A 56,922-nucleotide genomic window follows, 5' to 3' on the forward strand; every position below is an offset into this window, starting at 1 on the left:
AAAAGGCGAGAGTAAACCTGAATCGCGGCGAGTTTACAAGGGGCGCGTTAAGTCATTGAATGTCAACGCATTTTCGCACCGGCTAGGCGGCGGTCTGGACTTGTGTATAACGAGGTGAGTTATAGCCCACCGCGCTCTTCCTGACTCGCTTCGATATCGGAGATGCTCTTTTGTATTGGTGGATCGCCTGGTCGGTGAAACCGGCGCTATTGTCGCAGGTCGCCGGTAGCAAGATCGCTGCAGTGACTATCACCGTTTTTTACGAAGCGATTTCTGTTCATACATGGACTGATCAGCCATATCGAGCAACCTCTCGGCGGTCGACCCGCACTCAGGGTATGAAGCGTGCCCCACGCTAGCTGCAGCTATAAGTGAAACACCATTTATTTCGTACGGAAGCTTCATCATGGCTTCGATGATTGATATTACTTTCAAAGTGTCGGCTGGGGTGCTATTAACGAGCACAATCGCGAATTCATCCCCACCAATACGAGCTGCAAGGTCAGATTTGCGAAGTCGAGAAATCAAGCGCTCGGCAGCGAGCTTCAATAATTCGTCTCCGGCAGCATGGCCGTGAATGTCATTGACCAGTTTAAAGCCGTCCAGGTCCAGATAAAGTACGGCAAGCGGCGTGCCCATGCTGCAACATAAAGAGAGTTGACGCACAAGGAATGACTGAAGCATGACGCGATTTGCCAAACCGGTTAGTGCATCGTGATTGGCCTGGTGTGTGGCTGCCTGCAGCATGGTCGAAGCCTTGGTCAGTGCCAAGCCCACCTCGTTCGCTTCGCGGAGACCATGATTGATCGACTGCACCTCTTGCCCGGAGCCCAATGCCAATGCCGGAGCAATCAACCCTTGCATGGCATCGCCAATTCGCGTACCGATCTTCCAGGCCAAAAATAATCCAGCTCCTAAAGTTGCAATCGTAACGGAGACAAGCATCCAGAGTCGATTGACAGTTTCGTTGTTTAAAACCTCCAGCGGAATACCTATGGCGACAGTCCACCCAGAATTCTGTGCACGTGCCAGTACGGTGAGTATCGGCTTGCCGTCCAGTGTGCTGGTCTCCAGAATAGCTGCGGGCTGCTCGCGCATACGCTTCAACACTTCAGGTACGGCTGGCTTGCCTATATAGCGCTCCATGTCGGCAGAGCGCGCGACAATTTTTCCATTTCTATCCAAAATACTGGCAATCCAATATTCAGGATAGTTTTGATGATGCAGAATTTCTTCGAACCGGGTAGCGGGCACTGTTCCTGACAATATGTTTTCCTCACCCGCGCGATTCACTAAAAGCATACCCACGGATACCAACTGACGCTTTGACAAGGGGCCGGTAAATAAATTAGAAATGTGCATCGTCCGATGTTGATGAATTGCTCTCAACGCCTGATCATCGCGCTCTGACGGTAACGGGTGACCTGATGGTATGACCGTATTCATCAACTGTTGTCCCCGATTGTCTTCCAGGACGATATTGAAGATATTTTGCCTGACTAACACATCGGCAGCCTGGACATGGAATGCCTCCAAATTATTGGCAGCGAAGCTTGGAGATGTTGACAGGGCCGATAGCGCGGCAGCAACCGTCGCGAACTCTTTGTCTATCTCCATCGTATTCGCACGCGCTAATGCCATGGCGCTGCGAATGAAATTTGTACGAGCAAGATGCAAATCGTAGGCAATCAAGATTCCGGCCAGCAGAAATGCAGGAACAATGCACGCTGAAACGAGCAGCATGAGCAGAGATCGGATTGAAGGCGCGTAGGTTGACTTCATTGAGAACCCGCAAATAATTATTCATAATGTTACTATTTTACAATTTTTATTCCCACTTTCCGATTTTTATATCGGTGCACTCCCAAAAATCACAATCCTCAATGGCAATCTTGACAGTCAAGCGCCGCCCTCTTCCGCTACCGCCAGCCGCGCCCGCAGCTCAACCATTTCCTGCTCGATCTCCGCCAGGCGGTCACGCAACGGCGCCACCGCCGTGCTCACTTCCTGCTCGGTATAGCGCGGCGTAATGTGTTGCGGGCAGTTCCAGTCGAATGCCTGCAGCCGCAAGCGGTAGATGCGCTCTATTTTTGCGCCGTAGGCGGCGTCGGTCACCTGCGCGGTCAGGGCCGGGGCTGCGCCCGGTGCCACGATGTCGACGTGCATAAAGATTTTCAGGCGTGCGCGGCGCGGGTAGTCGATCAGGAACAGGCAGGTGCGGTCATTCGTGGCCAGATTGCCGGTGCTGATGTACTGGCGGTTGCCGCGGTAGTCGGCAAATGCCAGGGTTTGATCGTCGATCAACTTGAGAAAGCCGGGAGGACCGCCGCGGTGCTGGACGTAGGGCCAGCCTGTTTCGGACACCGTCGCCATATAGAAGCTGTCACGTTCGGCAATGAAGGCCGCTTCGCTGCCGGTGAAGCGGTCGAACTTGCGGTGGCCCTTGAAGTCCTGCCAGGCTTGGTCGGCGCCCATGGCCGCTTGCGCTGCGCGCACGCCGGGGGTGATGGCGATATCGAGAAATCCGTAGGACATGTTCAGCCTTCGCAAGGGTGGGCGCCGGGATGGCGCTGCTGGGATGATTATCAGTCATTTTCAGCCAGGCTGATCATGCCGCATGGACGCCCTGCCGTTCACTCCTCCATCTTGAACCCGCCCACGATCATCGCCAGGTTGGTCGCTTGGTCCTGCAGTGATTGCGCGGCGGCGGCGGCCTCTTCGACCAGGGCCGCGTTTTGCTGGGTGGCTTGGTCCATATGGGTGATGGCGCGGTTGATTTCCTCGATGCCGGTGTTCTGCTCGGCGCTGGCGCCGGCGATTTCGCTGACGATGGTGCTGACGTTCCTGATGCTGCCGACAATTTCCTGCATGGTCTGGCCGGCTTTTTCGACCAGCACGCCGCCATCGGTGATCTTCGACACCGACGAGTCGATCAGCACCTTGATCTCTTTCGCCGCCTGGGCGCTGCGTTGCGCCAGGCTGCGCACTTCGGAAGCGACCACCGCAAAACCGCGGCCCTGCTCACCCGCGCGGGCCGCTTCCACGGCCGCGTTCAAGGCCAGGATATTGGTCTGGAAGGCAATACCGTTGATGACGCCGATAATGTCGACGATCTGGCGCGAGGACTGGTTGATCGCCGCCATGGTACTGACCACATTACCAACCACGACTCCGCCTTCTTCGGCGATGGTCGATGCATCGAGCGCCAGGCGGTTGGCCTTGCGCGCGTTGTCGGCATTCTGCTTGACGGTGGAAGTGAGCTGTTCCATGGCCGAAGCGGTTTCTTCCAGCGCGCCCGCCTGCTGTTCGGTGCGGCCGGACAGGTCGAGGTTGCCGCTGGCGATTTCGGAAGAAGAGACCTTGACGGCCTCGCTGGTGCGGCGAATTTCGAGCAGGATGGCGGTGATCTTGTGCACGAACACATTGAACGAGCGCGCGATCTGGCTCACTTCATCCTGGCCGTCCTCGGGCAGGCGCATGGTCAGGTCGCCGTTGCCCGAGCCGATGCCGTCCATGGCGTTGCGCACCTGCGACAGGCGCCGGAAAGCTGCGGCGGTGATCATGCCGAGGACCAGCGCGGCCAGGGCCGCCACCAGCACGATGGAGACCAGCGCCGATTGCGTGGCGCGTCGCATGCCGGCATTGACGTCGGCCTTGTCCATCGCCAGCATCAAGGTCCATTCCGTGCCCTTGATCGGCACACCCTGCACCAGTTTGGCCGCGCCGTTCAGCTGCAGTTCGGTCTTGGCATCGCTGCCGGCGAGGGTAAGCAGGCGTTCGGGAGTCAGCGCGGGGTTCCATTCCCTGGCCGGCTTGTTGATCCATTGTGCATCGGGGTGGGCCAGCATCATGCCGTCGCGATCGACCAGGAAGGCGAAACTGGCCGGCGTCGGGCGCACGGCCTTGACCACGTTGCTCACGCCGTCGAGGAACATGGCGGCCGCCACCACGCCCTGCAAGACGCCGTCCTGCTTGACCTGGGCCGTAAACGACACCATTGGTTTCTTCGTCAGCACGTCGGTGTAAGGTTTGGTGACCACGGGTGCGCCGGCCTTGACCGACTGCTGGTACCACGAGCGGCCGGTGGGATCGTAGCCGGGCGGCAGTCCTTCCGGGTTCGAGGTGAATGCCGTCTTGTCCTGCTTGCCGAAGGTCGTGACATAGAAGCCGCCGCCTTTTTGCAGCTGCCGGATGACGAACAGCGGATCGGCCTGCAGCACGCCTTCGGCTGCGGCGGCCGTCATGCTGGCGCGTGCCGCCACCCATTCATTGATGGCGGAAGCGTAGCCGTCGGCGATGGATCGGGAATTCTGGTCGATGGCGCGGTCGTTGGAAGCCTTGACGATGACATACGACACCGCGCCCACCAGGCCAAGGCTCAGCAAGAGCAGGGAAATGCTGAAAAATAAAATGCGCGTTCTGATCGATGAAAACATGGAAATCTGTCCTGTTATATTGAGTGTTATTACTTCTCGGCCGCTGCGGCGCGCAATCCCAACCATGTAGTTGTCCAATGTGAGCGGTGCAAAAAGCAAACCTGATGGGTTTTCCTTGATCATCGCCGTTAACATTGGGAAACTTATCTTAACGGGGTTTTATCACTCGCCGAAAAGAAAGATCAAAATATTCAGCCTGGCCGCCACAGTCCTTGCTGGTAACAGCCGCCGGCCGGAGTGCAAATTCTCCTTTCCATGGCCAAACTGCTACACTACGGATTACAATGCTCTTTTTACTCTCAATCACACATGAATAACGTGGAACCGCTGGTCAAGACCGGTATCGCCGGACTCGATGAAATCCTCTTCGGCGGCATTCCGCGCCATAACAACATCATTGTCGAAGGCGCGCCTGGCGCGGGCAAGACGACGCTGGGGCTGGGCTTTATCCATGCCGGCGCCGCGCAGTACAACGAGCCTGGGGTAATCGTCTCGTTCGAACTCGATGAAGCCAAGCTGCTGCGCGACGCGGCCGGCTTCGGCTGGAACCTGCAGGAACAGATCGACCTCGGCCTGATCAAGATTGTCCAGACCAGCCCCGCAGTGCTGCTGTCGGAGTTCCGCAACACCGATGGCGCTTTCTCTACCACGTTGCGCGCTATGGGCGCCAAGCGTTTGCTGATCGATGGCCTAACGCCGATGCGGCTGTACGCCGAGGCGCACGACCTGGCGTTTCGCGAAGACGTGCATGTGCTGATCGAAGGCCTGAACCGACTGGGCGTGACCACCATGGTGACGGCCGAGCGCGACGACTCGATCGCTACGCCGGCGCACGAACGCTTCGTGTTCGACACCATTATTGAATTGTCGCGCGCGGAACACCGCCGCAAGGTCGAGCGCCGGCTGACAATCGCCAAGTCGCGTGGCCAGGATTTTATTTCCGGCAGCCATACCATGCGCATTGAAGCGCACCAGGGCATTCATGTGTATCGTCGCGCGCAGTCGCGCCCGGTGACGCTCAACGATCAGCCGACCTCGGACAAGCGTATTTCGACCGGCGCGCCGGCCATCGACTTGCTGATGGATGGCGGTCTGTACGAAGGCTCGGTCACCATGGTCAGCGGCATTTCCGGCACCGGCAAGACGGTCCTGTCGGTACAGTTCCTGACAGCTGCAGCCCAGGTCGGCCACAAAACGCTGCTCGTCACGCTGGACGAACATCCGCGCCAGCTGGGACGCAACGCCGCGTCGCTGGGATTCGACCTCGATGGCATGCAGGAACGCGGCGAACTGTTCCTGCTGTTCGAATCACCGCTGGAACTTGAACTTGATGTGCACTTCGACCGCGTGATCAAGCTGGTCGAGCAGGAAGGCATCGACTGCATCGTCTTCGATTCCATCGCCGTCTACGAGATGGCCAGCCGCGCGGAAGTGGCCGACTACCTGTACGCGCTGGCGACCCACTTCAAGAACCGCCTGGCGACGGTTATCTTCAATTACGAAAGCCCGGAATTGCTGGGGCTGTCGCAGATCAGCGAAGAACTCAAGGGCTCGCACCTGGTCGACAATATCATCTTGCTCAACTACGTCGAGATTTCCACCGTGCTGCGGCGTGCGATTGCGATTCCGAAAGTGCGCGGCAGCCGCAACGTGCAGGTAACGCGCGAGTACGTGATCGCTGCCGGCGGCCTGGCGCTGCTCGACGAAGACTGCACCGAAGTAGCGCGCAGCAATGCGGTGCCGCAACTGCCGTTTTCGGCGTATTCCAGCCTGCTGTCACGTTCGCCTACGCGCCAGAGTCCGGCGATCGAATCGGCCGTCGTCAATGGCGAAGACCTGCCCGATTCAGTGGTCCTGGCACAACAAGAAACGCCGTGATTCGTATCGCAGAACCTGATTCGTCCCCGGTTAATTGGGCCGAATGGCGCATGCCGCTGCTGCAATTCAGCCAGGCCACCGGCCTGGCTGTGTCCGCCTATGATATCAAGGGCGTGCGCCAGATCGGCCCCCTGCTGTCGACGCGCACGGCGCGCTTTCTCGGTACCTCGAAGCTGTGGCAGGAAGACGGCCCCGGCACGGCCGTCGAGCGCCTGATCGTGGGCGCCATGGCGGCTGGCCAGGACGACGCGGGCGCCGAGGTGGAGGAACTGTTTTACGGCATGCGCATCTGCTCCCTGCCCCTGACGCGGGCCGGCGAGCGCTATGGCGTGCTGGTGTTTGGCTGGTGCATGCGCGACTTCAGCTCGCCCCTGGCCTGCGAGCAACTGGCCGCGCTGGTCGGTGTGCCGGGCCATACGCTGTGGAACGAAGTGCGGCTCGAGTCGCCGCTGACGGACGCCCGCCTTGCCACCTACCGCGAATTGCTGCGTACCCTGGCCGGCTCGCTGGACCGCCAGCGCGACACCATCGATGAGCTGAACCGTGTCAGCCGTACCCGCGAGCTGTTCCTGGCCACGGTTTCACACGAAATGCGCACCCCCTTGTCCGCTTTGTCGATGCGGGTCGATCTGCTGCTGCACACCATGCGCGACATGCCGCCGGCGCTGCAAGCGTCCTTGATGGCGATGCGCGTGCATGTGCGCCAGGAAGCGGCCATGGTGGAAGACCTGATCGATGCGGCGCGCACCCTGACCGGCACCATGTCGGTCAACCGCGTGCCCGTCTCTCTGGGGCGCATCGTGCGCGATGCGCTCTCCACGGTCGAGTCCAGCGCGAATGAAAAACGGATCGTTTTTTCCGTCACGCCCGCCAACCATGGCGACAATATCGAGCTCGATGCCGATCCGCGCCGCTTGCAGCAAGTGCTGTGGAATCTGGTACTGAATGCCATCAAGTTTACGTCGCCCGGTGGCAGCGTAGGATTGAATATCGCCAGCGACGCCAACGGCGTGCGCATCCGCGTGCACGACAGCGGCCAGGGCATTGCGCCGGAAGACTTGCCGCATGTGTTCGGCGCGTTCACGCTGCAAAGCCAGGCCAATGCCAGCGGTCTTGGTCTGGGCCTGTATATCGCGCGCCGCATTGTCGAACTGCATGGCGGCACGATTACCGCCAGCAGCGCCGGCAAGGACCTGGGCACCAGTTTCACGATTTACCTGCCAACGCTGCATGCCGCCATGCCGCCCATATTACCCGTCTGAAGGAGTGCCTTTGAAACCAGTCGCCCTGCTGCTGGCACTGTGCTGCCTGTTCAATACCGCCCATGGCGCCACGGTTGCGCCTGCGGCCTATGCTTTGCCCAATACAGAAGTACGCGATATCCGTGCGCAAGCCCTGCAGCGCGATTACCAGCTGTTTGTGGCCCTGCCCGATTCCTACCGCGAGGGCAGCAAGCGCTACCCGGTGGTGTTCGTGGTCGATGCCGATTATTCGTTCGCCGTGGTGCGCAATATTGCCCAGCGCCTGGCCAAGCATGCGGGCCTGGAAGAAGTCATCGTGGTGGGCTTGTCGTATGCCAGGGGCGATAGCGGCGTCTACAGCCGCCGGCGCGACTACACGCCGACCACACCGCGCAAGCATGATTACCGCTCGGACATGCCGGGCCGCCAGCCGGCCTTTGGCGAGGCGGCCGGCTACGCGAAGTTCATTTCAAGCGTAGTGTTTCCCGTGATCGCCAGCCAGTATCGCGCCAATATGGGCCGCAAGATTTTCGTCGGCCATTCCTACGGCAGCCTGCTGGGCCTGCAAATCATGCTGACCGAGCCGCGTACCTTCGAGCATTACATCCTCGGCAGCCCGTCGCTGTGGTACGACGCCGGCATCATGTTCGAGCGCGAGCAAGCCTATGCCAGCACCCACAAGGACCTGCCCGCCTCCGTATTCTTCGGCATCGGCGGCCTGGAGCGCCTGCCGGCCGGCAAGAAACGCTCACGTTCGGAAGAAAACGCCGACATGTTGGCTGACCTGAAAGAGTTCAACCAGAAGCTCACGGCGCACAAGTTTCCCGGCCTGAGCACGCGCCTGCGCGTGTTCGACGACGAAGACCATGCCAGCGTGTTCCCGATGGTGCTGACGCATGGCTTGCGCGCTTATCTGAAATCATCCAGATAGTTCTCAACGCAGAGTTGCCGCCAGCGTGCCCAGGCGGCGCAGCGCCGCCTCGGTCGTGTGATCGAAAGGCAGGCCGCAACTGAGCCGTACATGGTCGCGGTAGTCGCCATTACCCGAGAATACATGGCCGGGCATGACGCCCACGCCTTGCGCCAGCGCGGCGCGCGAAAAGACGGCCGCATCGCTGCCAGCGGGCAGTTGTATCCACAGCGACAAGCCGCCGCGCGGCTCACCCAGGCGGGTACCGGCTGGCCAATGCTGGGCTATGGTGGCACGCATGCGGCTGGCGTTGCCGGCCAGCGCGCGGCGCAGCTTGCGCAAATGGCGCTCGAGGTCGTGGCGCGCCAGGTAGTCGCTGATCGCCAGTTGCGGCAGGGCCGCGTTGCCGACCGTGGAAAAATACTTGGCGCGCAGCAGTTCGCCGGTCCAGCCGCCACCCAGCATCCAGCCCACGCGCAAGCCTGGAGACAGGGTTTTGGAAAAGGAACTGCAGGTGATCACGGCACTGCCATCATTCCAGCGCCGCAATGGCGGCGGCCGGCTGTCGTCCCAGGCCAGGTCGCCGTAGATATCGTCTTCGACCAGCACCGTACCATGGCGCGCACAGCATGCCAACAGCGCCCGCTTGTTGCTGTCGTCCAGGCTCAGCCCCAGCGGATTGGAAAAATTCGGCACCATCACGGCCGCTCGTACGGCTTGTGCTGCCAGCAGGGTTTCAAGCAAACCCAGGTCCAGGCCGCCACCCGGCATGCGCGGCAGCTCCAGTACCTGCAATCCCAACGTGGCCACCGTCTGCAAGATACCCTGGTAAGTCGGCGTTTCGACCAGCACGATGTCGCCAGGATGAGTCAGTACGCGCAGGGCCAGGGTGATCGCCTCCATGGCGCCGGCAGTGATAATGATTTCATCGGCGTCGACGGTGACGCCCATGCTGGCATAGCGCTGTGCAATCTGCCGGCGCAATGGCGCGTAACCCTGTGGCGGCGCATAGCCCAGGGACGCCTCGCGCTGGCGGCGCAAGCAGCGCGACAGGGCGGCGGCAATGGTGGCGTCAGGCAGCAAGGACGGCGCCGGTCGCGCCGCATGCAGCGGCAAGATATTGGCGCTATCGTCCACCAGCAGCAAATCAAGCAAGGCCGGGTTGCTGATCAGGGCCGGCGACCGCAGCGGCGGCACCGTCGACAGCAGGCCCTGGCTGGCGGCCCGCACAAAATAACCGATACGCGGACGCGCTTCGGCCAGCCCTTCGCGCTCGAGTTGCAAACAGGCCTGCACGGCGGTGGCTGCACTGACCCGGTGGCTGGCGGCCAGTTGCCGAATCGATGGCAGCCGTTCGCCAGGGCGCAGGCCACCTTGCTGTATCTGCAGGCGCAGCAGCCCGGCCAGGTTTTTGTAAAGCATCTGGAACTTTCTGTATTGGTATCTTTCCATCATATCTGCTGCTGTATTGGTATGCAAAGAAACACCATACTGGTCTGCCTTGATTACCAGTCGTCACCTCGCCATGTCAGTTCCTTCTTCAGCGCGCGCCACTGCCCTTTGGCAGATGCTTGCCGCACAATTTCTGATCGCCTCGGTTGGCATCTTTGTACACGAAGGCGGCCAGGACCCGGTTACCACTGTGTTTTACCGCTGCCTGTTCGGCGCCATCTTCCTGGGCTTATGGGGCGTGATGGGCGGCCATTTGCGCGGCATCTTGCAAGACCGCAAGCTGGTGCTGGGCGCCATCGCCTCGGGCGTGCTGCTGGTGCTCAGCTGGGTCAGCCTGTTTGCCGGCATGGCGCGCTCTTCGATCAGCGTGTCGACCATGATGTTTTATTGTTACCCCTTCGTGATGATGGTGCTGGCGACGCTGTTGCTGGGCGAACGCACGCGGCCGGCAGACTGGGGCTGGACCTTGCTGGCCTTTTTGGGACTCGTCTGCTCGGCCAATCCACAGCGCATGTTTTCCAGCATGGGGAGCAACTACCAGGCCGGCATCGCGCTGTCCTTGCTGGCCGGCGTGCTGTGCGGCGCATCACTGTTGCTATCGCGCCATATCAGCAAACAACGTGCGATCGCGGTGGTATTCCTGCAATGCTGCGTGGGCGCCGTCATGCTGGCGGGGTTTTCCAGCAGCACGGTGCTGCAGCCGGGCAACCACTGGTACTGGCTGGTGGGCCTGGGCGTGATCCACAGCGGCCTGGCGTATGTGCTCAGTTACAGTGCTTACCGGCACCTGGCGGTAGCGACGATTGCCGTGCTGTCGTTCGGCTACCCCTTGCTGGCCTTGCTGCTCGATTTCCTGGTGTACGGCCAGAGACTGGCCCTGGTGCAACTGGCGGGACTGGGCCTGATCGTGCTGGGCAGCCTGGGCGTCAGCCTGAAGTGGGCGCCGCCCAAGCGGCTCGCCCATCGCCACGTAGCTAGCGGACGGGCCGTGGCGCCTGGCGAGGTGGCGCGTTCAAGTGTTGATCGATCAACAATGCAACCTCCTCCGCGTGCGTGTATGCCAGATCGTGATCCGCGCCCTCGATGACATGGAGGTGTGCCTGCCGCAAGTGCCGTGCCAGCTGCTCGCCGACAGCTACAGGACTGATGGGGTCGTTATCGCCCCACAGCAGTAACACCGGCATGCCAAGGGCTGAAAGTTGCCCGCTCAGGTCTTCATGATCGTTGAGGAACCAGTCCGGCAGCGTGGGGAAGTCCTTGCGCACCAGCTCCCGCCAGTCTTGCGCACCGAGTCCCGCGATATCCATGCCGCCTGAGGTTGCTGCCAGAACCAGATGCGTCACTTGTTCAGGCCGCACCAGCGCCGCCCTGATGGCGACCACGCCGCCCATCGATTGCGCGACCAGTGCACAAGGGCCATCGAGTTGATCGACGACCATGGCGACCAGGTCATTGATGCCGTTGACACCAGGTGCGGCGGGGGTGGGGTCGAAACCTGGCCAGCCTATGTGCAGTTTTTGCGCCGGATGGCGAACCAGTTCAGCGGCAGGCAGCCAGAAGTCCATGCGTCCCAGCGCGCCGGGCAGAAAAAACAATTTGGAGGGCAACATTGTTTGATCCTTCGAGTCAGGCCAGCTACAGCTCGTCGAGCTTCGCCAGCATCATGCGAGACTGCTCCGTAAAACCGGCGATGGCGGCATCGTCCATTTTTTCCAGCTGGCGGTAAGCCATGCCAATGCGCGGATTGCGCTCGAGGCTGTTTGCATTGCGCCGGAAAAAATCCCAGTACAGGGCGTTGAACGGACAGGCAGTTTCGCCCAGCCTTGCCTTTTTATCGTAATGGCAACCCTTGCAATAGTCGCCCATGCGGTCGATATACGCGGCGCTCGACACATACGGCTTGGTCGCCAGAAAACCTCCATCGGCGAACTGGCTCATGCCTACCGTATTGGGCAGTTCCACCCACTCGAAGGCGTCGATATAAATGCCCAGGTACCAGCGGTGCAGTTCGCCAGGATGCAGGCCGGCCAGCAAGGCGAAGTTGCCGATCACCATCAGGCGCTGGATGTGATGGGCGTGCGCCTGTTCCAGCGATTGCGTGATCGCGTGCGACAGGCAGTTCATGTTGGTCTTGCCATCCCAGAACCAGCGCGGCAGCGAGCGCTGGTGGCCGAAAAAGTTCTTATCGGCGTATTCGGGCATATGCGTCCAGTACACGCCGCGCACATATTCGCGCCAGCCGAGGATCTGGCGGATAAAGCCTTCCACAGCCGCCAGCGGCGCGGCGCCAGCGTCAAAAGCTGCTTGCGCACGGTCGACTACCTCACGCGGCTGCAGCATTTTCACGTTCAGCGCAAACGACAGCAGCGAGTGAAATAAACGCCATGCTTTGGTGCTCATGGCGTCCTGGAAGTCGCCGAAATGCGGCAGGCCCCGTTCGATAAAGGCGTCGAGCTGCTGCAATGCTTCTTCACGATTCAAGGGCCATGGCAGCCGGCCGGCATTGGGTGTGCCAAAACTTTTTACGCCGGCGTCGCCTATCGCCTGCCACAACAGCGAGTGGTCGTGCGGCGTGCGCGCGTCCGGCGGTTCGGCCGGCTGGCCGCGCCAGGGCTTGCGATTGTCGTGGTCGAAATTCCACTGGCCGCCGACCGGTTGTCTGGCGTCTTCCATCAGCACGCCATGTTTGACGCGCAACTGGCGGTAGAAAAACTCCATCAGCCACTGCTTGCGGCCCTTGAAAATATCCGATGCTTCATGGCGGCTGGTATAGAAATGGTCGGTATCGACCATCAGCCACGGCACGCTGGCCGCGCGGCCATGCAGATACAGTTGCTGGTCCAGCCGCCACTCGTCGGGAGCCTGGTATTGCACCGAGGCCGCGCCATATTCGGCGGCCAACGCATCGAGATTATCGATCATGGCGCGTGCGCTGTGCGGCTGGTCGATGGCTATATAGTGCACGCGATGGCCTGCCTCGCGCAGCTGGCGCGCAAAGTCGCGCATGGCAGCAAAAATGGCGAGGATTTTTTGCGCATGGTGCAGCACATAGTCGGTTTCCTGGCGCACTTCCATCAGCACATAAATAATGCTGTCGTCGACCTCGGTGAACCAGCGGTGCCGGGTATTGAGCTGGTCACCAAGGACCAGGCGCAAGGTGGTGTTATTGCTGTTCATTGACGGTCAAAAGATAGTAATTGTCGAATTCTTCCTGCGCGACCAGCTTGAAAGCGTGACGCAGATAAAAACGGTTCGAGTCGCTGTCGCGCAGCGCGCCCACCTTCAGTGGCAAGCCTGCCGCCCTCGCCTGTTCAATAATGCGTGCAAGTACGATAGCGCCCAGGCCTTTGCCCTGGCTGTCCGGATGAATATACAAATGGTCGAGCAGCATGGCGTCTGGCCCGGGCTTGACGACGACAAAGCCGACGCGCTGGCCCGCCAGCTCGATATGGCGGGTGTGTGCGGGCGAATAGTCGGACAGAAAACGTTGGCGCGCACGCTGCGGGTCAAAGCGGCCGATGCGCATCAGGCTGTCGCGCATGGCGGCAATCCGCAAGGCCACCAGTTGCTCCGCGTCGTCGCGGTGCGCCGCTGTCAGCGCAATGCCAGTGCTGTCCATGCCGCTTTACTCCGTATGAAACTCGCTGGCCGTGGCAAACAGATCCCAGACCGCAATAAACATGGCCGCCACGATGGGGCCGATAACAAAGCCGTGCAGGCCGAACAAGGCCATGCCGCCGACGGTGGACAGCAGCACGACATAGTCGGGCATCCTGGTATCTTTGCCGACCAGCACCGGGCGCAGCAGGTTGTCGACCAGGCCGATCACCAGCACGCCGAAGGCAATCAGGGTCACGCCTTGCCAGATCGAACCGGTGGCGAGGAAATAGATGGCGACCGGCGCCCATACCAGCGCCGCGCCTATGGCCGGCAACAGCGACAGGAATGCCATCAGCACGCCCCACAGCAACGGTGCGCGCACATCGAGGAACCAGAAGATCAGGCCACCCAGGGCGCCTTGTGCAATGGCGATCAGGATATTGCCCTTGACCGTGGCGCGTATCACGGTGGTGAAATTATTGAACAAACGCTGCTTGTACTTGCGGCTCAGCGGAATGGCGGCGCGGATGCGCGTCGTCAGCGCGGCGCCGTCGCGCAGCAGGAAGAACAGCAAGTACATCAGAATGCCCAGGCTGGTCAAAAAATCAAACGTGTACAGGCCGATATTGATGGCTTTCACGGCCACCGCCTGGCTTACCTGCGAAGCGCCGGCCGTCAGCTTGTCCTGCAGGCTGGCCAGGCTGGTAATATGGAAACGGTCCAGCAGATTGACGGCCCACGACGGCAGGGCGTCCATTACCTTGCCAAAGGAACTGGCGACGGTAATATCACCGGAGCGCACCAGCTCCACCACCGCCGAGGCCTGGTTGACCAGTGCGCCCGAGATCAGCGACAGCGGCAGGATCACGATCACCAGTATCAACAGCAGCACCAGTATCGACGACAGTGTCGCCCTGCCCCTGGTTTTCTGCAATACCCAGCGATACACGGGCGCGAACACGATCGCCAGGATCATGCCCCAGAAAATGGCGCCCGCATACGGCAGCAAGATCCAGCCAAAGGCGATGGTAACGACAGCGAGCAAGAGCAGGAATGACTTTTGTTGGAGTGATAGTTGGTGCATTGATGGTGGCTTGTTGATGTTTGATATTGCCACATCATAAGCCACCAGCAGACTTTCCCTCACACAAATATGTGCTGGCGTTCAATATCCAACAGCCGAGCCCGCAGGACGCCGGCCGTCGTTGGCGCCGTAGATATAGCCTGGCAGCACCTTGCCCGAAACACCCGCATCATTGCCCGCGCTGGCGGCACCCACGCCTGCTGCGTTCGGCAAGCCCATCATGATCAGTTCGGTTGCGCCCCAGGTGCTTTGTTCCTTCATTTTGTAGCCCATGCCGGCCAGGATATTGAGGGTGTCCACCGACAGGCCGCGCCGCTCGTAATACACCTGGTCCGGCAGCCACTGGTGGTGGATGCGCGGCGCATCGACCGCTTCCTGCGGCTCCATGCCGTAATCGATAATGTTCAGCGCCGACTGCAAGGTGATGGTGATAATGCGCGAGCCGCCGGGCGAACCGGTGACCAGGAACACCTTGCCGTCCCTGGTGACCAGGGTCGGCGCCATCGACGACAGCGGCCGCTTGCCCGGCGCAATCGCATTGCTTTCGCCCTGCACCAGGCCGTACATATTCTTCGCACCGATCTTGGTCGTGAAATCGTCCATTTCATCGTTGAGGAAAAAGCCGGTGCCGGGTGCAATCACCACCGCGCCAAAGCGGCCGTTCACGGTGTAGGTGGTCGAGACGGCATTGCCTTCCTTGTCGACCACCGAGTAATGCGTGGTTTCCGGCTTTTCGCCTTGCGCGTTGGGCTGCACCTCGGCTGACGGTGTCGCCTTGTCGGGCAGTATCTGGCTGCGGATCTGCGCCGCATACGACTTGCTCAGCAGATGGTCAACCGGATTGTTGACGAAGTCCGGGTCGCCCAGGTAGGTGTTGCGGTCCTTGTAGGCATGGCGCATGGCTTCGGTCATGTAGTGCACCGAGGCGGCCGAGTTGTAGCCCAGCTTTTTCATGTCGTAGCCTTCGAGGATATTTAGGATCTGGCACAGCGTGACGCCGCCCGAGCTCGGTGGCGGCGCCGAGATAAACTGGTAGCCGCGATAGCTGCAGGCGAGCGGCGCCATTTCGGTACTGGTGTAGGCGGCGAAATCGGCCGCCGTGATCACGCCACCACCCTGTTTCGCCGCTTTTTCCACAGCCTGGGGAATCGCACCTTTGTAGAATGCGTCAGGGCCTCGCCTGGCGATCGCTTCCAGGGTATTGGCCAGGTCTTTCTGCACCAGCCGGTCGCCCGGTTGCAGCGGCGTGCCGTCCTTGCGCAGGAAGATGCGGGCCGCTTCCGGGTCTTTTTTGAAATATGCGACCGTGGTGTCAAGGATATCGGTATCGCCACGGTTCAATATATAGCCCTCACGTGCCAGCCTGATGGCCGGGGCCAGTACCTGGGCGCGCGTCAGCTTGCCGTACTTGCGCTGCGCATAATCGAAGCCGGCCACAGTGCCTGGCACGCCGACGGCCAGGTAGCCATGCAGACTGGCGCCCGGCTTCAGATTGCCGTCGCCATCCTGGTACATATTGGCGCTGGCGGCGGCCGGCGCTTTTTCACGGAAGTTGATAAAGGTGTCCTTGCCGCTGGCCAGGTGGATGGTCATGAAGCCGCCACCGCCGATATTGCCGCAGCAGGCGTTGACCACGGCTTGCGCATAGCCGACCGCCACGGCCGCGTCGATGGCGTTGCCGCCTTTTTTGAGGATATCGACGCCGACCTGGCTGGCCAGGTGCTGCGACGACACCACCATGCCGTTCTTCGCTTCCACGGCGGGCAGCGAGACGGCCTGGACGGCGGTGGGGATGGCAAGCGCCATGACGGTGATGGCGGCCGGGGCCAGATGGCGCAAAGTCATTGCAGTGTTCCTTGATGCTTGAAGAATGTGACATGGTACAAGCAGCAAGGCATTTATGCCCACCCTGTGCCTCTGCCTACGCCAGCACCGCCTGCAAGGCCGCCAGATCATAGGGTTTGAGCAGCGCCGCATTGGCGTGCGTGCCGTCAATTTTTGCCTGCCCACTGGCAATGACGATATGAATCGATGGCTGCAACCGGCGCGCCGCCTCGGCCACGGCCGCGCCGGACAGGCCAGGCAGGCCCAGGTCGGTGATCAAAATATCGAACGGCGCTGCTTCCAGCGCGGCCAGCGCTTCATGGCCGTCGACTGCCGCCTGCACCTCGTGGCCCAGCAGTTGCAGCATGTCGAAGGTGATGGCGCGTACCGCATCTTCGTCCTCGACCAGCAGTATCTTGCGTGTCGCCGGGATGGCTGTCGCCGCAGGCGTGGGGTCTGGCGGCGCGACCGGCTTGCGGTTGCCCAGCACCTGGCGGATCTTGCGCGCCAGGCTGTCGCGCGAATATGGTTTTCCCAGCAATTCCACGCCGGGATCGAGCCGGCCGCCATGGACGATCGAGTTTTCCGTGTAGCCCGAGGTGAACAGCACGGCCAGGTTGGGCAGCAGTTCAACCGCCCTGCGCGCCAGCTCGGCGCTACGCAGCGGGCCAGGCATCACCACGTCGGTAAACAGCAGGTCGACCGCGATGCCGCTTTCCAGGATCGACAAGGCGGCAGATGCATCGTTGGCTTTCAGTACGCGATAACCAAGGCCGCCCAGCATTTCCACCACGATGGTGCGCACCTGCTCGTCGTCTTCGGCCACCAGGATGGTTTCCTCGCCGCCGGCCGCCTCGTCGATCACCATGGTTTCCTGGCGCGCCTCTTCGTCCATCGAGCGCGGCAGGTAGATCTTGACCGTGGTGCCCTGCCCCACTTCGCTGTAGATCTTGATATGGCCGCCCGATTGCTTGACGAAACCGTACACCATCGACAGCCCCAGGCCGGTGCCCTTGCCTTCCGGCTTGGTGGAAAAGAAGGGGTCGAAGGCGTGCGCCAGCACATCGGGCGTCATGCCGCAGCCGGTATCGGTGACCGCCAGCGTCACATACTGGCCCGGCGACACTTCCGCGTGGCTGCGGCAATACGGCTCGTCCAGGTAGGCGTTGCCCACTTCGATCGTCAGCCGGCCCGGGCCGTCCATCGCGTCGCGCGCATTGATGGCCAGGTTCAGCAAAGCCGTCTCTACCTGCGTCGGGTCGACCAGGGTGTTCCACAGGCCGCCCGAGACGATAGTTTCGATATCGATCGGCTCGCCCAGCGCATGGCGCAGCATGTCTTCCATGCCGGTCATCAGCTTGCCGATCTTCAGCACGCGCGGTTCGAGCGCCTGGCGGCGGCCAAAGGCCAGCAGGGAGCTGGCCAGCCTGGCACCCCGGTTCACGCCGCCGATGGCGTTTTCCACCCATTGTGCCGCGCGCGGATGGGCGAACGGTACAGTCGCCAGCATCTGCAAATTGCCGGAAATGACTTGCAGCAGGTTGTTGAAATCATGCGCCACGCCGCCCGTCAGCTTGCCGATGGCGTCCATCTTCTGTGACTGTTCCAGTGCTTTTTCGGTCTGTTTCATGGCCAGCGCGGCGGCACGTTCGGCAGTGACGTCGCGCGCCACAGCGTGAATATACTGCGCGTCGGGTACGGCGCTCCAGGACAGCAGGCTGTAGCCACCCTCCTTGCGCCGGTAGCGGTTCTCGAACTGGATGGTGCGCTCTCCGCTGGCCAGCAGGCTGACCTGCTCCAGGGTGCTGGCACGGTCATCGGGGTGCACCAGTTCCATGAAACTGCTGCCCAGCACCTCAGCCTTGGGCCAGCCCAGCACCGCCACGAACGCCGGGTTGACCGACACCAGGGTGGCGTTGAAGTCGCTCACCAGCATGATTTCATTTGACAAGCGCCACATGCGGTCACGCTCGGCCGTGCGCATGCTGACCTGTTCGGCCAGGGTGGCGTTCAGGTGTTCGAGCTTGAGGGTAGTGCGTTTCTGCTCTTCGATATCGGTATTGGTGCCTATCCAGCTGATGACCATGCCGTCTTCATCGCGGATCGGCAGCGCACGTATCAAGTGCCAGCGATACTGGCCGTCGTGGCGCCGCACGCGGTATTCGGTTTCAAAGGTCTGGCCACTGTCGACCGCCGCGCGCCACAGCGTGACGGCGCCGACAATATCGTCGGCATGGACCAGGCCGGGCCAGTTGTCAGCGTTCAGCTCACCAGGGCTGGCGCCGCTGTAGGCGAAAATCTGGTCGCTGAACCAGTCCAGGTTGCCGGCAGCATCGGCCGACCAGATATGGTTGGGCATGGCTTGCGCCCACACGCGGAAGCGCGATTCACCCTGGCGCCAGGCTTTTTCGGCCAGCACGCGCTGGGTCACGTCCGAACCCTGCACGAAGATGCCGGAAATGACGCCGTCCTCGTCTCTCACGGGCTGGTAGACGAAATCGATATAGGTTTCGCGGGCGGCCATGCTGGCGGTGGCGGCCACGCTGAACGGCATGGCCATGCCGGTAAAAGGTTCGCCACTGGCATACAGCGCGTCGAGCAGGCCGACAAAGCCCTGCTCATCCGCTTCGGGCAACGCCTCGGCCATCGTCAACCCGATCAGTTCCCGATGGCCCACCAGTTCCGCATAGGCGCGATTGGCCTGGGTGAACCTGTGCTGCGGGCCTTGCAGCAACGCCATGAAACCGGGTGCCTGATCGAACATCTGCGCCATGCGCGCATGTTCGTGTTTCAAATGCCTCTCGGCATTGACCTTGTCGGTGGTGTCGACCACCACGCAGATAATGCCGACGGCCAGGTCGTGATCATCGTAGATGGGCGAATAATCAAGATTGAGCCAGTAGCGCTGGAAACGGCCGTCGCGCATCCACGTCAGTTCCTGGTCGCGAAAACTCAGCGGCGCGCCGCCGAGCACCTGAGCAATGACGCTGCGGTTGAAGTCGGCCAGGTCGGGAAACGCGTCGGTGGCCGTCATGCCCATAATTTCCGGGTGGCGCGAGCCGGCAAACGTGGCGTAAGCCTCGTTATAGATCAGCGTGCCCTGTTCGCCCCACATGGTGACCATGGGTATCGGCGAGCGCACGATCATGGCCACCAGGTTGCGCATGATGGGCGTCCAGCCGGCAATCGGCCCTACCGTGGAAGTGGTCCAGTCCTTGGCCAGGATAATGTCGCCGACTTCGCCTGCGCCCTGTAGAAATATCGAAGTGGTAGCGGCTGGTGCGGCGGTCATGGAATCTCGGCGTAGATGGAAGGGGAGAATTAATCGCGTTCAATTATACCGGCTCCCGCCTGCTTTGCCTGGCCCGCCACCATAAGCGCAGCCGCCGCCAGCCGATCACGATGCCGGTGCCGCTCAGCACTGCCCCGCCCACACTGAGCAGTATCAGCGCTCCTTCGCGCCACGGCCCCGCGCGCAGCAGCGGCGGCAGGTCCCAGCTGTGCAGGAAACTGAACAGCCAGCGGCTGACCCGCTGGCGGCGGTCCACGCCCAGCGCCACCGTCCCGGCATAAGGATCGAGATAGACCCAGTTTGCCTGCGGGTCATTGAAGCGCACGCGCAGCACTGGCAAGCGCCGCTCGCTGGCACCCATCATCGCTTCCGGTTCGCGGCCGTAATAATAGGCGTCGTAAGCCGTCAGCCACAGGGCGCCTGCCACCATGCCCGGCATCAGCTTGTCCGCCGCCTGCAACAATTGCTGCTGCGGCCATTGCTCGCGCACCACCAGCTGGCCCTGCTGCCGCATCAGCAGCCGCGTGCGCGCCGCCCCGTCACGGGCCAGCAGATAGGGCTGTTTGTCCAGCACCCGCCATTCCAGTTCAACCGCATGAAAACCTTGCTGCTCAAGCAGGTTCAAGGCTTGCGGCGGAGTGATGCCCAGCCGGACTGTTGCCGGCGTGCCGCCCTGCCAGGCCGCAAGATCAGGCCGCTGGCCATGGGGATCGAAGATGCGCAGCGGATTCATCGACATCAGCCCGCTGAAGATCCAGGCGCAGACAAAGCCGGCAAACAGCAGCCCTGTCACATGGTGCCAGCGCATCCACGATTCCCGGTACGGCGTGCGTGCGCCCGACTTGTAGCGCCCCTTGAAACGCCAGCGCCAGATGCCGGCCACGGTACCCGTCAAGGCGGTGAAGGTGGCCAGGGCCGAGGCGATAATCACGATCCAGCTCCACACGGGATCGGTGGAATGGTAACGCAAGGGATAGACCCAGTGCAGCCAGGCACCGATGAAATTCCACAACCGCTGCTCGCGCGGCGCGTCCAGCACCACTTCCCCGGTGGCCGACGACAGGTACAGCAAGGTTTGCGCACCGTCATCCATCTGTACCTGGTGCAAGGGCCGGTGCACATCCAGCGAGCGCGAGTGGGTCCAGCGGTCCTCCTGTACCAGGTCCAGGTATTGGCTTGCGGCGCCGGGCAGAAAGGCGCGCGCCGAGGCCAGCGCGGTATCGCGGCTGGCCGATGGCAGGCGCTGGTCATGGACCGCATCGAACAGCCGCAAGCGCCCGCCGACATCGCGCACCTTCCAGACGGGTGCGCCCGCCACCGTGGTCAGCACGATCTCGCGCGCATCGGGCGGAACATCGACCTGGGCCAGAGGCTGGCAGCAGCCGGCCAGCTGCAGTTGCGGCAATGCCCCCAGCCGCTCCCACGGCGTCAGCTTCGGATAGCCGACAAACAGCATCACCATGCCGCTGATAAACCACAGCAGCATCAGCACGCAAGCGGCGATACCGGTCCAGCGGTGCAGTTGATACAGCAGCCGTTTAAGTGTGAAGGTCGTCATCAGTAGCGATAATGCACGGTCGCTTCCACGCTGCGCACCGGCCCGTTGAACCACTGGTTGGTGGTGTAATAGGCGGTCGTGAAAGTCTGTTTGTCAAACACATTGGCGGCGCGCAACGAGACGGTGGTGTCCGGCCTTGCCTGCCAGCGCAGCGCCAGGTCTGCCGTGGTGTAGGACGGCATGGCAACCCGGTTGGCGTTGTCGGCATAGCGGCGGCCCACGTAGCGGGCGCCGCCGCTGGCGCTCCAGCCCGGCATGAAATTCCAGCTCAGCGACGCATTCGCCAGTTGCTGCGCCACATCGGGCGGCACTTTGCCGACGCGCGAGACAGCCTCGCCAGCTTCTGCCTCGATAAAGTCATCATAGCGGGCGCGCAGCACGCTGGCGTTGGCGTCCAGCCGCCAGCCCTGCACCACCGCCACGCCCAGCGTGGCCTCGACGCCGCGCGAGGAGCGCTGGCCCACCTGCACCCGCAGTTGCGGATTCAAGGGATCGCGCGCCAGCAGATTGTTCTTGCGGATCTCGTAGGCGGCCAGGGTCCAGTCGCCGCGCTGGCCCCAGAAAGACTGTTTCAGTCCCACTTCCAGCTGCTTGCCGGTCGATAAATCAAACTTGCTGTTGGCGGAAGATAACATCAGCAGGCCGCCGACCGGATCGGCCGCGCGCGCAAACTGTGCGTACAGGGCCAGGTCGCTCGTCAGGTCATACACCGTGCCGAGACGCCAGCCCGTATTGCCGTACGGCTGATCGAACTCCTCCTGGCCTTTGACCAGGTTGCGCCGGCGCACATCGGCGTGGTCGTGGCGCAGGCCGGCGATCACGGCCCAGGCCGGCGTCAGCTCGATGCGGTTTTCTGCAAACAGCGCGTATTGCCGGGCGGTGTTGCGGTAGCGCGGCAAGGTTGGCTGCTCGCTGAAAAACTGGCCGGCAACGGGGTTGAACGGGTCGACCGAGGCCGGATCGGGGCTGCCCGCGTAGGTATTGTTGGCGTGCTGGAAGCGGCTGCTGCTGAGGTCAACGCCGAACGACGCCTGGTTGCCCAGGCCCAGCAAGGTACCCGTGTGGCTGACGGTGGCGGTGGCGCCCGTTTGCCGCTGGTCGTGCAAAATCTCGGTATCGCCCGAGCGGTCGACCAGGCCGGTGCCCGGGTTGTAGGCATAGGTTTCGGCATTGCGGTAATGGCGCTGGCTGTCGATATGGTAGAGCTTGGCGCGCACGGTCGTGCTGGCGGACGCAGTCCATTCCATGCCCAGTTCGCTCCAGCCGTCGTCGTAGCGGATGATGCTGTCGCTGACATTGTAGTTTTTGTCGCGCAAGGCCGGCAACTGGCGCCCGTTGACGGTGGGCGTGCCAAAGTAGCGCATCGGGTGCTGCAAGCCCTGGGCGTGGCGCAAGGTGAAGCGCAGGTCGCGTGTTGCGTCCCATTCCAGCGCACCCGAAAACGTCAGTTCACGCGACTGTCCCATGTCGACCCAGCCGCTTGATCGATTGCCACTGGCATCGAGCCGGTACGACCAGTGTTCATCGATGGCGCCGCCGCTACCGAGTCCCAGGCGCTGGGTGTTGGCGGTACCGAGCGTTGCCTGTACTTCATTCCGGATGGGGCCGCGCGTCGGTTTTTTCGGTATCACATTGACCACGCCACCGATCGCGCCGTCGCCATGAATCACCGACGCCGGCCCGCGCAGCACCTCGATGCGCTCGACCGACCAGGTATCGAAAGGAAAAGTCAGGCCCACGCCGCCGTACTGGCGCACGCCGTCATACAGGCGCATGACCGAGGTAGTGTCGGTAAAGCCGCGTGCCGACAGCGAGCTGCCGCCGTTGCCCGGATGGGCCATGGAACTGATACCGGCGGCGCGCGTGATAGCGTCGACCAAGTTGCTGTCGCCGCGCGCGTCCAGCTGATCGCGCGAAATGATCTCGACGCTGGCCGGGGTTTGCATCAGGGTCAGGTCCAGGCCGGAACCGGTGCCGGCCTTGCTCTCCAGCATGGATGTCTTGTCGGCCACGACGGTGACCGAGGGCAAGGTGGGGGTATCGGCCGCAGCCGCGCCGGTGAAGAAAAGCAGCGCCAAGGCGCAACTGGCCATTGTGTATTTATTGGCTTTCATTATTTTCTCGTCTTCAGGTGGCTCAGAAACGCAGGCTGGCCGTGGCGGTGAGCGCGCGGCCTTCGCCAGGCGCATGGCGGGTGACGTCGTTGATCCATACGTATTCAACATAGCGGTCGGCCAGGTTGTTCAGCTGCAAGTCGAACGACAGCGACGGCGACACCCGATAGCTGGCACCCAGGTTGAGCAGCACATAGGCGCCGTACTTGCGGCCTGTATTGGCGGTAGTGAGAAAGTAACTGCCCTGGCCGTTGGCCCAGGCCGACAATTTCACGGCGGAACTCATGCTCCAGTCGTAGCCGGCGGAAAACACCTGATTCGGCACATGGTCGATCTGCTTGCCCAAGGTGGCAGGTGCAGCCGGGTCCGGTTCGACGATGCGCGAGCGCTGGCGTGCATAGGCAAGCCAGGCCGCATGGTTGCCGCCGTGTGCATTGATCTGCAGGTCGATACCTTCGCGGCGCGTCTTGCCGACATTTTCAGAATCACCGGACGGGTCATTGAGCTTGCGCTTGACTTCATCGCTGGCGTCCTGGCGCCAGGCGGCCAGCCGGCCGTCGAGCCATGCTGCCGGCGTCCATTTCACTCCCGTTTCCCAGCCCTCGTTGATCGATGGGCGCAGCTGGTTCGCATTGCTGCGGTAGGCCGCCGCGCCCGCGCCGACCTGGAAAGTGCGGCCCCAGTTGCCATACACGGTGGCCGTGCGCCACGGGCTGTAGGCAGCGCTGAACTTGGGCTGCCGGATCAGTCCATAGTCCTGGATCGGGAAATGCACGTTTTTCGACGGGTCAGAAAAGCTGCCCTCCACCTTGTCGATGCGATAGCCCGGCATCAGCTTCAGCCCGTCCACAGGCGTCAGTACGGCCTGCAGATAGGCGCCATAGGTGTCGAAATCGAAGCGCTGGTCGCGCGTGGTGGCCGTGCGCACCTTGTCCACCGTGTTGTAGCGCGGACTGCGGTCATTCTGGTGCTCGGCATTGACACCTGCTTCCAGCGACATGGTGCGCAGCCATTGCGGGCGATAGCTGAGGCTGGCCAGCACGCCATAGTGGTTTTCATGGATGATGCGTTCCTGCTGGCTGGTGCGCAGCGAATAGCGCAGCCAGCGCTGGTCGCGCACGGCATTGACATACGCTTTGGCGGACAGCGACAGTTCCGCCGGCAAAGTGGTGTCCACAGCCAGGCCCAACTGGCTCATTTCGCGCTGGCCACCGGTGCTGCGCGCATAGGCGTAGGACGAGGTCGGCGCGCTGTGCGCGTCAGCCTCTTCCAGGTAGCCGGCCTCGTCGCCGTCGCTTTGCGTGTGGCGCGCGCTGGCCACAATGCGGGTACGGCCGTCTTCGGTGGTATAGCCCCATTTGCCGGCCACCGATACTTTCTGGAAGCCCGCATTCTGGCGGTAGCCTGCCGAGCGCAGATAGCCGGCGGAGTAGTTTTGCGTCCATTTGCCTTCTTCCACGCCCTTGACGAACTGGACCTGGCGCGTGTTGAAGCTGCCATAACTCAGCCTGGCTTCATCATAATTGCCCCCAGTACGCGTATTGACGGTGGCATTGCCGGCGATATTATGCAAGCCATAGCGCGGATCGTTGGTGCCGCGCACCACCTCGATATTGCTGATCTCCAGCGGAAACAGCATGTCGAGAAAAGGCATGCCGCCGGCGTTGTCGTTGGCCGGCATGCCGTCAATCAGCAGTTTGACGGCATTGACCTCGCCTTCGCCGTTAAAGCCGCGAAACGACAGCTTGCCCGACTCATTGCCTTGCCGAAATTGCGTCAGCATCACGCCGGGTGCGCGGGAAAACAGTTGCCAGGCATGGCTCACTTGCTGCTGTTGAATCTGCCCTGGCGCGACGATATCGACTGAAGTGAGCATGTCGCGTGCGGACAGCGGACCGCTGCGCCGTGCCGTGACTTCGACACTGCCGATCTGCAAGGTCGGCGTGGCGTCAATATCGGTATTTGCTTCAGGCAAGGATTGTGCGAACGCCGGTGCCAACGCCGGCGCGCAGCACAGCAAGGCGGAAAACAGGTGCAGCGGCGTGGCGACGCCTGCCCCGGTCGGAACATGGAATTGATTGGATAACATAAAAAACCCGTCTTAATAAACTGATAACCAAGGCGACCGCAAGGTCGCCAGCGTAGTGGAATCAGGACAGAACGGGCGGTGCGCGGGGATTGCCGGACGACCACAGGAACAGCGGCGCCGGCGCGTGGTAGTACAAGGGAGGATAGACATCATGGCCGCCGCTGACGGCAAAGCTCAGTGACAGGCCGGGCAGCAAGGCAAACGACCCGGCATGGGTGCTGCAATACGGGCAATGCTCGAAAGCATGGACAACCGGATCCATGGCCGATTTTTTCACGTCCACGCTGACATCCATTACGCCATCGACGGTACAGATCTGCATCAGCAAGGACGAAGGAATGGCAGCGGCGGGCGCGGCCAGCGCATGCGAAATCGACGGCGCAACGGCAGCAAACAGCACGGCCAGGATGGCCAGCCAGATCTGCAGCGTTTTGCGTTTTATCGACGGATATAAAGACATGCGGACATTATAGCGACGACAACAGCTTTCAGCCAGCGGCAAGGTTGCGGTTCAGTATCAGCAATTGCCTAATGCTGCTCTTGTCGTCGTCCGGCATCGGATACAGCACCACCGCATAAGCACCTTGCGCCGTGCGGTTGACGCTGGAAATGACCAGCTTGTCATGCGGCAGTTGGAATACCTCGCCGTTCACCAGGTTGCGATAGCCGTTGACGTCCTTGCTGTAGTACAGCTCGATCAGCTGGTCCTTGCGGGTGGTCAGCCAGCCGTTGCCGAATTCGCAGTTAAAACGGGTCACAAACATATCGTCGGCGATCGGTTCCGGCCGCCAGGTATTGAACAAGTCATCCTCGAAAGCGATCAGCTTGCGCACTGCACTGCTACCAGCCACATCGATTTTCACGATCACCAGCTGGCCTTCCTGCTGGGCCAGAAGAAAGGAATCGGCGTCAAACGACAGCGCCAGTATCTGCTGGGCGTAGATGCCCTTGGCCGCGATGGTCCTGCGCTGCAGCTCATTGCCCTGCTCATCGATTTGCCGGTGCAGCCAGTCGCCACCCACATGGGCCAGCAGTTCGATGGTAGTGCGATTGACCACGAGCTTGTTATTGCCCGGCAATGGCAGCTTGAGATTGCTCTTCTTTTTCAGCAAGCCATTTGCAAACTGCATTACCAACATCTTGTCGGGCTTGGTATCGGACCAGTCGGCAACGTGAAAAATCGATGCTGTTTCCGTGCTGCCAATAAAGTCGCCCGCGAACGGGCGGTTGCCTTTGGGCAGCTCGACCTGCTCGCGCTGGAACACGGGAATGCTGATCTCCAGTTCCTTGTCAGGGTGGTAAGGCACGATGGACACCCAGGCCTGCTGCTGCGGGTTCAGGAACAGGGTCGGCAGGATGCCGTCGTCCTCGGCAAAATGTTCGGCCTGGCCTTCCCTGTCCACCACCGTATAGACCAGCTGATAGGTGCCGTCGTCGCGGTACACATAGCTGGTCAGCAGGCTTTTCTCGTCCGAGGCGATGCTTTCCTTGGCGGCCAGCGAGGTCTCCACCGTCAGAGTGGTCAGCACGCCGTGACTGCTGACGGTCACGCTCGATTGAAATGGCTGGACTGGACTGAGGTTTTTCATGGCGCTCCGCTAATGGCGTTCAATGCGGAATCTTAGCGCAATTCGCCCAGTGACTGCTGCCTGCGGATAATGTCTACCAAGGTCCTTAGCGCCGGATGGTTATGGCGCCGGCTGCTGTAATACAGATGAAACGGCTCACCCCTCGCCGCATGTTGGTCCAGCACCATGCGCAAGCTGCCTTCTGCCAGCTCGGCAGCGATGCGGCTTTCCAGTAAATAGGCAAGGCCGACGCCGGCCTTGGCGGCAGTGATAGTGGTGGCGGTGTCGTTGATGGTGATCAGGCCCGGCACGCGGATGCCGCGCTTGGCTGGCTTCTGCCCGTTCACGCCACTGCTCAGTTCCCAGCGGTAGCTGGAATTGTCGCCCAGCAGCAATTGCAAACAGCTGTGCTGCGCCAGATCTTCCAGCCGCTGCGGCACGCCATGGCGCGCCAGGTAGTCTGGCGAACCGGCCACCACCCAGCGCTGCGGGCCCGACAGCGGCACGGCGATCATGTCTTCGGGCACATAGTCGCCATAGCGGATGCCGGCGTCATAACCGCCTGCAACGATATCGATGGGCCGGTCTTCCACCACCACGGTCAGTTTCACATGTGGGCACAGGCGGGCAAATTCGGGCAGCGCCGGTGCGATCATCAAATGGGCCGCGTCGGCAAACACATTGATGCGCAGTTCGCCGAAGCGGCCAGCGCCGGGCGCGTCGATCTCGGCCAGGGCCTGGCCTATGGTATCGAAACCTTCCTCCAGGCGCGCCGCCAGTGCCAGACCGGTGTCGGTTGGCGCCACTGCGCGGCTGGACCGGTTCAGCAATTTGGCCCCCAGCCGTTCTTCCAGGCGGCGCATGGCGTGGCTGGCCGCCGACGGGCTCAAACCCAGCTGGATGGCGGCCGCCTTGAAGCTGCGCGTGCGCATAATGGCGAGAAAGACCCGCAGGTCGGCCAGTTCAATACGGTCAAAGACGGACATAAGTGAAAAGGTAAGGATGAAAATACGTCAGCATTTCAATGAATCAGATTCACTTCAAATCTTATCATGGCGTCGCTTATCCACAGTACGATGGTGCCCACAGAAACAGCCAGCGGAGCAGCAATGAATCCATCAGCAAACATGACCCTGGGCGACCTGGCCGGCAAGCGCATCCTGATCACGGGTGGTTCGACCGGCATCGGCGCGGCCGTGGCGCTGGGTTTTGCGGCACAAGGCGCGCGCCTGGTGCTGCATTACAACGCCAGCGCAGACGCTGCCGAAGCGCTGCGCGTGCAGTATCCCGGGCAGATTACCGTGCTGCAGGGCGACCTGGCAGAGCCTGGCGCGGTGGCGCGCGTGGTCGACGAAGCGGCGCGCCTGCTCGGCGGCCTGGACGGACTGATCAACAACGCCGGCAGCATGCTGGGCCGCATTCCCACCACGCAGGCGTCCGAGGCGCATTTCGACGACGTGCTGAACCTGAACGCAAAATCGGTATGGCAGGCCAGCATTGCCGCCCACCCGCACCTGAAAGCGGCCGGCGGCGGCTTTATCATCAATACCAGCTCGATTGCTGCCAGGAATGGCGGTGGCGGTGGCGCCGTGCTGTATGCGGCAGCCAAGAGCTTTGTCAGCAACCTGACGCGCGGCCAGGCCAAGGAATTCGTGGCCGACAAGATCCGCGTCAACGCAGTGGCGCCCGGCTTGATACTGACACCGTTCCACGTGCGCGACACGCCCGAACACATGATGGCCGCGCAAAGCGCCACCATTCCCATGGGCCGCGCCGGCTTGCCGCAGGAATGCGTGGGAGCGTTTTTGTTCCTCGCGTCGGAAGCGCTGTCGGGCTATATCACCGGGCAAATCATCGAAGTCAATGGCGGCCAATTGATGCCATAACAGAAGGATAAAAAATGAAACAACGCGTATTCGGCCGCACCGGCCACAGCATTTCCGAAATCGGCTTTGGCGCCTGGGCCATCGGCGGCGCTTGGGGCGACGTCAGCAGCGAGGACGCCAAGGCGGCCCTGCATGCGGCGCTCGACGCCGGCACCAACTTTATCGACACGGCCGACGTCTATGGCGACGGCCGCTCCGAGCGTTTTATTGCCGAAGTGCTAAAGGAACGTGGCGGCGAGAAACCGTATGTTGCCACCAAGGCCGGGCGCCGGCTGTCGCCGCACGTGGCCGACGGCTACAACGAACAGAACCTGGTAGCTTTTGTGGAACGCTCGCTGCTCAACCTGGACACCGGTTGCCTGGACCTGGTGCAGCTGCACTGCCCGCCGCCCGATGTGTATTACCGTCCCGAAGTGTTCGACGCCATGGACCGCATGGTTACCGCCGGCAAGATACGCCACTACGGCGTGTCGGTAGAAAAGGTCGAGGAGGCATTGAAGGCAATCGAATACCCGAACGTGGCGTCGATCCAGATCATCTACAATATTTTCCGCCAGCGCCCGAACCAGCTGTTTTTCGCGGAGGCGAAAAAGCGCGAGATCGGAGTGATCGTGCGCGTGCCGCTCGCGTCCGGTGTATTGACCGGCAAGATGAACGCCAACACGGCCTTTGCCGCCGACGACCACCGCGCCTTCAACCGCAATGGCGAAGCGTTCGACAAGGGTGAAACCTTTTCCGGCGTGCCATATGACGTGGCACTGGAGGTGGTCGAAGAAATCCGCCGCCTGGTGCCGGGCAACGCGACAATGGCGCAGTTCGCCTTGCGCTGGATCCTGATGGAAGAAAGCGTCAGCACGGTGATTCCGGGCGCACGCAATGGGCAACAGGCAGCAGCCAATAGCGCGGCCAGCAACTTGCCCGCCTTGAGCACCGACACCATGGATGCGCTGCGCGCCATTTACCAGCACCGCATCGCCCCATTCGTGCATCAGCGCTGGTAAGATTGCGGCTCCTGTGTGACCTAGAAGAAAGAGAAATAATGTCAGCTATCAAACTGGGCATAGTCGGCGTCGGCAAGATTGCCACCGACCAGCATTTGCCCGCCATCGCCGCCAATGGCGACTTTCAACTGCTGGCCTCGGCCAGCCGCAACGCCACCATTCCGGGCTTGCCAGGCTTCACATCCATCGACGAGATGCTGGCGCAGCAGCCAGACATCGAAGCCGTGGCCCTGTGCATGCCGCCGCAGCACCGCTACCAGGCGGCGCGCGCCGCGCTGTTGGCAGGCAAGCATGTGTTTATGGAAAAGCCGCCCGGCGCCACCCTGTCGGAAGTGGAAGACCTGGACAAGCTGGCCCAGTCCAAGGGCGTGACGCTGTTTGCCAGCTGGCACTCGCGCCATGCGCCGGCGGTACAGGTGATCAAGGCCTTTCTGGCCAAGCATGCGCCACACCAGGTGCAGGTAATCTGGAAAGAAGACGTGCGCCACTGGCATCCGGGCCAGGAATGGATCTGGGAAGCGGGCGGCCTGGGCGTGTTCGATCCGGGCATTAACGCCCTGTCGATCGTCACTGAAATTTTGCCGAACGCAATGTTCCTCAAATCGGGCGTGCTGGAGTTCCCGGCCAACCGTGACGCACCGATTGCCGCCGACCTGCGCTTTACCGACGCCAACGGCCTGGACGTGCACGCCGAATTCGACTGGCGCCAGACCGGCAAGCAAAGCTGGGACATCATCATCACCACCGAAGCCGGTGTGCTGCGCATGGCCGATGGCGGCGCCAAACTGTGGCTGGACGACGTGGCGCAGGAACTGGGCGACGAAGGCGAATACCCTTCGCTGTACCGCCATTTCGCCGGCCTGGTACAGAACGGCAAGTCCGACGTCGACCTGTCGCCGCTGCGCCATGTGGCCGACGCTTTCATGCTGGGCAAGCGCAAGGTGGTCGACGCGTTTGAAAGCTGATCGCTGCTGACAGGAACTGACAGGCGCGCGGCTTATCATATCAATCTGACGTCACAGGAGATTCGTATGCCGCGCGCCATTACCATTCTTACCGAACAATTTGCCGACTGGGAAACCGGTCTGTTCAATGCCAGCGCCCGCCTGTATTACGGCTTCGACACACGCTTTGCCACCCCGCAAGGAAAACCCGTGCTGTCGTCGGGCGGCATGCTGGTCACGCCGCAGCTGGCAATCGACGATATTGATCTCGATGGCCTTGACGTGCTGCTGCTGTGCGGCGGCCCTGCCTGGCAAGGCGCCGGCGCGCCTGATATCAAAGCCCTGCTGCGCGAGGCGCAGCGGCGCCAGGTGGTGCTGGCCGGCATCTGCGATGGCACGCGCGTGCTGGCGCAGGCGGGCCTGCTGGACCATGTCCGCCATACCTCGAATTCGGCCGACAATCTGGCCTCCATCGACACCTATGCCGGCGCGGCGCTGTACCAGGACGTGCCGCATGCGGTGGCGGACGGGCGCGTGATCACGGCGCCCGGCACCGCGCCGGTGACATTTACAGCCGCCGTGCTGGCGTCGCTGGGCATTGCAGACGATGGTCTCAAGAACTATCTGGCGCTGCATGCAGCCGAACACGGCCGGCAAGGATAAACGCCAAAACTGCCCCAGATCAAGATTTTCGCCCTGCCCATTGCCCGATTTTCCCGCTTTTGCAGCCGGATCTTGCCATCGGCACTATAATGTCGGCACCGCGTGCGGCGACGTTGGCGGCGATAGACGGTAACAATTTCGCGTGGAGGCCGTTACAATAGAGCTTGCCCCACGCAGGATGTCACTTTTTGCCAGCAGTTGCCAGCACCTAACCATTTTTTGACCAGCAAACAAATACTATGAGTTCGATGAATGAAGAGCGCGTTTTAAGCGTGCACCACTGGACGGATACCCTGTTTTCCTTTACGACGACGCGCGATCCTTCGTTGCGTTTCTCGAACGGCCATTTCACGATGATCGGCCTGCGCGTCGATGGCAAGCCGTTGCTGCGCGCCTACAGTATCGCCAGCGCCAATTACGAAGAGCACCTGGAGTTCTTCAGCATCAAGGTACCGGGCGGCCCGCTGACGTCGCGCCTGCAGCACCTGCAAGTGGGCGACACCGTCATCGTCGGCCGCAAACCGACCGGCACCCTGGTGTCCGACTACCTGTTGCCGGGCAAGCGCCTGTACATGCTGTCGACCGGCACCGGACTGGCGCCCTTCCTGTCCATCGTGCGCGATCCGGACATCTACGAACGCTTCGACCAATTGATTCTCGTGCACGGTGTGCGCAAAGTTGACGAACTGGCCTACCACGACCTGCTGGTCGAACACCTGCCGAAGGATGAGTTCCTGGGCGAAATGGTGACCGACAAGCTGCGCTACTACCCGACAGTCACCCGCGAAGAGTACCGCAACATGGGCCGCATCACGTCCCTGATCGAAAGCGGCAAGCTGTTCGAAGACCTGGGCGTGCCTGGGCTGGACCCGGCCGTCGACCGCGTGATGATCTGCGGCAGCTCCGACATGCTGCGCGACTTGAAGGAAATGCTGGAAGAGCGCGGCTTCAAGGAAGGCAATACCTCCACGCCTGGCGACTTTGTTGTCGAGCGCGCGTTCGCCGAGAAGTAATCTTTCTGATTCTTCCAGGGGCCTGGCATTGCCGTACGCGGCGACGCCGGGCCCCTGGCGTTTTCAGCCGTGATTATTGCCGTCTGTCACCTCCATACCACAGGCTGTCGCATGCCCTGCCTGCCGGCACCCAGCATCCCTTAGAATCGAATCTCTTTCCAACCGGATATCGATCATGACCGTTTTGCAACGCCTGGGTGTTTTCCTGCTGCTGTTGTTCACCAGTCCAGGCTTGCGTGCCCAGGACGAGCCCTTGCTCACGCCCGATCAATTGCGCACCGATTTGCGCTTTATTCAGGAGAGCATCGCCGCAACTCACCCAGAACCGGGATTTTCCGCCGATGATGCGCAATTGCGGCAAGCGTATCGACAACTCGACGCGCAACTGCAGAAACCGATGACGCGCGATGCGGCCTGGCGCTTGCTGTCCACGCTCAACCCGGTATATGCCGACGCCCACCTGGCCATCACGCAGCCCGACCCGTACGGCCAGAGCGCCGCCCACCTGAAGGCGGGCGGCACGTTTTTTCCTTACGAAATGGTGGCCGACGCCGCCGGCACGCTGCGTATCCGGGCCGCACTGGGTGGCGACGCCTCGCCACTGGCCGGCGCCCGTGTCGAGCAGATCAACGGCGTGCCGGCCAGCCGCATCGTGGCGCAGATGCTCGAACGCCTGCACGGCGACACGCCAGCATTTCGCGCCGACCTGCTGTCGACCCGCTGGCCCTTCTTTTACTGGAAGATGTTTGGCGGCTCGGCCCGATACGCGCTGCTGCTGGCAGACGGCCGGCAGTTGCGCGTACCGGCCGCCGATACCATGCCGGCCTGGCTACAGGGACGCAACAGTGCAAAAAAACAATTCCATTTCGAACAGCTGGCCGCCGGCGCCGCGCTGCTGACTATCAACACCTTTGCCTGGCCCGACAAACGCCAATTCACCGAGTTTACCGAGGGTGCCTTTCGCCGCATGCGGGAAAACGGCGTCAGCAAGCTGATCATCGACATACGCGCGAATGGCGGTGGCAATGACGACATGTGGATAGACGGCGTGCTGCCCTACCTGGCGGACAAACCTTACCGCTGGGCCTCAACCTACCGCAAGAAAGTCATCAAGGGTCGCGAGAGCGCAAGCGAAAAGCTCGGTGACATCGTCGATGGCGAAATCGGCAACTGGCAGCAGCCGCAGCCAGATAACCCCTTGCGCTTCCAGGGCACGACGTATGTGCTGGTGGGCCGTAATACGTATTCATCGGCCGTCCTGTTTGCCAACGTGATGCAGGATTTTCATTTTGCCAGGCTGGTCGGTGCAGCCAGCCATGTGCGCGCGCGCCAAAGCGGCGGCACGCAGAACTTCAAGCTGCCCAACAGCGGGCTGGAACTGGGCGTGCCACGCCTGATCCTCCAGCGCCCATCCGGCATCGCCAGCCCGGTACTGCTACAACTCGATATTATGCTGCCGGATGACCCGTTCGCGCCGCGCTCGCTGGTCGAGGCCGTGCAGGCCTTGTAAGCTAGTTCGGCGCCAGCGACTTCAAACGCTCGACCGCGTGCGACCGGCGCTTCAAGATCGACAGCACCGAAAAACGCCGCCAGCGCGCCGATATTGCCGCGCCCGCCATCGATCCCGGCGCCGATGCCTGGCAGCACGGCAAGGCCTTCCAACTGCAGGACCCGACCGCCGCGCATCGCTAGTGCCGGGGTGATGATGACTGCGCCGGTTGTCGGGAACGGCTTTCTGGGCGATAATTCGATCCATGAACGATACTACTACCTTACCCCCATTGCCCGATCGCCTGTCGATCGACCCCAGCAGCCCTTATCACGTCGCCGCCGTGTTTGAAAACGACGTGGGCATCAAGTTCAACGACAAGGAACGCCTCGATGTCGAAGAATATTGCATCAGCGAACGCTGGATCAAGGTTGCCTCGACCAAGTCGCTCGACCGCCGCGGGCGCCCGCTGCAAATCAAGCTGAAAGGCAAGGTCGAAGCGTTCTACCGCTGATTCTTGGCCATATAGTTGCAAAAAAGGCCGATCCGATCGGCCTTTTTTTCGTTCGCCCGACAGGCACCGGGTGCCCAGTTGATCAATGCCGCTGGATCTCGATCAGCTCGATCTCGAACAGCTTGGGCCACAGCTTGCCGGTGACAAACAAGCGCTTGCCGTGCTTGTCCCAGGCGATGCCGTTCAGCACCGCGTCCGGGTTTTCGGTGCCGCGCTGAGCTGGCGGCAGCAAGCCCGTCAGGTCGATCCAGCCCACCACCTTGCCGCTGTTTGGATCGATGCGGGCGATTACGTCGGCGCCCCAGACATTGGCAAACAGCTGGCCGTCGACCATTTCCAGTTCGTTCAACCGCTCTATGGGCTTGCCTTCTGCCTTGACGTCGAAGCGGCGCACTTCCGCCAGAGTTTTCGGGTCCAGCACGCGGATGGCGGCGCTGCCGTCGCTCATGTAGACATATTTTGCGTCGCTGGCCAGGCCCCAGCCTTCGCCCTTGTAGGCGAACTTGCGCTTGAGCTTGAAGGTTTTCTGGTCAAACACATAGCCGGTCTGCGTGGTCCAGGTCAGCGCCATGATCTCGTCGCCCACGTCGGTAATGCCTTCCCCGAAAACACTCTGGTCCAGCATTTCGCGCTGCAACACCCTGCCCGTCTTCAGGTCGACCTTGCGCAGCGAGGACTGGCCGTTCTGGCCTGTGCTTTCATACAAGTGGCCGTCCTTGAACAGCAAGCCCTGGGTGAAGGCGCGCGGATCGTGCGGATAGGTATTTTTGACCAGAAAGCCATACACGGGGATGGCGGCCTGGGCATACGCCATCCCGACGGTGCATGCCAAACCCAGCAGCATGGAAGTGGTGATACGCCTGAGTTTGCTTGTGACGGTGGTGTTCATGTTCGGGTGGAATGGTTGCGGTCGCCTATTGTAATCGCACTGCGGGGGCAGCATCATCGATATGCGCGCGCACCAGGTCCAGCCAGGCGCGTGCAGCAAACGACAAGCGCCCGGCGCGGCGCCAGGCCAGCATCAGATTCCATTCCACCGGTGGGTCCGCCAGCGGCACGATGGCAAACTGGCTGGGGTCCAGGGTGTCGCAGAACATCTTCGGCAGCAAACATACGCCCACGCGCAATCGCACCAGCGAGGCGATAAAGTCCCATTGGCCGCTGCGGCTGGTAATGCGCGGCACGAAACCGGCATGCTGGCAGGCATCGAGCACGATCTCGTTCAAGGCAAACGCGTCGCCATAGAATACAAACGGGCTGTCCGCCAGCTCCGCCAGGGCCACCGCACTTCGTCCTTGCCAGGGTGAGTCGGGTGGTGCCAGCAAGCACAAGGGCGAGCGCACCAGCGGCAGCGATTCGAATTCCTGCCAGCTGGCGGCATTGCCCGGATAGTCGAGCATGGTGCCCAGCTCGATGCTGCCCTTGCGCAAGTCGCGTTCGACCGCCTGGGTGCCGCATTCGACCATTTTCAGCTCGACGCCCGGATAGCGCTGGTGATACTCGGCCAGCCAGGGGGCGATCACCGTATGCGTTTGCGGCGACACGCCCACGCGCAGCTCGCCCCGTTCGAGGTGTTGCAGGTCGCGCAGCTCGACCTTCAGCTGCGCATGCAGGGCCAGCAATTCATGCGCGCGCAACAGCACCACCTTGCCCGCGTCGGTCAGCGTGAACCGCTTGCCTACCCTGTCGAGCAGGGCCAGGTCCAGTGACTGCTCCAGCTGCGCGATCATCTTGCTGACCGTGGGTTGCGTCACATGCAGCTTGCTGGCCGCGAGGGTAAAGCTGTTTTGTTCCACCACTTCCACGAAGTAGCGCAGCGAACGGATGTCCATCTTGCATTCCAATATCGAATGAACTTCATAAGTTTAAGTCATTTTATCTTTTAATCGGGCCAACCTACAATGCAATCTTCTGCCATTGAAAGCCCGCCATGCCCGCCAGCTTCTCCACTTCTGCCCTGCCCCAAGCCAGCATACCGGCCTGGCGCCGCCCGGCGCAGACCCTATGGCAAGTGGGCATATTGATTGCTGCCTGGTGGGCAGCCGACAGGGCTGCTGCCGCTTTGCATTTGCCATTTTCTGGCGGCGTGGTGGGCCTGTTCGTGCTGGTGGCGCTGCTTGCCAGTGGCCGGGTCAAGCCTGCCGCGATCGAACTGGGCGCCAACTGGCTGCTGGCCAATATGCTGCTGTTCTTTATTCCACTGGTGGTTTCGATCGTGCAATTTACCGACCTGATCAAGGCCAAGGGTCTGATTCTGCTGCTCGACATCGGCCTGGGCTTTGCCTGCGTGCTGCTGGCGACCGCGTTCACGGTGGAATGGGTATGCCGTTATGAACGCAGCCTGCGCCTTAAAAAACTGCTGCGCCGGCGCGCGGCAAGGATGGCCACATGAATACGCTGGCCCTGTCGCTGCTGTTCCTGCTGCTGACCCTGGTGCTGTTCTATGCCAACCAGGCCCTGCACCGGCGCCACCCGCACTTTTTGCTCACACCAGCGATCTGCACCTCGGCCATCCTGATTATCATCGTGCAAGCCACGGCCACGCCCTTCAGTACCTATTTTGGCGAAACGCGCTGGCTGCCCTGGCTGCTGGGTCCCGCCACCGTTGCGTTTGCGCTGCCGATTTTCCAGGAACGCCAGCTGATCCGCAAGCACTGGCTGGCCCTGTCGCTGGGCAGTTGCGCCGGCATCGTGGCGTCCATCGCCGCCACCTTGTTGCTGGACCGCTTGCTGGGCGTGCATGGCGATATGGCGCGCAGCCTGCTGGCGCGCTCCGTCTCCACGCCATTTGCGCTGGAGGCGTCACGCCAGTTGAAAGGCTCGGCCCAGCTGACGGGCATCTTTGTGGTGATGACAGGGCTGTTCGGCCTGATGCTGGGCAAGCCGCTGCTGAAACTGCTGCCGCTGCGTATGCGTATTGCCCGTGGCGCTCCGTATGGCGCGGCCGCGCACGGCTTTGGCCTGTCGGTAGCGCGCAGGGTGGGTACGGAAGAAGGCGCGGTGGCCAGCCTGACGATGATTTTCTCGGGTGTGGTAACGGTGCTGCTGGCGCCAGCGATAGCGCACCTGCTCGGTTGAGCGTACACGCCACAGGCGGTTATCGGGGATAATACGGCTTTACCAATTGCCGGCACCGCCACGATGAAATACCCCGCAGTCCTGCCCTTCGCCGAGATCCTGCCGCAGCTGAGCCAGTTTGACGCCATCATCGACGTGCGCAGCCCGTCCGAATTTGCCGAGGATCATCTGCCCGGTGCCATCAACCTGCCGGTGCTCGATGACGAGCAACGGATCAAGGTCGGCACCTTGTACAAGCAGACCAGCGCGTTCGAGGCGAAAAAGCTGGGGGCAGCGCTGATCGCGAAAAATATCGCCCACCATATCGAAACACACTTTCTTGGCCATCCGCAATGGTGGAGACCGCTCGTGTATTGCTGGCGCGGCGGCAACCGCAGCGGCGCCATGGCGCATATCCTGGCGCGCATCGGTTGGCCAGCGGTCCAGCTCGACGGTGGCTACAAGGAGTACCGCCGCCATGTGAATGCCGAGCTGGCCACCCTGCCAGCCGCTTTCGAGTTCATCAATGTGCTATGCGGCCCCACTGGCAGCGGCAAGAGCCGCTTGCTGCAAGTTCTGGACAGCCATGGCGCGCAGGTGATCGACCTGGAACAACTGGCGGCCCACCGCGGCTCGGTGCTGGGCGGCTTGCCGGAAGCGGAGCAACCATCGCAAAAAGCGTTTGAAAGTGGCCTGTGGCAGCAGCTACGCCATTTTGACGCCGCCAAACCCGTGTTTATCGAGTCCGAAAGCAAAAAGGTCGGCCGCCTGCGCGTGCCCGACGCGCTGATGGACAAGATGCGCGCCGCCGAGTGTACCGCCGTGCAACTGTCGACCAGCCACCGCGTGCAATTGCTGATGCAAGACTATGAACACTTTGTTGGCGACCCTGAAAAACTCAATGTGCAGCTGGCCCTGCTGACGCAGCTGCATGGCCGCGAAAAAATCGCTCACTGGCAGCAACTGGCGCTGGCGGGGCGCATGAGCGAGCTGGTCGAGGAATTGCTGGTCCAGCACTATGATCCCGGCTACCTGCAGTCGATCAAGCGCAACTTCCGCCGCTACCAACAATCATCGACGCTGGTGCTGCCCGATATCTCCGATGCTGCTTTCAAGCAAGCTGCGCTCAGCTTGTGTACTATCGTCAATAACTAACACCCACATCAGCAGGAACTCCCATGTCCGACAGCATTGCAGAACCGATACGATTGACTGAATTTGCCCATGGCGGCGGCTGTGGCTGCAAGATCGCGCCGGGCGTGCTGGCCGATATCCTGAAAGGCAGCGGCGGTTTTCCGATTCCCAAAGCGCTGCTGGTCGGCATCGAAACGGCCGATGACGCCGCCGTCTACCAGCTCAACGACGAACAGGCGCTGATCGCCACCACCGATTTCTTTATGCCCATCGTCGACGATCCGTTCGACTTTGGCCGCATTGCCGCCACCAACGCCATTTCCGATGTCTACGCCATGGGCGGCACGCCGATCATGGCGCTGGCCCTGGTCGGCATGCCGATCAACAAGTTGCCGGTGGAAACAATCGGCCTGATTTTAAAAGGCGGCGAAACCGTCTGCGCCCAGGCCGGCATTCCGATCGCTGGCGGCCATACCATCGATTCGGTCGAGCCGATCTACGGCCTGGTCGTGCTGGGCCTGGTCCATCCGTCACAAGTCAAGCGCAACGCGAGCGCGCGCGCCGGCGACAAGCTGGTGCTGGGCAAACCGATTGGCGTGGGCATTTTGTCGGCGGCCCTGAAAAAACAGGCGCTCGATGCCGACGGCTACGCGGCCATGATAGACAACACCACCAAATTGAATACACCAGGCAAGAAACTGGCCTTGCTCGACGGCGTGCATGCGCTGACCGACGTGACCGGCTTTGGCCTGCTGGGCCATACGCTGGAACTGGCGCGCGGGGCCGGCTTGAAGGCGCGCATCGCGCTCGCCGACGTGCCGTTGATGGCGCAAGTGCGCCAACTGGCCGAGCAAGGCAATATCACCGGGGCCTCAGGGCGCAACTGGCAGGGTTATGGCGCGCAAGTGCAGCTGGATCCGTCCCTGAGCGCGGTGGACCAGGCCATCCTGACCGACCCGCAAACGGCCGGCCCGCTGCTGGTATCATGCGCGCCCGAAGCAGTCGAGCAGGTGCTGGCGATTTTCCGCGCCGAAGGTTTTGCGCAAGCCACAGTGATCGGCGAAATGCAGGCAGGCAGTACTGGCGTTTCCGTATTTTAATAAACAACACAAAAGGTAATCGCATGACAACGTTCTCCAAATTCCCCGCCATCCTGGCCACCGTCGCCGCCACCCTGGCCATCCACAGCGGCATCGCCCAGGCACAGCAAGTGCTGCGCGTGTCGGCCATTCCCGACGAAGCACCGACCGAATTGCAGCGCAAGTTCAAGCCACTGGGCAGCTACCTGGAGAAAAAACTGGGCATGAAGGTGGAATTTACGCCAGTGACCGATTATGCAGCGTCCGTCGAAGGCCTGATCAACCATAAACTGGACATGGTCTGGTTCGGCGGCTTTACCTTCGTGCAGGCAAACGTGCGCAGCGGCGGCAAGATCGTGCCGCTGGTACAGCGCGAGGAAGACACCAAGTTCCGCTCGGTGTTCGTTACCACCAGCAAGGACATCAACACCCTGGCCGACCTGAAAGGCAAGAATTTCACGTTTGGTTCCGAGTCGTCGACCTCGGGCCACCTGATGCCGCGCTACTACCTGCTGGCCGCCAAGATCAATCCTGACACCGACATGAAGCGCATCGCGTTTTCCGGCGCGCATGACGCCACCGTGGCGGCCGTGGCCGGCGGCAAGGTCGATGCGGGCACCTTGAATATTTCGGTGTGGGAAAAGCTGGTCGAAACGAAAAAAGTCGACCCTGCCAAAGTGCGCGTGTTCTACACCACGCCCGGCTACTACGATTACAACTGGAGCGTGCGCTCGGACATGAACCCGGTCGTGCGCCAGAAGCTGACCGACGCCTTCCTGGCGCTGGACCCGTCCACGCCTGAAGGCAAGGAAATCCTGGAACTGCAGCGCGCCACCAAGTTTATTCCAACCAAGGCCGAGAACTACAAGGATATCGAAGCGGCTGCGCGTGATGCGAAGTTGTTGAAATAACTCTTGGCCCGCAGCAAAAATCCGGGGTCAGTCGCTTTGCGATCGAAATACGTCCCATTGGGACGTATTTCCCCGGCGGGTCTGACCCCAGCTCTCCGCTGCATTCCATTACATCAATCTGCATGACATTCCAACTTCATAACATCAGCGTCCATCACGCGGGCGCGGCCGGCAATGCGCTGGCGCTGCGCGAACTCAGCCTGGACGTGGCGCAAGGTGAGCAGATCGCCCTGATCGGCCCCTCGGGCGCCGGCAAGACCAGCTTGCTCCATACGCTCGCCTGCGCCTTGCAGCCCGCGTCCGGCAAGCTGGCCGTGCTGGGCGCCTCGCCATGGCAACTGTCGAGCTCCGCACGCCATGCCTTGCGCGCTCGGCTGTTCCTGGCACCGCAGACTCCCCCGCTGCCGCCGCGCCAGCGCGTGGTCAACGCGGTGCTGGCCGGGCGGCTGCCGCAATGGAGCTTGTGGACCGCCCTGCGTTCGCTGGTGGCGCCGCTAGCCCCGCGCGCCGCCTGGGAAGCGCTGGGCCGGTTCAATCTGCAAGACAAGCTGTATGCACGTGTCGACCGCCTGTCCGGCGGCGAACGCCAGCGCTGCGGTATGGCGCGCGCGCTGGTATCGAACGCGGAAGTGTTCCTGGTCGATGAACCGTTGTCGGCGCTCGACCCGACCCTGGCCGTGCAGACCATCGCCGTCTTGCAGGAAGAAGCCACGGCGCGCAACGCGACGCTGATCTGCAGCCTGCACCAGGTGGACATCGCGCGTGCTTGTTTCCCGCGCATTATCGGCCTGCGCGATGGGCAAGTGGTTTTCGACGCCCCCGCCACGCAAGTGTCCGACGCGATGGTCGCCGCGCTGTATCAAAACAAGCCCGATCCCGCGCCAGTATTCGATGCGGTCGCGGAAAACCTCGAGGCGGCGAGGCCCCATTGCTGACGCCGGCAAAACCCGCCATGCCGCGCGACCCGGCCTGGCGCACCCGCCTGGTGACGGCGGCCGTGGTGCTGATCGTGCTGTGGCCGATGCTGGTGCAGGCCGAATTCAAGCCCTGGATTTTATGGGATGCGCAAAGCCTGGAAGCAACCTGGAACTTCCTGTCCAGCTTTGTGCCACCGGCCCACTCGGCCGAATTTCTGCAACTGGTGCTGGTCTCCAGCTGGGAAACCATCGCCATGGCCACGGCCGGCATGGCGCTGGCCATGCTCGGTGCGATCCCGTTGACCCTGATGGTGACGGAACGGTTATCGATTTCGCGCATCGGCTCCGGCCGGGTGTCGCCGCTGGCCGCTGCCCTGCGCCATGGCGTACGCAGCGTGCTGGTGTTGCTGCGCAGCGTGCCGGAACTGGTGTGGGCACTCTTACTGGTACGCATCGTCGGCCTGGGTCCGACAGCCGGCGTAATCGCGATTGCCCTCACCTATTGCGGCATGCTGGGCAAGGTCTATGCGGAAATCCTCGAATCGTCTGATGCCTCCGCCTGCAATGCCTTGCTGAACAATGGCAGCCCGCGCCTGGCCGCGCTGCTGTATGGCGCGCTGCCCGAATCGGCCGCCGAACTGGTGTCCTACACGATTTACCGCTGGGAATGCGCGATCCGCGGCTCGGTGGTGATGGGCTTTGTCGGCGCCGGTGGCCTGGGCCAGCGCATGGATGAGTCGATGAAGATGATGGCCGGCAGCGAGCTGGCCACCATGCTGATGGTCTTCGTGCTGCTCGTTGCCGGCGCCGATGCCGTATCGGCCATGCTGCGCCGGAGGCTGTCATGAAGCGCAACTATACCCTGCCGATCCTGCCAGTGGCCGAATCGGTACGCTGGTCGACCTGGGCCTTGCTGGCAGGCCTGATGCTGCTGGTCATCGCCAGCTTTGCCAGCCTGCCTTTGAAATGGGGCGAATTCTTCAGCGCCGAGGCCATTCGCAGCACTCTGGACTTCCTGCACGGTTTCGCACCACCGGAGCTGGCCCCGGCTTTCCTGTCAAAAGTTGGCATCGCCACCTTTGAAACGCTGGCCATGTCGGCCATCGGCACGATCATCGCCGCCATTCTGGGCGCCTTGCTGGCCCTGCCCGCCAGCGGCCGCTTTGGCATGCTGGCGCGCAATATCACGCGTGGCTTCCTGAACGTCCTGCGCTCGATCCCCGAACTGGTATGGGCCTCGATCCTGCTGATCGCCGCCGGCCTGGGGCCGTTCGCCGGCACGCTGGCGCTGGCGCTGCATACGGTGGGCGTGCTGGGCCGCCTGTTTGCCGATGCGTTCGAGAACTGCACACCATTGCCGGCCGCCACCCTGCGCATCAATGGCGCGCGCCCAGCCGTTGTTTTTCTGTACGCGACGTTGCCGCAATGCAGTCCACAGATGATGTCGTATACTTTGTACCGCTGGGAAAACAATATCCGCGCCGCCGCCATTCTTGGCGTTGTCGGCGCCGGTGGCCTGGGACAAATGCTGAAATACCATCTGTCGCTGTTTCAGATGCAACAGGCCGCCACCGTGATTATCGCCATGTTGCTGATGGTGGCCGCCGTCGACGCGCTCAGCTACCTGCTGCGGCGCGCGATGACCAAATAACTTTATTTTTACACGGAGAACCGCATGCTTGGATGGTGGATAGTCATTACAACCCAAACGCTGGAGCAACGCGCCGCGGCCGCTGGCCACAGCAAGGAATCGACGCTGGCCACCTGGGACGCCAGCATCGGCGGCATGGAATGGATATTGGAGCTGTGCAAGCAGGGAAAAGCGGAGCAGCACGCGTTCAGCGGCTATCCGAATCGTTTTACGGCGCGTGCCGGCGACATCTTCGCGTTACTGGACAACGGAATCACCGAGAAGGTGTCGCACGGTTTCAGGGACGAGGGACTGATCGCCTTGCCTGGCAGTATCAGGATCCACCACGACAGGATAGCTGCCTGTTCTCCGGAGCAGACGCTGATGATCGAGGTGTGGGACCAGTCTTAAGCGATACTGGCAACATAATCGCAAGTTTCGCACCAAAATCTCCCTGTGCAAATGCTAATATTGCCCAAGGTAATCCATCTCGCGATTACTGCAACGGAGAAGACCATGTTTGTAAAAAAACTGATGGTGGGTGCAGGCTTGGCCCTGTGCATGCTGGGAGCGCATGCCGCAGGCGTCACTGACTTTATCGGCACCTGGCAACTGGCAAGCACCACCGTGCCCAATAGGGTGGAGTTCAGGCAGGAAGGCACGCAGCTGGTGGCTGTACGCCAGGTGCGCAATGCACTGACCAACAAGCTGGTCGAACGCCGCTATGCTGCCACCTATGCCGATGGCGCCATCATGGTGCCTGCAGCCGAGCCGAAAATCGAGGCTACGCTGGTTGCCGGCGTACCGACCGTCACCGTGTTGGGCGAAACTTTCCAGAAGATGTCGTCCGCCACCGCGCCGCAAGCGAGCAGCTGAAACTCCTCCCATTCTCAACATTCGAACTATCAAGGAACCACCCATGGGTTTGGCAATATCCGTCGGCGCCCTCGCCGAACTGCAACAGGAAGACCCGGAAGGCGCGCAAGACCTGCTCGCCTCGCTGGAAACAGCCAACGCGCTGCTGAAACAGGCCGGGCTGCCGCAGCACGCGGAACCGGTTGCCCTGCCGCAGCTGCAGTCGCGCGCGCTGATCGACTCGTTTCCCTACAGTTTCATCCATTACCTGCGCCGCGCCTATGCCCACGCCGCGCTTGACGCCCAGTGGCGCGCGATGCCGCTGCCTGACGGCGAAGAGCCGGCGGAAGACCCGGTGCTCGATGAAGCCCAGGATACCTTTGACAGCCATCTGATCTGTCACTCGGATTGCGAAGGGTTTTATTTCCCGCTGGTGTTTGACGAAGTCATCTTTGCCGACGACGAGCACGAACTGCTGGGCGGCATGCTGGGCTCGTCCTACAAGCTGCGCGAAGAACTGGTGACAGTCGCGCCCGCGCTGGGCATCTTTTTGCTGGGCGATATGCTGGGCGATGAAGAAGCCGAACGCATCAATGCACGCATCGAGGCAGAAGACGGGCTGGACCGCGAGTTGGTGGCCTGGCTGGCGGCATATGAAGCTTGCCGGCTCAGCATCGAGCACAACACGGCAATCGTGTTCAATTGAATCTGGTCATACGCGCTACGCAAGCTGCCGACTGGCAGGATATCAAAGCCACGCGCTTGGCCGCCCTGCTCGATGCACCGACCGCGTTTGGCGCCAGCCATGCCGGCGCAGCCGCGTTCACGGACGAAGACTGGCAACGGCGCGCGGTCAGCACGCCGCAGCGTACTTTCCTGCTGGCCTGGGCCGGCAGCCAGGCAATCGGGATTGCCGCGCATGTGGTCAATGGCGACGGCGAGTCCAGCCTACAGGCGATGTGGGTGAAGCGCGAGTATCGCGGCATGGAGATTGCCGCCGGGCTGGTCGATGCTGTCAAGCAACTTTGCATCGCTGCCGGGCAGTCAAGGCTGGTGCTCGATGTGTCACCCGACAACACGCGGGCGGCGGCTTTCTATAAAAAGCAGGGCTTTGTTTTCCTTCCGCAGTGGGAAACACTGGATAGTCATCCGCATATACAGGTGCAGAAGATGGCGTGGCTGGTCAGCTAGCGTTACCTCGGCACGAGGCTAAAACCGGGGGGCAGACCCGGCGGGGGAATGCGTACCAGTGGAACGCATTCCGATCACGAAGTGACTGCCCCCAGCTTTATGCTGCAGGCCACAAGCTGATGTCCCGGCTTGCTTGTTTACTTCACCCGCTGCTTCTCCAGCTTCCTGGCCAAGGTGCGCCGGTGCATGCCCAGCCGCCGTGCCGTTTCCGAAATATTGAAATCGGTCTCGGCCAGCATTTCGTGGATGCGTTCCCATTCCAGCGTCTTGATATTGGTGGCGCGGCTGCTCAGTTCGATTTCCGAGCTGCCGGCCACATGGCCGAAGGCCGCCTCGATATCGTCGGTGTTGGACGGCTTGGCCAGGTACTGGCAGGCACCGAGCTTGATTGCCTCGACGGCCGTGCCGATGCTGGCGTAGCCGGTCAGCACCACGATCAGCATCTCCGGGTCATGCTGGTGCAGCATCTGCACGCAGGCCAGGCCCGAGGTATTGCCGTTCAATTTCAGGTCGACCACGGCGTAGTCGGGGCAATGCTGTTCCAGCAGGGCTTTTGCCTCGTCGAAATTGGTCGCCAGGATCACCTCGTAACCGCGCCGTTCAAACGAGCGGCCCAGGGTGCGCGCAAAAGCGGCGTCGTCTTCGATGATCAGCAGCAGGCGGTCATGGTTGGCAGCTTGTACTTCAGTTGACATGGCTATCGCTTTCTCGTTCCAGTTTGATCGCCGCCAGCGGCAAGGCCAGGTGCACGGCCGCCCCGCCCTGCACCCGGTTGCGCGCCGTGACGGTACCGCCCAGGGTACGCGCCACATTGACCACCAGGAACAGGCCCAGGCCGCTGCCCGGCTTGCCCTTGGTCGACTGGTAGGGTTTGCCCAGGTGGTTCAGCATCGACGGCTCAAAACCGGGGCCGGCATCGAGCACGATCAGATGCAGCGCATCGGCTTCGCGCGTGGCCTCGAAGCGCAGCCAGTCGGGCGACGCTTCCAGCGCATTGTCGAGCACATTGCAAATGGTTTGTTTCAAGGTGGAGTCGAAGACCACCGGCACGTCATGCTCGATGCGGTTATCGTACTCGAAATTGTGGATGGGACGGCTGCTGCGCCACTCAAGAACCAGGTCGTCAAGAAAGGTATTGATGGTGGTTTTCACGGAAGATTCCCCGCGCGCTTCACCGGCCGACAACAGAATGCCACTGACTATGCCCTTGCAGCGCTGCAACTGCGCCTGCATTTCGGTGATCTCTTCCAGCATTTCCTGATTCTTGCTCAGCTCCGGCATGCGGCGCCAGTCGCCCAGAATTACCGACAAGGTCGCCAGCGGCGTGCCCAGTTCATGCGCGGCGCCGGAAGCGAGCAGCCCCATGCGGATAATATGTTCTTCCTCGGCCGCGCGCTGGCGCAAATCGGCCACCTTGGCGTCGCCGGCGCGCTGGTTTCGGTTAATGCGGGTGATGAACAACACCAGCAAGGCGGCGTTGAGCATAAAGCAGATCAGCAAACCCTGTACATACAGGCTGGCAAAACCGCGTTCGGGGTCGATCGGCAGGATCAACGGGCCGGGAAGCAAGGCCAGGCCGGCCAGGCAAAGGCCGGTGATGGCCACCATGATCCAGGTCGACCATACTTCCAGCAGCACCGCACTGAGTATCACCTGCAGCAGATACAGGAAGGCGAACGGGTTGCTGATGCCGCCGCTCAGATAAAGCTGAGCGGTCAGCACGGTAACGTCGACCAGCAGGGCCAGGAACAGCGCCGTGTTCGATACGGGCTGGCGCTCGTGCCAGCGCAGCAGGCTGGCGAGGTTGAAGGCGATCAGGCAGGACAGCACTTCGAGCATATAGGGCACCGGCAGCGCAATGCCCAGTCCCACGCCGACGCCGAAGATGGTGCTGATCTGGCCGATCACGGCCAGCCAGCGCAGCTGTATCAGCAGCTTCATGTTCTGGTGGCCGGCCGGGTGTTCCACCTCGGCCGCCACCGCGCCGCGTTCCAGCACTTCGCGGTTGGGGACTATTTCAATCTTGCCCGGCATGGTAGAGAGGAGAGTTGGCGGCGACGGGAGCCCGGCGCCGGCGCTCTTCGCGCACGATCCACCAGCTGATGCCGGCCACCATCAGGGCCAGCGCGTACCAGGTCAGTGCATACACCAGGTGGCTGTTGTGGAAGGACACCACCGTCAGGCCGCCGACCGGGGCGTCCGGTGCATTTTCCTGCGCCCTTGCAGCGTCGACAAAGTACGGCGCCACGTTGGTCAGCATGTTGGAGGCCGCAATGGCGGCCACGTCGCGCGAATACCAGAGCTGCCTGGCCGCGTCGTTTTCACGCAAAAAGCCGCCACGCGGCTCGGTCATGCGCAACAGGCCTTCGACGGTGACCGGGCCCGCTGGCGTGCCGGCGGCAATGCCCTTGCGATCCTTGACGAAGCCGCGGTTGACCAGCACGATCGTGCCGTCGGCCTGGCGCAAGGGGGTGAGCAGCCAGAAGCCGCTGCCAAGTTCCGTGGTCGCTTGCACCAAGGCATTGAAAATGGGGAGATAAGTACCGGAGAGGCGCACATGGCGGTACTCGTCCGTTTGCTGCGTGACACTGGCCCAGCGTGCGGGACCAGGTGCGGCCGTTGCCGGCGCATGTACGCGTTGTTCGACGCGCTCGATCAGGTCAAGCTTCCATTGCAGACGCATGACTTGCCAGGTGCCCAGGGCACAGAATCCGGCAAAAACGATCACCGCAAGCACGGCCAGCGCAGTGCGCATGGCCGTGCCGCGTGGGCCTGGCACGGCATCTCGCGATACCGTGCCAGGAGCGCGCCCGGTTTTGCCTGGGCGCGGTTGGCTCATCATGGAGCCGATTGCATGTGCATGGCGTCAGGCATCATGCTAGGCATCATGTTGTGGTTCATGTGGTACATCACCCACAGCGAACCGGCCATGGCGATGACGACGATCATGATGGTAAAGATCAGCGCCATCATGTTCCAGCCACCTTCCGATTTGCTGTTCATGTGCAGGAAGTACACCATGTGCACCACCACCTGCACCGCCGCAAAGCCCAGCAGTACCAGGCCCATGGTGCTGGAGCTGGTGATGGTTTTGTTCATCACCAGCCAGAACGGAATGGCCGTCAGGATCACCGACAGGATAAAACCGATGGCATAGCTTTTCAGGCTGCCATGGTCATGCGCGTCATGGTAATGGCTGTCGTGGCCATGGCCGTGGTCATTGTGTGTATCGTGGCCGCTCATGGCAGGACTCCCATCAGGTAGACAAAGGTGAAGACGCCGATCCAGATCACGTCCAGGAAGTGCCAGAACAGCGACAGGCACATCATGCGACGGCCGTTTTCCGGCGTCAGGCCATGCTTTTTCAGCTGGACCATCAGGGTCACGAGCCATATCACGCCAAACAGCACGTGCAGGCCGTGGGTGCCGACCAGCGCGAAGAACGAGCTCAGGAAGGCACTGCGCTGCGGGCCGGCGCCTTCATGGATCAGGTGCACGAACTCGTACATTTCCAGCGACAAAAATGCGACGCCGAACACGCCGGTAATACCGAGCCACAGCAAGGTGCTGCCCAGCTGCTTGCGCTGCATGGCCAGCATGGCAAAGCCATACGTGATCGACGACAACAGCAGCATGGCCGTGTTGACGGCGACCAGTGGCAGGTCGAACAGCGCCGCGCCGGTCGGGCCGTCAGCGTAGTTGCGGCCCAGCACCGCGTAGGTGGCGAACAGGCAGGCGAAGATCAGGCAATCGCTCATCAGGTAAAGCCAGAAGCCCAGCAGGCTGCCGTTTTCCGGATGGTGCTCGCGCACAAAATAGCTCTTGCGCTCTGCGGCGCCCGGAGCGCCGGTGTTATGGACGATGGTTTCAGACATGGCTGCTCAGCAATTTAGTGTAAGCGCTTTCGGTACGAACCACTTCTTCGGCCGAAATATAGTAATCACGCTTGTAGTTAAAGGTATGGACGATGATGGTAGCGAGCATCACCAGGAAGCCAACACCGACCAACAGCCACATTTGCCAGATGATGCCAAAACCGACCACTGCAGCCAATGCCGAGATCACGAAGCCGGCCCAGGTGTTCTTCGGCATGTGGATCTTCGTGAAGCCCGACGTCGGACGCTCGTAACCGTGTTTCTTCATGTCGGTCCAGGCATCGAGTTCATGCACTTGCGGGGTGAACGCAAAGTTGTAGTCTGGCGGTGGCGACGAGGTCGACCATTCCAGCGTACGGCCGCCCCATGGGTCGCCGGTCACGTCGCGCAAGGCGGCGCGGTTGCGGAAGCTGACATAGAACTGGATCACCATGCAGGCAATGCCCAGTGCGATCGAGACGGCGCCGAACCAGGCGATGATGGTCCAGATCTGCAGCGATGGATCGGTGAAATGATTCATGCGGCGCGTCACGCCCATCAGGCCCAGTACGTACAGCGGCATGAAAGCCAGGTAGAAGCCGACGAACCAGAACCAGAACGAGCATTTGCCCCAGAACGTGTCGAGCTTGTAGCCGTAGGCTTTCGGGAACCAGTAGTTAATCGCAGCGAACACACCGAACACCACGCCACCGATAATCACGTTATGGAAGTGGGCGATCAGGAAAAGGCTGTTGTGCAGCACGAAGTCGGCTGGTGGTACGGCCAGCAGCACGCCGGTCATGCCGCCGATAGTAAAGGTGACCATGAAACCGATCGTCCACAGCATCGGTACTTCGAAGCGGATACGGCCGCGGTACATGGTAAACAGCCAGTTGAAAATCTTCGCGCCGGTCGGGATCGAGATGATCATCGTCGTAATGCCGAAGAACGAGTTGACGCTGGCGCCCGAACCCATGGTAAAGAAGTGGTGCAGCCATACCAGGTAGGACAGGATCATGATCACGCAGGTGGCGTATACCATCGATGCGTAGCCGAACAGGCGCTTCGAGCTGAACGTGGCGACGACTTCCGAGAACACGCCAAAAATCGGCAAGATCAGGATGTACACCTCCGGGTGACCCCAGATCCAGATCAGGTTGACGTACATCATGGCGTTGCCGCCCAGTTCGGTGGTGAAGAAGTTGAAACCGGCGGTACGGTCCAGGCCCAGCATGGCCAGCACGGCGGTCAGCACAGGGAAGGCAGCAACGATCAGCACGTTGGTGCACAGTGCGGTCCAGGTGAAGATCGGCATGCGCATCCAGGTCATGCCTGGCGCGCGCATCTTGACGATGGTGGCGATCAGGTTGACGCCGGACAGCAAGGTGCCGACCCCGGCAATCTGCAAGGACCAGATGTAATAGTCTACCCCCACATCCGGACTGCCGAGGATGCCCGACAGCGGCGGATACGCGAGCCAGCCGGTACGCGCGAACTCGCCGACGAACAGCGAGGCCATCACGAGCACGGCGCCCATGGTGGTCATCCAGAAGCTGAAGTTGTTGAGGAACGGGAAAGCCACGTCGCGCGCACCGATCTGCAGCGGCACCACGTAGTTCATCAGACCCGTCACGAACGGCATCGCCACGAAGAAGATCATGATCACGCCGTGGGCGGTGAAGACCTGGTCGTAGTGGTGCGGTGGCAAAAAGCCGGCATTGTCGCCAAAGGCGATCGCCTGCTGGGTCCGCATCATCAGCGCGTCGGCAAAGCCGCGCAGCAGCATGATGATGCCGAGGATCATGTACATGATACCGATTTTTTTATGGTCGATACTGGTGATCCAGTTGCGCCACAGGCTACCCCAGACGCGGAAATATGTCAGCGCCGCAACGAGTGCGATGCCGCCCACGGCGACCATTGCAAAGGTCGCCAGCAGGATAGGTTCGTGAAATGGAATTGCATCCCAAGTCAGACGGCCGAATATAAGCTTCGTCAGATCAATATGGTCTAGCATTGTTACTCTCAGAGAAAAAAGGGGGGCGCCAGGCAAACGGCGCCAGTATCTGCCGCGCTGAACGACGCGCGGCGGGATTCATGCAGTTCTTACTTGGCTTGAACGTCCTTTTCAACCGCTGCATTGCTGGCAACGACTGCCGCAACAGGCGCTGCCGTGCTATCTGCCGCTGCCATTTTGTATGGCTGTACCGGCGTCACGCACAGTGCGTCCGAAATGATGGTGCGATTCAGGATGGCTTTGTACAGATCGACCGGCACGTTGCTGTAGCGGCGCACAGGATCGCGCTCGCTGGGCTGGGCCAGGGTCAGGTAGTCATCGCGATTGAGCGCGCCGCCACCGGCACGGGTGGTCGCGACCCATTTGTCGAAGTCTGCATCGTTCACTCCGTGGAACTTGAAGCGCATGCCCGAGAAACCGGCGCCGCTGTAGTTGGCCGAGAAACCGTCGTAGACGCCCGCCTTGTTGATCACCGCGTTGAGCTTTGTTTCCATGCCTGGCATGGCGTAGATCTGGCCTGCCAGTGCCGGAATAAAGAACGAGTTCATCACCGACTGCGCGGTAATCTTGAAGCGGATCGGACGATCAACCGGAGCGACCAGTTCATTGACCGTGGCAATACCTTGTTCCGGATAGATGAACAGCCATTTCCAGTCCATCGCCACCACTTCGACGATCATCGGCTTGGTGCTTTCCGGAATCGGGCGATTTGCGTCGATACGGCTCAGCGGACGATATGGGTCCAGGGTGTGGGTGCTGATCCAGGTCAGCAGGCCCAGCACGATGATGATCAGCAGAGGGGCGCCCCAGATGATCAGCTCAAGACGCGTCGAGTGGTCCCAGTCCGGCTCATATTTGGCCGCGGTGTTGTTTTTTCTGTAGCGCCAGGCGAACAGCAGGGTGAGAGCGATTACCGGAACGATAATCAGCAGCATCAGCAGAGTTGAAATAACAATCAGATTGCCTTGCTGTACCGCAATATCACCGGACGGATTCAGTACCACCGTATTGCAACCTGCCAATAAGGTAAGAGGTAACAGCGCCAGTCCGTGACGAACTTTGAGTGAAAACATACAGGAAAGTCCAGTACAAGGGATGAAGATATGGTACTTTATTCCTGCCGGAGCTCAATGGCAATTGGACGTTTTGTCCACCCCTGGGTCCGTGCGTTCATTCAGCACTAAAGGAGTTGTCCTACAGCTACTGTCTGAATAGTCCTACTCCGGGCTTGAGACTCCTGGGGTAAGTTATACGTGTTGTCGAACTCGAAACTATGAAAGAGGCTCACCATGTCCAGCACGCGCACACATAGCGGCGATGTACCCGCTGATTTTAACCCCCACTCTCTGCGCGACGCACGCGGAGCCGGCACCGTCGATTCCCATATCGACCCCGGTGAGATCGCCGTTGGCGTGATCATCGGCCGCGCTTCCGAATACTTTGACTTTTTTGTCTACGCCATCGCTTCCGTACTGGTGTTCCCGCAGGTGTTCTTCCCGTTCGAAGAACGCCTGGAGGGCACATTGTACTCGTTCCTGATTTTCTCCTTTGCCTTCATTGCCCGACCAATCGGCACCGTGATCTTCATGGAAATCCAGCGCAGGCTCGGGCGCAGCGCCAAGCTGACCATCGCCCTGTTCCTGCTGGGCGTGTCCACTGCCGGCATCGCCTTCCTGCCTACCTATTCGCATCTTGGCTTTGCCGCCATCGTGTGGCTGGCCGTGTTGCGCATCGGACAGGGTGTGGCCCTGGGCGGTTCCTGGGATGGCCTGCCGTCGCTGCTGGCACTGAATGCGCCTGAAAACAAGCGCGGCTGGTACGCCATGCTGGGTCAACTGGGCGCCCCCGTCGGCTTCCTGATCGCCGGCGGCCTGTTCTGGTTCATGCTGGTCAACCTGCCGACCGAAGAATTCCTCGACTGGGGCTGGCGCTATCCTTTTTATGTAGCGTTTGCCATCAACGTGGTTGCGCTGTTTGCCCGCCTGCGCCTGGTGTCGACCAATGAATACGCGAAATTGCTCGACGAGCGCGAGCTGCAGCCCGTCAGTGTGTTCGAAATGGGCCGCGGCCAGGGCCGCAACGTAATGATCGGCGCGCTCGCCGCGCTGGCCAGCTACGCGCTGTTTCACCTGGTTACCGTGTTCCCGCTGTCGTGGGTGTCGGTGTACCAGACCCGCGCCGCCTCGGACTTCCTGCAGGTGCAGATGGTGGGCGCCGTGCTGGCCGCCATCGGTATCGTACTGTCGGGAGTGCTGGCCGACCGCTTCGGCCGCCGTACCACGCTGGGCACGCTGGCCGTGCTGATCGCCATCTTCAGCGCCTTTATTCCCAGCCTGATGGGTGGCGGCAATACCGGCCAGGATGCTTTTATCCTGATCGGCTTCAGCCTGCTGGGCCTGTCGTACGGCCAGGCAGCCGGCGCCGTGACGGCCAACTTCCCTGCCCGCTTCCGCTATACCGGTGCGGCCCTGACATCAGACCTTTCATGGCTGGTCGGTGCCGGTTTCGCACCGCTGGTCGCGCTGGGACTGTCGGCCAACTTCGGCCTGGCCTACGTCAGCTTCTACCTGCTGTCGGGCGCCGTCGCCTCGCTGGCGGCACTGAGCCTGAACCGCGCGCTGGAAATCCGCAACTAGTACGTACCTGAAGCAAACCAGAACGGGACCCGATCGGGTCCCGTTTTTTATTGCCTACCCATATTATTAATTTCTTGGTATAAATGTGCGGCTTTTTGATCATGCAACGCATGCCTGCAATCGTGCTGCTCGTGGCGCCTGCTATGCTACCGCCTGCCGCGCCTCTGCGCCCATAAATATTGCTTTAAAATTAAATTGATTTATTCCTGATTATTATTTCACCGACCCAATGAATACCAAGACCCCGATCGATACCTTCAGTTTCCGGCGCATTCTTGCGCGCAACGTGACCCTGCCGCTGGTGGTCGGCGTGCTGACCGCGCTGGTCTTCGTCGGCCTGATCGCCTATCTGCTCAGTGCGCTACGCTCGGTCGAGCATTCCGAACGGGTGATCGGCAATGCGAACGAAGTGATGAAACTGTCGGTCGACCTGGAAACAGGCATGCGCGGCTATCTGCTGACGGGCGATGAAACGTTTTTGGCGCCGTATAAATCGGGCAAGGCCAAGATCGCGGTAGAAATGACCACTTTGCTGCAACTGGTGTCCGACAGCCCTATTCAGGAAGACCGCCTGCGCCGCATCCGTGCACTGCAAAACCAGTGGACCGACTACGCCGAATCGATCATCGTCCAGCGCCGCAACAATCAGGAATACCTGGCACGCGTGCGCCAGGGCGAAGGCAAGCTGGAGTTCGATGAGATACGCCGTGAATTCCTGGCGTTCCTGAGCATGGAACAGCGGCTGCGCCAGGAACGCGGCGACTCGGCCGAAGCACGCACCACGATGGCGGTGGTGGTGTTCCTGGTACTGAGCCTGGGTTTGTCGGGTTTACTGGCATTTTTGGGCCGCCGCGAACTGATGCGCCTGTCCGATATCTACAACGCGGCGCTGGAACAGCGCGGCAAGGATAACGAGGTGTTGCAGGAACAGGCCTGGCTGCGCACGGGCCAGACCGAACTGGCCGACTACACCAGCGGCCAGCTGGCCCTGCCTCAACTGGGGCGGCAAGTGCTCGAATTCCTGGCCAACCGCCTCGATGTGGCAGTGGCGACGATCTACGTGACCGAAGACGACGGCAGCCTGCGCCGCACGGCCATGTATGGCTTCAGCGACCAGCAGATTCAGGGCAAGCAGGTCTTCAAGCAAGGCGAAGGCCTGGTTGGCGAGACCGCCCGCGAAAAACGCCTCAAGCACATCAAGCAGGTACCCGGTGATTATCTGATGGTGACTTCCAGCCTGGGCCACGGTTCGCCGCTGGAACTTGTGCTGACGCCGGTAAATAATGAAGGCGCCGTGAATGGCGTGATCGAGCTGGGCTTTACCCGCCCAGTGGCCGAGCGCGAACTGGAACTGCTGCGGCTGATCGCCGCCAACGTCGGCACCTCGGTGGAAGCGTCGCTGTATCGCCAGCGCCTGCAGAATGTGCTGGAAGAAACCCAGCAGCTCAATGAAGAGCTGGAAGTTCAGCAGGAAGAGCTGCGCACCGCCAATGAAGAGCTGGGTGAGCAGTCGCGCGTGCTCGAGCAGTCACAGGCGCACCTGGAAGAGCAGAAAGCGGCGCTGGAGCAGTCGAACGAACAATTGGCCGTGCAGGCCCTGGCGCTGGACCAGAAAAACGTCGCCATCGGCCATGCCCATGACCAGCTGGAGGCGCGCGCCGAAGAGCTGCAGCGCGCCAGCCGCTACAAGTCGGAGTTTTTGGCCAATATGTCGCACGAGCTGCGCACGCCATTGAACAGCTCGCTGATCCTGTCCAAGCTGCTGGCCGACAATAGCGGCGGCAACCTGACACCGGAACAGGTGACGTTCGCGCAAACCATCTATTCGGCTGGCAATGACCTGCTGACCCTGATCAACGACATCCTCGACATTTCCAAGGTCGAAGCGGGCAAGCTGGACCTGACCCCGGAAAGCGTGCCGTTCAGCGAACTGCTGAGCAGCATGAAGATGATGTTCGGCGCCCAGGCACAGCAAAAGAAACTCGATTTTTCGCTGGCCGTGACGCCTGACACGCCGCCGGCTTTTGTCAGCGACCGCCATCGCCTGGAACAGATTCTGAAAAACATGCTGTCGAATGCTATCAAATTCACCGACACGGGCGCGGTCAGCGTGACCGTCTCGGCGGACGCGGCCGGCCATGTGCGCTTCCAGGTGCAGGACAGTGGTATCGGCATCGCCGACGAGCAGCAGCAGAAAGTGTTCGACGCCTTCCACCAGGCCGACGGCACCACCAGCCGCCGCTATGGTGGCACCGGCCTGGGTCTGTCGATCTCGCGCGACCTGGCCACTTTGCTCGGTGGCACCATTGAATTGTCCAGTACGCCTGGTCACGGCAGCACCTTCACCCTGGTGTTGCCGCTGGAATGGAAAGAACGCATGGCGCCTGCGGAAACATCGCCAAAGCCAGCAGCACCGCCGCCGGCCCATATCAAATCGCATTCCGCCACGATCGCCCCCCTGCCTGTGCCAAAACCGGTGCCGGTGGCCACCTTCAAGGATGACCGCGAAAGCACGCCGGCCGCAAGCAAAGGCCAGCGCTCGGTGCTGGTGATCGAGGATGAACCGTCGTTTGCCGGCATCCTGTTCGACCTGGCGCATGAAATGCACTACCGTTGCCTGGTGGCCCACGGCGCCGAGGAAGGGCTGCGCCTGGCGGCGGAGTTCCTGCCCGACGCCATCCTGCTCGACATGGGCTTGCCGGACCGCCCGGGACTGTCGGTGCTGCAAAAGCTCAAGGAAAACCCGCGGACGCGCCATATTCCCGTGCATATCGTGTCGGGCAATGACCAGGTGCAGGCAGCCATGCAGCTGGGCGCCATCGGCTATGCCACCAAACCGCGCACGCGCGAGCAACTGAAGGACGTGTTTGTCAAGCTGGAATCGAAGTTCACGCAAAAAATGAAACGTATATTGCTGGTCGAGGACGATGAACGCCAGCGCGAAAGCGTGGTGCACCTGATCAGCGACGAAGACGTGGAAATCACCGCCGTCGCGCTCGGCGAAGAAGCGTTGGAATTACTGAAAACACAGATTTTCGATTGCATGATCATCGATCTGAAGCTGCCTGATATCGAAGGTAATGAA

50 protein-coding genes (1 of these 50 only partly in view) are annotated in these 56,922 nt (G+C 61.4%); 25 read left to right on the forward strand and 25 right to left on the reverse strand.

Annotation, left to right across the window (positions count from 1 at the left end):
- Positions 1 to 249: 249 nt before the first annotated feature.
- The 3 genes from ACQ4WM_RS14435 to ACQ4WM_RS14445 form a co-directional block, all read right to left on the reverse strand.
- A complete protein-coding gene (locus ACQ4WM_RS14435; RefSeq protein WP_436547369.1) occupies positions 250 to 1,743 on the reverse strand; it encodes a sensor domain-containing diguanylate cyclase in 1,494 nt (497 codons plus the stop codon).
- 156 nt (positions 1,744 to 1,899) lie between these two features.
- On the reverse strand, positions 1,900 to 2,535 hold the full coding sequence (locus ACQ4WM_RS14440; protein WP_436547370.1) for a pyridoxamine 5'-phosphate oxidase family protein: 636 nt from the start codon (positions 2,533 to 2,535) through the stop codon (positions 1,900 to 1,902).
- A gap of 98 nt (positions 2,536 to 2,633) precedes the next feature.
- Entirely contained in the window at positions 2,634 to 4,436 is a 1,803-nt protein-coding gene (locus tag ACQ4WM_RS14445; protein WP_436547371.1) for a methyl-accepting chemotaxis protein, read from the reverse strand.
- 309 nt (positions 4,437 to 4,745) lie between these two features.
- On the opposite strand from ACQ4WM_RS14445, the gene ACQ4WM_RS14450 reads away from it, so the two are divergent.
- From ACQ4WM_RS14450 to ACQ4WM_RS14460, 3 genes are read left to right on the forward strand one after another with little or no spacing between them, the layout of a single operon-like run.
- Complete coding sequence (locus tag ACQ4WM_RS14450) at positions 4,746 to 6,314, forward strand: ATPase domain-containing protein (protein WP_436547372.1); 1,569 nt, start codon at positions 4,746 to 4,748, stop codon at positions 6,312 to 6,314.
- 50 nt (positions 6,315 to 6,364) lie between these two features.
- Positions 6,365 to 7,576 (forward strand): sensor histidine kinase, encoded by a 1,212-nt coding sequence (locus ACQ4WM_RS14455; protein ID WP_436547373.1) that lies wholly within the window; start codon positions 6,365 to 6,367, stop codon positions 7,574 to 7,576.
- Positions 7,577 to 7,586: 10 nt separating this feature from the next.
- Positions 7,587 to 8,486, forward strand: a complete 900-nt coding sequence (locus tag ACQ4WM_RS14460) for an alpha/beta hydrolase (RefSeq protein ID WP_436547374.1) — start codon at positions 7,587 to 7,589, stop codon at positions 8,484 to 8,486.
- A gap of 3 nt (positions 8,487 to 8,489) precedes the next feature.
- On the opposite strand, the gene ACQ4WM_RS14465 is transcribed toward ACQ4WM_RS14460, so the two are convergent.
- The gene (locus tag ACQ4WM_RS14465) at positions 8,490 to 9,887 is read right to left on the reverse strand and encodes an aminotransferase-like domain-containing protein (RefSeq protein ID WP_436547375.1); all 1,398 of its coding nucleotides are present in this window, start codon (positions 9,885 to 9,887) and stop codon (positions 8,490 to 8,492) included.
- Between the two features lie 145 nt (positions 9,888 to 10,032).
- Between ACQ4WM_RS14465 and ACQ4WM_RS14470 the strand changes: the two genes are divergently transcribed.
- Positions 10,033 to 11,004 carry a DMT family transporter gene (locus tag ACQ4WM_RS14470; protein ID WP_436547376.1) on the forward strand — a complete coding sequence of 324 codons (972 nt, stop codon included), beginning with the start codon at positions 10,033 to 10,035 and terminating at the stop codon, positions 11,002 to 11,004.
- On the opposite strand, the gene ACQ4WM_RS14475 is transcribed toward ACQ4WM_RS14470, so the two are convergent.
- From ACQ4WM_RS14475 to ACQ4WM_RS14530, 12 genes are all read right to left on the reverse strand, one after another.
- Positions 10,892 to 11,527 (reverse strand): alpha/beta fold hydrolase, encoded by a 636-nt coding sequence (locus ACQ4WM_RS14475; protein WP_436547377.1) that lies wholly within the window; start codon positions 11,525 to 11,527, stop codon positions 10,892 to 10,894. The genes ACQ4WM_RS14470 and ACQ4WM_RS14475 overlap by 113 nt on opposite strands.
- A 25-nt stretch (positions 11,528 to 11,552) precedes the next feature.
- Complete coding sequence (locus tag ACQ4WM_RS14480; protein ID WP_436547378.1) at positions 11,553 to 13,094, reverse strand: cryptochrome/photolyase family protein; 1,542 nt, start codon at positions 13,092 to 13,094, stop codon at positions 11,553 to 11,555.
- Entirely contained in the window at positions 13,081 to 13,536 is a 456-nt protein-coding gene (locus ACQ4WM_RS14485) for a GNAT family N-acetyltransferase (RefSeq protein WP_436547379.1), read from the reverse strand. Before ACQ4WM_RS14485 ends, ACQ4WM_RS14480 begins: the two co-directional genes overlap by 14 nt.
- A 6-nt stretch (positions 13,537 to 13,542) precedes the next feature.
- Positions 13,543 to 14,601 (reverse strand): AI-2E family transporter, encoded by a 1,059-nt coding sequence (locus ACQ4WM_RS14490; protein WP_436547380.1) that lies wholly within the window; start codon positions 14,599 to 14,601, stop codon positions 13,543 to 13,545.
- Between the two features lie 81 nt (positions 14,602 to 14,682).
- Positions 14,683 to 16,407: a gamma-glutamyltransferase gene (ggt, locus tag ACQ4WM_RS14495; protein ID WP_436547681.1), complete on the reverse strand. Its 1,725-nt coding sequence runs from the start codon at positions 16,405 to 16,407 to the stop codon at positions 14,683 to 14,685.
- Positions 16,408 to 16,522: 115 nt separating this feature from the next.
- Positions 16,523 to 19,717, reverse strand: coding sequence for a hybrid sensor histidine kinase/response regulator (locus ACQ4WM_RS14500; RefSeq protein WP_436547381.1), 3,195 nt, complete (start codon positions 19,715 to 19,717; stop codon positions 16,523 to 16,525).
- Positions 19,718 to 19,760: 43 nt separating this feature from the next.
- Positions 19,761 to 21,275, reverse strand: a complete 1,515-nt coding sequence (locus ACQ4WM_RS14505; RefSeq protein WP_436547382.1) for a PepSY domain-containing protein — start codon at positions 21,273 to 21,275, stop codon at positions 19,761 to 19,763.
- Entirely contained in the window at positions 21,275 to 23,389 is a 2,115-nt protein-coding gene (locus ACQ4WM_RS14510) for a TonB-dependent receptor (RefSeq protein ID WP_436547383.1), read from the reverse strand. The genes ACQ4WM_RS14505 and ACQ4WM_RS14510 overlap by 1 nt, the downstream gene beginning before the upstream one ends.
- A gap of 22 nt (positions 23,390 to 23,411) precedes the next feature.
- Complete coding sequence (locus ACQ4WM_RS14515; RefSeq protein ID WP_436547384.1) at positions 23,412 to 25,478, reverse strand: TonB-dependent receptor; 2,067 nt, start codon at positions 25,476 to 25,478, stop codon at positions 23,412 to 23,414.
- Positions 25,479 to 25,539: 61 nt separating this feature from the next.
- Positions 25,540 to 25,938 (reverse strand): DUF2946 domain-containing protein, encoded by a 399-nt coding sequence (locus ACQ4WM_RS14520; protein ID WP_436547385.1) that lies wholly within the window; start codon positions 25,936 to 25,938, stop codon positions 25,540 to 25,542.
- Between the two features lie 28 nt (positions 25,939 to 25,966).
- Complete coding sequence (locus ACQ4WM_RS14525; RefSeq protein WP_436547386.1) at positions 25,967 to 27,067, reverse strand: hypothetical protein; 1,101 nt, start codon at positions 27,065 to 27,067, stop codon at positions 25,967 to 25,969.
- Positions 27,068 to 27,099: 32 nt separating this feature from the next.
- Positions 27,100 to 28,032, reverse strand: coding sequence for a LysR family transcriptional regulator (locus ACQ4WM_RS14530; RefSeq protein ID WP_436547387.1), 933 nt, complete (start codon positions 28,030 to 28,032; stop codon positions 27,100 to 27,102).
- 123 nt (positions 28,033 to 28,155) lie between these two features.
- On the opposite strand from ACQ4WM_RS14530, the gene ACQ4WM_RS14535 reads away from it, so the two are divergent.
- From ACQ4WM_RS14535 to ACQ4WM_RS14565, 7 genes are all read left to right on the forward strand, one after another.
- Positions 28,156 to 28,932 carry an SDR family NAD(P)-dependent oxidoreductase gene (locus tag ACQ4WM_RS14535; protein WP_436547388.1) on the forward strand — a complete coding sequence of 259 codons (777 nt, stop codon included), beginning with the start codon at positions 28,156 to 28,158 and terminating at the stop codon, positions 28,930 to 28,932.
- Positions 28,933 to 28,946: 14 nt separating this feature from the next.
- Positions 28,947 to 29,933 carry an aldo/keto reductase gene (locus ACQ4WM_RS14540; RefSeq protein ID WP_436547389.1) on the forward strand — a complete coding sequence of 329 codons (987 nt, stop codon included), beginning with the start codon at positions 28,947 to 28,949 and terminating at the stop codon, positions 29,931 to 29,933.
- A gap of 38 nt (positions 29,934 to 29,971) precedes the next feature.
- Positions 29,972 to 30,898 (forward strand): Gfo/Idh/MocA family protein, encoded by a 927-nt coding sequence (locus ACQ4WM_RS14545; RefSeq protein ID WP_436547390.1) that lies wholly within the window; start codon positions 29,972 to 29,974, stop codon positions 30,896 to 30,898.
- A 66-nt stretch (positions 30,899 to 30,964) separates the two neighbouring features.
- The gene (locus ACQ4WM_RS14550) at positions 30,965 to 31,540 is read left to right on the forward strand and encodes a DJ-1/PfpI family protein (protein WP_436547391.1); all 576 of its coding nucleotides are present in this window, start codon (positions 30,965 to 30,967) and stop codon (positions 31,538 to 31,540) included.
- A 239-nt stretch (positions 31,541 to 31,779) separates the two neighbouring features.
- Positions 31,780 to 32,553 carry a ferredoxin--NADP reductase gene (locus tag ACQ4WM_RS14555; protein ID WP_436547392.1) on the forward strand — a complete coding sequence of 258 codons (774 nt, stop codon included), beginning with the start codon at positions 31,780 to 31,782 and terminating at the stop codon, positions 32,551 to 32,553.
- A gap of 175 nt (positions 32,554 to 32,728) precedes the next feature.
- Entirely contained in the window at positions 32,729 to 34,063 is a 1,335-nt protein-coding gene (locus ACQ4WM_RS14560; RefSeq protein WP_436547393.1) for a S41 family peptidase, read from the forward strand.
- A 244-nt stretch (positions 34,064 to 34,307) separates the two neighbouring features.
- Positions 34,308 to 34,556 (forward strand): DUF3297 family protein, encoded by a 249-nt coding sequence (locus ACQ4WM_RS14565; protein ID WP_065308447.1) that lies wholly within the window; start codon positions 34,308 to 34,310, stop codon positions 34,554 to 34,556.
- An 82-nt stretch (positions 34,557 to 34,638) separates the two neighbouring features.
- On the opposite strand, the gene ACQ4WM_RS14570 is transcribed toward ACQ4WM_RS14565, so the two are convergent.
- Positions 34,639 to 35,400, reverse strand: coding sequence for a glutaminyl-peptide cyclotransferase (locus ACQ4WM_RS14570; RefSeq protein WP_436547394.1), 762 nt, complete (start codon positions 35,398 to 35,400; stop codon positions 34,639 to 34,641).
- Positions 35,401 to 35,470: 70 nt separating this feature from the next.
- Positions 35,471 to 36,388 (reverse strand): LysR family transcriptional regulator, encoded by a 918-nt coding sequence (locus tag ACQ4WM_RS14575; RefSeq protein WP_436547395.1) that lies wholly within the window; start codon positions 36,386 to 36,388, stop codon positions 35,471 to 35,473.
- Positions 36,389 to 36,486: 98 nt separating this feature from the next.
- Between ACQ4WM_RS14575 and ACQ4WM_RS14580 the strand changes: the two genes are divergently transcribed.
- The 12 genes from ACQ4WM_RS14580 to ACQ4WM_RS14635 all read left to right on the forward strand — a co-directional run bounded on the left by ACQ4WM_RS14580 (position 36,487) and on the right by ACQ4WM_RS14635 (position 45,330).
- Complete coding sequence (locus ACQ4WM_RS14580) at positions 36,487 to 36,948, forward strand: CidA/LrgA family protein (RefSeq protein ID WP_436547396.1); 462 nt, start codon at positions 36,487 to 36,489, stop codon at positions 36,946 to 36,948.
- The gene (locus ACQ4WM_RS14585) at positions 36,945 to 37,634 is read left to right on the forward strand and encodes an LrgB family protein (RefSeq protein ID WP_436547397.1); all 690 of its coding nucleotides are present in this window, start codon (positions 36,945 to 36,947) and stop codon (positions 37,632 to 37,634) included. The genes ACQ4WM_RS14580 and ACQ4WM_RS14585 overlap by 4 nt, the downstream gene beginning before the upstream one ends.
- Before the next feature lie 63 nt (positions 37,635 to 37,697).
- The gene (gene mnmH, locus ACQ4WM_RS14590; RefSeq protein WP_436547398.1) at positions 37,698 to 38,768 is read left to right on the forward strand and encodes a tRNA 2-selenouridine(34) synthase MnmH; all 1,071 of its coding nucleotides are present in this window, start codon (positions 37,698 to 37,700) and stop codon (positions 38,766 to 38,768) included.
- A gap of 23 nt (positions 38,769 to 38,791) precedes the next feature.
- A complete protein-coding gene (selD, locus tag ACQ4WM_RS14595; RefSeq protein WP_436547399.1) occupies positions 38,792 to 39,847 on the forward strand; it encodes a selenide, water dikinase SelD in 1,056 nt (351 codons plus the stop codon).
- Between the two features lie 23 nt (positions 39,848 to 39,870).
- A complete protein-coding gene (locus ACQ4WM_RS14600) occupies positions 39,871 to 40,737 on the forward strand; it encodes a putative selenate ABC transporter substrate-binding protein (RefSeq protein WP_436547400.1) in 867 nt (288 codons plus the stop codon).
- A 122-nt stretch (positions 40,738 to 40,859) separates the two neighbouring features.
- The gene (locus ACQ4WM_RS14605) at positions 40,860 to 41,672 is read left to right on the forward strand and encodes a phosphonate ABC transporter ATP-binding protein (RefSeq protein WP_436547401.1); all 813 of its coding nucleotides are present in this window, start codon (positions 40,860 to 40,862) and stop codon (positions 41,670 to 41,672) included.
- Between the two features lie 17 nt (positions 41,673 to 41,689).
- Positions 41,690 to 42,502 (forward strand): PhnE/PtxC family ABC transporter permease, encoded by an 813-nt coding sequence (locus ACQ4WM_RS14610; RefSeq protein ID WP_436547402.1) that lies wholly within the window; start codon positions 41,690 to 41,692, stop codon positions 42,500 to 42,502.
- The gene (gene phnE, locus ACQ4WM_RS14615) at positions 42,499 to 43,305 is read left to right on the forward strand and encodes a phosphonate ABC transporter, permease protein PhnE (protein ID WP_436547403.1); all 807 of its coding nucleotides are present in this window, start codon (positions 42,499 to 42,501) and stop codon (positions 43,303 to 43,305) included. The genes ACQ4WM_RS14610 and phnE overlap by 4 nt, the downstream gene beginning before the upstream one ends.
- 24 nt (positions 43,306 to 43,329) lie before the next feature.
- Complete coding sequence (locus ACQ4WM_RS14620) at positions 43,330 to 43,695, forward strand: hypothetical protein (protein WP_436547404.1); 366 nt, start codon at positions 43,330 to 43,332, stop codon at positions 43,693 to 43,695.
- A 105-nt stretch (positions 43,696 to 43,800) separates the two neighbouring features.
- Positions 43,801 to 44,160 (forward strand): hypothetical protein, encoded by a 360-nt coding sequence (locus tag ACQ4WM_RS14625; protein WP_436547405.1) that lies wholly within the window; start codon positions 43,801 to 43,803, stop codon positions 44,158 to 44,160.
- A 43-nt stretch (positions 44,161 to 44,203) separates the two neighbouring features.
- Positions 44,204 to 44,845 (forward strand): putative DNA-mimic protein, encoded by a 642-nt coding sequence (locus ACQ4WM_RS14630; protein WP_436547406.1) that lies wholly within the window; start codon positions 44,204 to 44,206, stop codon positions 44,843 to 44,845.
- Positions 44,842 to 45,330 carry a GNAT family N-acetyltransferase gene (locus ACQ4WM_RS14635; protein ID WP_436547407.1) on the forward strand — a complete coding sequence of 163 codons (489 nt, stop codon included), beginning with the start codon at positions 44,842 to 44,844 and terminating at the stop codon, positions 45,328 to 45,330. Before ACQ4WM_RS14630 ends, ACQ4WM_RS14635 begins: the two co-directional genes overlap by 4 nt.
- Before the next feature lie 137 nt (positions 45,331 to 45,467).
- On the opposite strand, the gene ACQ4WM_RS14640 is transcribed toward ACQ4WM_RS14635, so the two are convergent.
- The 7 genes from ACQ4WM_RS14640 to cyoA all read right to left on the reverse strand — a co-directional run bounded on the left by ACQ4WM_RS14640 (position 45,468) and on the right by cyoA (position 52,274).
- Entirely contained in the window at positions 45,468 to 46,025 is a 558-nt protein-coding gene (locus ACQ4WM_RS14640; protein WP_436547408.1) for a response regulator transcription factor, read from the reverse strand.
- Positions 46,015 to 47,364, reverse strand: a complete 1,350-nt coding sequence (locus tag ACQ4WM_RS14645) for an ATP-binding protein (protein WP_436547409.1) — start codon at positions 47,362 to 47,364, stop codon at positions 46,015 to 46,017. The genes ACQ4WM_RS14640 and ACQ4WM_RS14645 overlap by 11 nt, the downstream gene beginning before the upstream one ends.
- Positions 47,348 to 48,172: an SURF1 family protein gene (locus tag ACQ4WM_RS14650; protein WP_436547410.1), complete on the reverse strand. Its 825-nt coding sequence runs from the start codon at positions 48,170 to 48,172 to the stop codon at positions 47,348 to 47,350. Before ACQ4WM_RS14650 ends, ACQ4WM_RS14645 begins: the two co-directional genes overlap by 17 nt.
- Positions 48,169 to 48,573 (reverse strand): cytochrome o ubiquinol oxidase subunit IV, encoded by a 405-nt coding sequence (gene cyoD / locus ACQ4WM_RS14655; RefSeq protein ID WP_436547411.1) that lies wholly within the window; start codon positions 48,571 to 48,573, stop codon positions 48,169 to 48,171. Before cyoD ends, ACQ4WM_RS14650 begins: the two co-directional genes overlap by 4 nt.
- Positions 48,570 to 49,205, reverse strand: coding sequence for a cytochrome o ubiquinol oxidase subunit III (gene cyoC, locus ACQ4WM_RS14660; RefSeq protein WP_436547412.1), 636 nt, complete (start codon positions 49,203 to 49,205; stop codon positions 48,570 to 48,572). Before cyoC ends, cyoD begins: the two co-directional genes overlap by 4 nt.
- Positions 49,198 to 51,201, reverse strand: a complete 2,004-nt coding sequence (cyoB, locus tag ACQ4WM_RS14665; protein ID WP_436547413.1) for a cytochrome o ubiquinol oxidase subunit I — start codon at positions 51,199 to 51,201, stop codon at positions 49,198 to 49,200. The genes cyoC and cyoB overlap by 8 nt, the downstream gene beginning before the upstream one ends.
- A gap of 89 nt (positions 51,202 to 51,290) precedes the next feature.
- Positions 51,291 to 52,274: a ubiquinol oxidase subunit II gene (gene cyoA, locus ACQ4WM_RS14670; RefSeq protein WP_436547414.1), complete on the reverse strand. Its 984-nt coding sequence runs from the start codon at positions 52,272 to 52,274 to the stop codon at positions 51,291 to 51,293.
- A gap of 216 nt (positions 52,275 to 52,490) precedes the next feature.
- Between cyoA and ACQ4WM_RS14675 the strand changes: the two genes are divergently transcribed.
- Positions 52,491 to 53,837 (forward strand): MFS transporter, encoded by a 1,347-nt coding sequence (locus ACQ4WM_RS14675; protein WP_436547415.1) that lies wholly within the window; start codon positions 52,491 to 52,493, stop codon positions 53,835 to 53,837.
- Between the two features lie 229 nt (positions 53,838 to 54,066).
- Positions 54,067 to 56,922: the 5' portion of a response regulator gene (locus tag ACQ4WM_RS14680; RefSeq protein WP_436547416.1), read on the forward strand. The gene runs 633 nt beyond the window's last position; the window shows 2,856 of its 3,489 coding nt (coding positions 1-2,856); its start codon is at positions 54,067 to 54,069; the stop codon falls past the right edge of the window.

Origin of the sequence: Janthinobacterium longum (assembly GCF_051380735.1) — a bacterium.
In the GTDB taxonomy this organism is placed as follows: Bacteria; Pseudomonadota; Gammaproteobacteria; order Burkholderiales; family Burkholderiaceae_D; genus Janthinobacterium.

What these genes read in the sequence shown, in the direction of transcription:
- ACQ4WM_RS14465 (WP_436547375.1), bottom strand. Translation starts at nt 9,887, where the DNA reads ATGCTTTACAAAAACCTGGCCGGGCTGCTGCGCCTGCAGATACAGCAA.
- ggt (WP_436547681.1), bottom strand. Translation starts at nt 16,407, where the DNA reads ATGGCGCTTGCCATCCCCACCGCCGTCCAGGCCGTCTCGCTGCCCGCC.
- ACQ4WM_RS14675 (WP_436547415.1), top strand. Translation starts at nt 52,491, where the DNA reads ATGTCCAGCACGCGCACACATAGCGGCGATGTACCCGCTGATTTTAAC.
- cyoC (WP_436547412.1), bottom strand. Translation starts at nt 49,205, where the DNA reads ATGTCTGAAACCATCGTCCATAACACCGGCGCTCCGGGCGCCGCAGAG.
- ACQ4WM_RS14605 (WP_436547401.1), top strand. Translation starts at nt 40,860, where the DNA reads ATGACATTCCAACTTCATAACATCAGCGTCCATCACGCGGGCGCGGCC.
- ACQ4WM_RS14565 (WP_065308447.1), top strand. Translation starts at nt 34,308, where the DNA reads ATGAACGATACTACTACCTTACCCCCATTGCCCGATCGCCTGTCGATC.
- ACQ4WM_RS14445 (WP_436547371.1), bottom strand. Translation starts at nt 4,436, where the DNA reads ATGTTTTCATCGATCAGAACGCGCATTTTATTTTTCAGCATTTCCCTG.
- ACQ4WM_RS14435 (WP_436547369.1), bottom strand. Translation starts at nt 1,743, where the DNA reads ATGCTGCTCGTTTCAGCGTGCATTGTTCCTGCATTTCTGCTGGCCGGA.
- ACQ4WM_RS14645 (WP_436547409.1), bottom strand. Translation starts at nt 47,364, where the DNA reads ATGCCGGGCAAGATTGAAATAGTCCCCAACCGCGAAGTGCTGGAACGC.
- ACQ4WM_RS14625 (WP_436547405.1), top strand. Translation starts at nt 43,801, where the DNA reads ATGTTTGTAAAAAAACTGATGGTGGGTGCAGGCTTGGCCCTGTGCATG.
- ACQ4WM_RS14515 (WP_436547384.1), bottom strand. Translation starts at nt 25,478, where the DNA reads ATGTTATCCAATCAATTCCATGTTCCGACCGGGGCAGGCGTCGCCACG.
- ACQ4WM_RS14630 (WP_436547406.1), top strand. Translation starts at nt 44,204, where the DNA reads ATGGGTTTGGCAATATCCGTCGGCGCCCTCGCCGAACTGCAACAGGAA.
- ACQ4WM_RS14570 (WP_436547394.1), bottom strand. Translation starts at nt 35,400, where the DNA reads ATGCTGCTGGGTTTGGCATGCACCGTCGGGATGGCGTATGCCCAGGCC.
- ACQ4WM_RS14475 (WP_436547377.1), bottom strand. Translation starts at nt 11,527, where the DNA reads ATGTTGCCCTCCAAATTGTTTTTTCTGCCCGGCGCGCTGGGACGCATG.
- ACQ4WM_RS14490 (WP_436547380.1), bottom strand. Translation starts at nt 14,601, where the DNA reads ATGCACCAACTATCACTCCAACAAAAGTCATTCCTGCTCTTGCTCGCT.
- ACQ4WM_RS14545 (WP_436547390.1), top strand. Translation starts at nt 29,972, where the DNA reads ATGTCAGCTATCAAACTGGGCATAGTCGGCGTCGGCAAGATTGCCACC.
- ACQ4WM_RS14535 (WP_436547388.1), top strand. Translation starts at nt 28,156, where the DNA reads ATGAATCCATCAGCAAACATGACCCTGGGCGACCTGGCCGGCAAGCGC.
- ACQ4WM_RS14525 (WP_436547386.1), bottom strand. Translation starts at nt 27,067, where the DNA reads ATGAAAAACCTCAGTCCAGTCCAGCCATTTCAATCGAGCGTGACCGTC.
- ACQ4WM_RS14500 (WP_436547381.1), bottom strand. Translation starts at nt 19,717, where the DNA reads ATGACCGCCGCACCAGCCGCTACCACTTCGATATTTCTACAGGGCGCA.
- ACQ4WM_RS14480 (WP_436547378.1), bottom strand. Translation starts at nt 13,094, where the DNA reads ATGAACAGCAATAACACCACCTTGCGCCTGGTCCTTGGTGACCAGCTC.
- ACQ4WM_RS14450 (WP_436547372.1), top strand. Translation starts at nt 4,746, where the DNA reads ATGAATAACGTGGAACCGCTGGTCAAGACCGGTATCGCCGGACTCGAT.
- ACQ4WM_RS14585 (WP_436547397.1), top strand. Translation starts at nt 36,945, where the DNA reads ATGAATACGCTGGCCCTGTCGCTGCTGTTCCTGCTGCTGACCCTGGTG.
- ACQ4WM_RS14580 (WP_436547396.1), top strand. Translation starts at nt 36,487, where the DNA reads ATGCCCGCCAGCTTCTCCACTTCTGCCCTGCCCCAAGCCAGCATACCG.
- ACQ4WM_RS14620 (WP_436547404.1), top strand. Translation starts at nt 43,330, where the DNA reads ATGCTTGGATGGTGGATAGTCATTACAACCCAAACGCTGGAGCAACGC.
- ACQ4WM_RS14640 (WP_436547408.1), bottom strand. Translation starts at nt 46,025, where the DNA reads ATGTCAACTGAAGTACAAGCTGCCAACCATGACCGCCTGCTGCTGATC.
- cyoA (WP_436547414.1), bottom strand. Translation starts at nt 52,274, where the DNA reads ATGTTTTCACTCAAAGTTCGTCACGGACTGGCGCTGTTACCTCTTACC.
- ACQ4WM_RS14540 (WP_436547389.1), top strand. Translation starts at nt 28,947, where the DNA reads ATGAAACAACGCGTATTCGGCCGCACCGGCCACAGCATTTCCGAAATC.
- ACQ4WM_RS14610 (WP_436547402.1), top strand. Translation starts at nt 41,690, where the DNA reads ATGCCGCGCGACCCGGCCTGGCGCACCCGCCTGGTGACGGCGGCCGTG.
- phnE (WP_436547403.1), top strand. Translation starts at nt 42,499, where the DNA reads ATGAAGCGCAACTATACCCTGCCGATCCTGCCAGTGGCCGAATCGGTA.
- ACQ4WM_RS14505 (WP_436547382.1), bottom strand. Translation starts at nt 21,275, where the DNA reads ATGACGACCTTCACACTTAAACGGCTGCTGTATCAACTGCACCGCTGG.
- ACQ4WM_RS14470 (WP_436547376.1), top strand. Translation starts at nt 10,033, where the DNA reads ATGCTTGCCGCACAATTTCTGATCGCCTCGGTTGGCATCTTTGTACAC.
- ACQ4WM_RS14600 (WP_436547400.1), top strand. Translation starts at nt 39,871, where the DNA reads ATGACAACGTTCTCCAAATTCCCCGCCATCCTGGCCACCGTCGCCGCC.
- ACQ4WM_RS14440 (WP_436547370.1), bottom strand. Translation starts at nt 2,535, where the DNA reads ATGTCCTACGGATTTCTCGATATCGCCATCACCCCCGGCGTGCGCGCA.
- cyoB (WP_436547413.1), bottom strand. Translation starts at nt 51,201, where the DNA reads ATGCTAGACCATATTGATCTGACGAAGCTTATATTCGGCCGTCTGACT.
- ACQ4WM_RS14485 (WP_436547379.1), bottom strand. Translation starts at nt 13,536, where the DNA reads ATGGACAGCACTGGCATTGCGCTGACAGCGGCGCACCGCGACGACGCG.
- ACQ4WM_RS14550 (WP_436547391.1), top strand. Translation starts at nt 30,965, where the DNA reads ATGCCGCGCGCCATTACCATTCTTACCGAACAATTTGCCGACTGGGAA.
- ACQ4WM_RS14555 (WP_436547392.1), top strand. Translation starts at nt 31,780, where the DNA reads ATGAGTTCGATGAATGAAGAGCGCGTTTTAAGCGTGCACCACTGGACG.
- ACQ4WM_RS14560 (WP_436547393.1), top strand. Translation starts at nt 32,729, where the DNA reads ATGACCGTTTTGCAACGCCTGGGTGTTTTCCTGCTGCTGTTGTTCACC.
- ACQ4WM_RS14650 (WP_436547410.1), bottom strand. Translation starts at nt 48,172, where the DNA reads ATGATGAGCCAACCGCGCCCAGGCAAAACCGGGCGCGCTCCTGGCACG.
- ACQ4WM_RS14455 (WP_436547373.1), top strand. Translation starts at nt 6,365, where the DNA reads ATGCCGCTGCTGCAATTCAGCCAGGCCACCGGCCTGGCTGTGTCCGCC.
- ACQ4WM_RS14510 (WP_436547383.1), bottom strand. Translation starts at nt 23,389, where the DNA reads ATGAAAGCCAATAAATACACAATGGCCAGTTGCGCCTTGGCGCTGCTT.
- cyoD (WP_436547411.1), bottom strand. Translation starts at nt 48,573, where the DNA reads ATGAGCGGCCACGATACACACAATGACCACGGCCATGGCCACGACAGC.
- ACQ4WM_RS14575 (WP_436547395.1), bottom strand. Translation starts at nt 36,388, where the DNA reads ATGGACATCCGTTCGCTGCGCTACTTCGTGGAAGTGGTGGAACAAAAC.
- mnmH (WP_436547398.1), top strand. Translation starts at nt 37,698, where the DNA reads ATGAAATACCCCGCAGTCCTGCCCTTCGCCGAGATCCTGCCGCAGCTG.
- ACQ4WM_RS14520 (WP_436547385.1), bottom strand. Translation starts at nt 25,938, where the DNA reads ATGTCTTTATATCCGTCGATAAAACGCAAAACGCTGCAGATCTGGCTG.
- ACQ4WM_RS14530 (WP_436547387.1), bottom strand. Translation starts at nt 28,032, where the DNA reads ATGTCCGTCTTTGACCGTATTGAACTGGCCGACCTGCGGGTCTTTCTC.
- selD (WP_436547399.1), top strand. Translation starts at nt 38,792, where the DNA reads ATGTCCGACAGCATTGCAGAACCGATACGATTGACTGAATTTGCCCAT.